This window comes from Xanthomarina spongicola, from assembly GCF_003148645.1.
GTDB classification, from domain to species: Bacteria; Bacteroidota; Bacteroidia; order Flavobacteriales; family Flavobacteriaceae; genus Xanthomarina; species Xanthomarina spongicola.
This window is the reverse complement of sequence record NZ_QGGP01000003.1, coordinates 346,029-403,699: the sequence shown is the minus strand read 5'-3', so window position 1 is coordinate 403,699 and position 57,671 is coordinate 346,029. Positions and strand designations below refer to the sequence as shown.

General features: G+C 31.9%; 66 protein-coding genes (1 of these 66 only partly in view). 18 read left to right on the top strand and 48 right to left on the bottom strand.

What is annotated here, in order from left to right; translation table 11 throughout:
* Positions 1–1,588: the 5' portion of a putative porin gene (locus LX78_RS08845; RefSeq protein WP_109682282.1), read on the bottom strand. Its footprint begins 398 nt before the window's first position; 1,588 of the gene's 1,986 nt are visible here — the first part of the coding sequence; it begins with the start codon at positions 1,586–1,588; its stop codon lies off the left edge, out of view.
* A gap of 178 nt (positions 1,589–1,766) precedes the next feature.
* On the opposite strand from LX78_RS08845, the gene LX78_RS08840 reads away from it, so the two are divergent.
* The 4 genes from LX78_RS08840 to LX78_RS08825 all read left to right on the top strand — a co-directional run bounded on the left by LX78_RS08840 (position 1,767) and on the right by LX78_RS08825 (position 7,590).
* On the top strand, positions 1,767–2,366 hold the full coding sequence (locus LX78_RS08840; RefSeq protein WP_109682281.1) for a ribonuclease HII: 600 nt from the start codon (positions 1,767–1,769) through the stop codon (positions 2,364–2,366).
* Positions 2,367–2,396: 30 nt separating this feature from the next.
* A complete protein-coding gene (locus LX78_RS08835) occupies positions 2,397–4,832 on the top strand; it encodes a ribonuclease HII (protein ID WP_109682280.1) in 2,436 nt (811 codons plus the stop codon).
* A 45-nt stretch (positions 4,833–4,877) separates the two neighbouring features.
* Positions 4,878–5,927: a nucleoid-associated protein gene (locus LX78_RS08830; RefSeq protein ID WP_109682279.1), complete on the top strand. Its 1,050-nt coding sequence runs from the start codon at positions 4,878–4,880 to the stop codon at positions 5,925–5,927.
* 82 nt (positions 5,928–6,009) lie between these two features.
* Positions 6,010–7,590, top strand: coding sequence for a phytoene desaturase family protein (locus LX78_RS08825; protein WP_109682278.1), 1,581 nt, complete (start codon positions 6,010–6,012; stop codon positions 7,588–7,590).
* A 7-nt stretch (positions 7,591–7,597) separates the two neighbouring features.
* Here the strand turns inward: LX78_RS08825 and lipB are convergent, their stop codons facing one another.
* Both lipB and LX78_RS08815 read right to left on the bottom strand, forming a co-directional pair.
* The gene (gene lipB, locus LX78_RS08820) at positions 7,598–8,314 is read right to left on the bottom strand and encodes a lipoyl(octanoyl) transferase LipB (RefSeq protein WP_109682277.1); all 717 of its coding nucleotides are present in this window, start codon (positions 8,312–8,314) and stop codon (positions 7,598–7,600) included.
* A gap of 19 nt (positions 8,315–8,333) precedes the next feature.
* The gene (locus tag LX78_RS08815) at positions 8,334–8,492 is read right to left on the bottom strand and encodes a YqaE/Pmp3 family membrane protein (RefSeq protein WP_109308696.1); all 159 of its coding nucleotides are present in this window, start codon (positions 8,490–8,492) and stop codon (positions 8,334–8,336) included.
* A gap of 143 nt (positions 8,493–8,635) precedes the next feature.
* On the opposite strand from LX78_RS08815, the gene lysS reads away from it, so the two are divergent.
* From lysS to LX78_RS08790, 5 genes are all read left to right on the top strand, one after another.
* The gene (gene lysS, locus LX78_RS08810; protein ID WP_109682276.1) at positions 8,636–10,330 is read left to right on the top strand and encodes a lysine--tRNA ligase; all 1,695 of its coding nucleotides are present in this window, start codon (positions 8,636–8,638) and stop codon (positions 10,328–10,330) included.
* A gap of 209 nt (positions 10,331–10,539) precedes the next feature.
* Positions 10,540–13,017: an alpha/beta hydrolase family protein gene (locus tag LX78_RS08805; RefSeq protein ID WP_109682275.1), complete on the top strand. Its 2,478-nt coding sequence runs from the start codon at positions 10,540–10,542 to the stop codon at positions 13,015–13,017.
* A 232-nt stretch (positions 13,018–13,249) separates the two neighbouring features.
* Entirely contained in the window at positions 13,250–14,173 is a 924-nt protein-coding gene (locus LX78_RS08800) for a YeiH family protein (RefSeq protein WP_109682274.1), read from the top strand.
* Between the two features lie 123 nt (positions 14,174–14,296).
* Positions 14,297–14,824: a YceI family protein gene (locus LX78_RS08795; protein WP_109682273.1), complete on the top strand. Its 528-nt coding sequence runs from the start codon at positions 14,297–14,299 to the stop codon at positions 14,822–14,824.
* Positions 14,825–14,871: 47 nt separating this feature from the next.
* Positions 14,872–16,047 (top strand): M28 family peptidase, encoded by a 1,176-nt coding sequence (locus LX78_RS08790; protein ID WP_109682272.1) that lies wholly within the window; start codon positions 14,872–14,874, stop codon positions 16,045–16,047.
* A 77-nt stretch (positions 16,048–16,124) separates the two neighbouring features.
* Here LX78_RS08790 and LX78_RS08785 read toward each other — a convergent pair whose 3' ends face one another.
* The 38 genes from LX78_RS08785 to rpsL all read right to left on the bottom strand — a co-directional run bounded on the left by LX78_RS08785 (position 16,125) and on the right by rpsL (position 40,004).
* Entirely contained in the window at positions 16,125–17,039 is a 915-nt protein-coding gene (locus tag LX78_RS08785) for a dimethylarginine dimethylaminohydrolase family protein (RefSeq protein ID WP_109682271.1), read from the bottom strand.
* A 119-nt stretch (positions 17,040–17,158) separates the two neighbouring features.
* Positions 17,159–18,445, bottom strand: a complete 1,287-nt coding sequence (locus tag LX78_RS08780) for a citrate synthase (protein WP_109682270.1) — start codon at positions 18,443–18,445, stop codon at positions 17,159–17,161.
* A gap of 186 nt (positions 18,446–18,631) precedes the next feature.
* Entirely contained in the window at positions 18,632–19,924 is a 1,293-nt protein-coding gene (gene eno, locus LX78_RS08775; protein WP_109682269.1) for a phosphopyruvate hydratase, read from the bottom strand.
* Positions 19,925–19,998: 74 nt separating this feature from the next.
* A complete protein-coding gene (gene carA / locus LX78_RS08770) occupies positions 19,999–21,102 on the bottom strand; it encodes a glutamine-hydrolyzing carbamoyl-phosphate synthase small subunit (protein WP_109682268.1) in 1,104 nt (367 codons plus the stop codon).
* A 75-nt stretch (positions 21,103–21,177) separates the two neighbouring features.
* On the bottom strand, positions 21,178–21,888 hold the full coding sequence (locus tag LX78_RS08765) for a hypothetical protein (RefSeq protein ID WP_170109827.1): 711 nt from the start codon (positions 21,886–21,888) through the stop codon (positions 21,178–21,180).
* Between the two features lie 60 nt (positions 21,889–21,948).
* Positions 21,949–22,650 carry a hypothetical protein gene (locus LX78_RS08760; protein WP_109682266.1) on the bottom strand — a complete coding sequence of 234 codons (702 nt, stop codon included), beginning with the start codon at positions 22,648–22,650 and terminating at the stop codon, positions 21,949–21,951.
* Between the two features lie 90 nt (positions 22,651–22,740).
* Positions 22,741–23,220, bottom strand: coding sequence for a 50S ribosomal protein L17 (rplQ, locus tag LX78_RS08755; RefSeq protein WP_109682265.1), 480 nt, complete (start codon positions 23,218–23,220; stop codon positions 22,741–22,743).
* Positions 23,221–23,279: 59 nt separating this feature from the next.
* On the bottom strand, positions 23,280–24,272 hold the full coding sequence (locus LX78_RS08750; RefSeq protein WP_109682264.1) for a DNA-directed RNA polymerase subunit alpha: 993 nt from the start codon (positions 24,270–24,272) through the stop codon (positions 23,280–23,282).
* 95 nt (positions 24,273–24,367) lie between these two features.
* Positions 24,368–24,973, bottom strand: a complete 606-nt coding sequence (gene rpsD / locus LX78_RS08745; protein ID WP_109682263.1) for a 30S ribosomal protein S4 — start codon at positions 24,971–24,973, stop codon at positions 24,368–24,370.
* Positions 24,974–25,147: 174 nt separating this feature from the next.
* A complete protein-coding gene (gene rpsK / locus LX78_RS08740) occupies positions 25,148–25,531 on the bottom strand; it encodes a 30S ribosomal protein S11 (protein ID WP_109682262.1) in 384 nt (127 codons plus the stop codon).
* Between the two features lie 107 nt (positions 25,532–25,638).
* Entirely contained in the window at positions 25,639–26,013 is a 375-nt protein-coding gene (gene rpsM, locus LX78_RS08735; RefSeq protein ID WP_109682261.1) for a 30S ribosomal protein S13, read from the bottom strand.
* Between the two features lie 2 nt (positions 26,014–26,015).
* Positions 26,016–26,132 carry a type B 50S ribosomal protein L36 gene (ykgO, locus tag LX78_RS08730; RefSeq protein ID WP_013305171.1) on the bottom strand — a complete coding sequence of 39 codons (117 nt, stop codon included), beginning with the start codon at positions 26,130–26,132 and terminating at the stop codon, positions 26,016–26,018.
* Positions 26,133–26,136: 4 nt separating this feature from the next.
* On the bottom strand, positions 26,137–26,352 hold the full coding sequence (infA, locus tag LX78_RS08725; RefSeq protein ID WP_007094967.1) for a translation initiation factor IF-1: 216 nt from the start codon (positions 26,350–26,352) through the stop codon (positions 26,137–26,139).
* Between the two features lie 10 nt (positions 26,353–26,362).
* Positions 26,363–27,709, bottom strand: a complete 1,347-nt coding sequence (gene secY, locus LX78_RS08720) for a preprotein translocase subunit SecY (RefSeq protein ID WP_109682260.1) — start codon at positions 27,707–27,709, stop codon at positions 26,363–26,365.
* Between the two features lie 14 nt (positions 27,710–27,723).
* On the bottom strand, positions 27,724–28,176 hold the full coding sequence (rplO, locus tag LX78_RS08715; protein WP_109682259.1) for a 50S ribosomal protein L15: 453 nt from the start codon (positions 28,174–28,176) through the stop codon (positions 27,724–27,726).
* A 12-nt stretch (positions 28,177–28,188) separates the two neighbouring features.
* Positions 28,189–28,371 carry a 50S ribosomal protein L30 gene (rpmD, locus tag LX78_RS08710; protein ID WP_109682258.1) on the bottom strand — a complete coding sequence of 61 codons (183 nt, stop codon included), beginning with the start codon at positions 28,369–28,371 and terminating at the stop codon, positions 28,189–28,191.
* A gap of 12 nt (positions 28,372–28,383) precedes the next feature.
* Positions 28,384–28,908, bottom strand: coding sequence for a 30S ribosomal protein S5 (gene rpsE / locus LX78_RS08705; protein WP_109682257.1), 525 nt, complete (start codon positions 28,906–28,908; stop codon positions 28,384–28,386).
* Positions 28,909–28,914: 6 nt separating this feature from the next.
* A complete protein-coding gene (gene rplR, locus LX78_RS08700) occupies positions 28,915–29,271 on the bottom strand; it encodes a 50S ribosomal protein L18 (RefSeq protein ID WP_109682256.1) in 357 nt (118 codons plus the stop codon).
* A gap of 10 nt (positions 29,272–29,281) precedes the next feature.
* Positions 29,282–29,824: a 50S ribosomal protein L6 gene (gene rplF, locus LX78_RS08695; protein WP_109682255.1), complete on the bottom strand. Its 543-nt coding sequence runs from the start codon at positions 29,822–29,824 to the stop codon at positions 29,282–29,284.
* A gap of 17 nt (positions 29,825–29,841) precedes the next feature.
* On the bottom strand, positions 29,842–30,240 hold the full coding sequence (gene rpsH / locus LX78_RS08690; protein ID WP_109682254.1) for a 30S ribosomal protein S8: 399 nt from the start codon (positions 30,238–30,240) through the stop codon (positions 29,842–29,844).
* Positions 30,241–30,310: 70 nt separating this feature from the next.
* Complete coding sequence (gene rpsN, locus LX78_RS08685; protein ID WP_034043320.1) at positions 30,311–30,580, bottom strand: 30S ribosomal protein S14; 270 nt, start codon at positions 30,578–30,580, stop codon at positions 30,311–30,313.
* A 3-nt stretch (positions 30,581–30,583) separates the two neighbouring features.
* Complete coding sequence (rplE, locus tag LX78_RS08680; protein ID WP_109682253.1) at positions 30,584–31,135, bottom strand: 50S ribosomal protein L5; 552 nt, start codon at positions 31,133–31,135, stop codon at positions 30,584–30,586.
* A gap of 2 nt (positions 31,136–31,137) precedes the next feature.
* Complete coding sequence (gene rplX / locus LX78_RS08675) at positions 31,138–31,449, bottom strand: 50S ribosomal protein L24 (RefSeq protein WP_109682307.1); 312 nt, start codon at positions 31,447–31,449, stop codon at positions 31,138–31,140.
* Positions 31,450–31,460: 11 nt separating this feature from the next.
* Positions 31,461–31,829 (bottom strand): 50S ribosomal protein L14, encoded by a 369-nt coding sequence (gene rplN / locus LX78_RS08670; RefSeq protein ID WP_007650464.1) that lies wholly within the window; start codon positions 31,827–31,829, stop codon positions 31,461–31,463.
* A 2-nt stretch (positions 31,830–31,831) separates the two neighbouring features.
* On the bottom strand, positions 31,832–32,089 hold the full coding sequence (rpsQ, locus tag LX78_RS08665; protein WP_040288031.1) for a 30S ribosomal protein S17: 258 nt from the start codon (positions 32,087–32,089) through the stop codon (positions 31,832–31,834).
* A 13-nt stretch (positions 32,090–32,102) separates the two neighbouring features.
* The gene (gene rpmC / locus LX78_RS08660) at positions 32,103–32,294 is read right to left on the bottom strand and encodes a 50S ribosomal protein L29 (RefSeq protein WP_109682252.1); all 192 of its coding nucleotides are present in this window, start codon (positions 32,292–32,294) and stop codon (positions 32,103–32,105) included.
* A gap of 13 nt (positions 32,295–32,307) precedes the next feature.
* The gene (gene rplP, locus LX78_RS08655; RefSeq protein WP_109308671.1) at positions 32,308–32,727 is read right to left on the bottom strand and encodes a 50S ribosomal protein L16; all 420 of its coding nucleotides are present in this window, start codon (positions 32,725–32,727) and stop codon (positions 32,308–32,310) included.
* Between the two features lie 20 nt (positions 32,728–32,747).
* On the bottom strand, positions 32,748–33,473 hold the full coding sequence (rpsC, locus tag LX78_RS08650) for a 30S ribosomal protein S3 (protein WP_109682251.1): 726 nt from the start codon (positions 33,471–33,473) through the stop codon (positions 32,748–32,750).
* 9 nt (positions 33,474–33,482) lie between these two features.
* Complete coding sequence (gene rplV, locus LX78_RS08645; RefSeq protein ID WP_109308669.1) at positions 33,483–33,890, bottom strand: 50S ribosomal protein L22; 408 nt, start codon at positions 33,888–33,890, stop codon at positions 33,483–33,485.
* Positions 33,891–33,896: 6 nt separating this feature from the next.
* On the bottom strand, positions 33,897–34,175 hold the full coding sequence (gene rpsS, locus LX78_RS08640) for a 30S ribosomal protein S19 (RefSeq protein ID WP_109308668.1): 279 nt from the start codon (positions 34,173–34,175) through the stop codon (positions 33,897–33,899).
* A 3-nt stretch (positions 34,176–34,178) separates the two neighbouring features.
* Entirely contained in the window at positions 34,179–35,003 is an 825-nt protein-coding gene (gene rplB, locus LX78_RS08635; RefSeq protein WP_109682250.1) for a 50S ribosomal protein L2, read from the bottom strand.
* Positions 35,004–35,013: 10 nt separating this feature from the next.
* On the bottom strand, positions 35,014–35,304 hold the full coding sequence (gene rplW / locus LX78_RS08630) for a 50S ribosomal protein L23 (RefSeq protein WP_109682249.1): 291 nt from the start codon (positions 35,302–35,304) through the stop codon (positions 35,014–35,016).
* Positions 35,305–35,311: 7 nt separating this feature from the next.
* A complete protein-coding gene (gene rplD / locus LX78_RS08625) occupies positions 35,312–35,941 on the bottom strand; it encodes a 50S ribosomal protein L4 (RefSeq protein ID WP_109682248.1) in 630 nt (209 codons plus the stop codon).
* On the bottom strand, positions 35,941–36,558 hold the full coding sequence (rplC, locus tag LX78_RS08620) for a 50S ribosomal protein L3 (RefSeq protein WP_109682247.1): 618 nt from the start codon (positions 36,556–36,558) through the stop codon (positions 35,941–35,943). The genes rplD and rplC overlap by 1 nt, the downstream gene beginning before the upstream one ends.
* A gap of 120 nt (positions 36,559–36,678) precedes the next feature.
* Entirely contained in the window at positions 36,679–36,984 is a 306-nt protein-coding gene (gene rpsJ, locus LX78_RS08615) for a 30S ribosomal protein S10 (protein ID WP_010181931.1), read from the bottom strand.
* 12 nt (positions 36,985–36,996) lie between these two features.
* On the bottom strand, positions 36,997–39,123 hold the full coding sequence (fusA, locus tag LX78_RS08610; protein ID WP_109682246.1) for an elongation factor G: 2,127 nt from the start codon (positions 39,121–39,123) through the stop codon (positions 36,997–36,999).
* Positions 39,124–39,129: 6 nt separating this feature from the next.
* Positions 39,130–39,606: a 30S ribosomal protein S7 gene (gene rpsG / locus LX78_RS08605; RefSeq protein WP_109682245.1), complete on the bottom strand. Its 477-nt coding sequence runs from the start codon at positions 39,604–39,606 to the stop codon at positions 39,130–39,132.
* A gap of 23 nt (positions 39,607–39,629) precedes the next feature.
* Complete coding sequence (rpsL, locus tag LX78_RS08600; protein ID WP_006795815.1) at positions 39,630–40,004, bottom strand: 30S ribosomal protein S12; 375 nt, start codon at positions 40,002–40,004, stop codon at positions 39,630–39,632.
* A gap of 328 nt (positions 40,005–40,332) precedes the next feature.
* Here rpsL and LX78_RS08595 point away from each other — a divergent pair, with 328 nt between their 5' ends.
* The 6 genes from LX78_RS08595 (at position 40,333) to rlmB (ending at position 49,325) form a co-directional block, all read left to right on the top strand.
* A complete protein-coding gene (locus LX78_RS08595) occupies positions 40,333–42,030 on the top strand; it encodes a POTRA domain-containing protein (RefSeq protein ID WP_245881506.1) in 1,698 nt (565 codons plus the stop codon).
* Between the two features lie 120 nt (positions 42,031–42,150).
* A complete protein-coding gene (locus tag LX78_RS08590) occupies positions 42,151–45,297 on the top strand; it encodes a SusC/RagA family TonB-linked outer membrane protein (protein ID WP_109682244.1) in 3,147 nt (1,048 codons plus the stop codon).
* A 17-nt stretch (positions 45,298–45,314) separates the two neighbouring features.
* Positions 45,315–46,751 (top strand): SusD/RagB family nutrient-binding outer membrane lipoprotein, encoded by a 1,437-nt coding sequence (locus LX78_RS08585; protein WP_109682243.1) that lies wholly within the window; start codon positions 45,315–45,317, stop codon positions 46,749–46,751.
* 14 nt (positions 46,752–46,765) lie between these two features.
* Positions 46,766–47,611 carry a hypothetical protein gene (locus LX78_RS08580; protein WP_146192555.1) on the top strand — a complete coding sequence of 282 codons (846 nt, stop codon included), beginning with the start codon at positions 46,766–46,768 and terminating at the stop codon, positions 47,609–47,611.
* A 21-nt stretch (positions 47,612–47,632) separates the two neighbouring features.
* On the top strand, positions 47,633–48,523 hold the full coding sequence (locus tag LX78_RS08575) for a hypothetical protein (protein WP_109682241.1): 891 nt from the start codon (positions 47,633–47,635) through the stop codon (positions 48,521–48,523).
* A gap of 67 nt (positions 48,524–48,590) precedes the next feature.
* Positions 48,591–49,325, top strand: a complete 735-nt coding sequence (gene rlmB, locus LX78_RS08570; protein ID WP_109682240.1) for a 23S rRNA (guanosine(2251)-2'-O)-methyltransferase RlmB — start codon at positions 48,591–48,593, stop codon at positions 49,323–49,325.
* Here rlmB and LX78_RS08565 read toward each other — a convergent pair whose 3' ends face one another.
* The gene (locus tag LX78_RS08565; RefSeq protein ID WP_109682239.1) at positions 49,326–50,081 is read right to left on the bottom strand and encodes a rhomboid family intramembrane serine protease; all 756 of its coding nucleotides are present in this window, start codon (positions 50,079–50,081) and stop codon (positions 49,326–49,328) included.
* Positions 50,082–50,344: 263 nt separating this feature from the next.
* Here LX78_RS08565 and LX78_RS08560 point away from each other — a divergent pair, with 263 nt between their 5' ends.
* On the top strand, positions 50,345–51,622 hold the full coding sequence (locus tag LX78_RS08560) for a replication-associated recombination protein A (protein ID WP_109682238.1): 1,278 nt from the start codon (positions 50,345–50,347) through the stop codon (positions 51,620–51,622).
* Here the strand turns inward: LX78_RS08560 and LX78_RS08555 are convergent.
* From LX78_RS08555 to radC, 4 genes are all read right to left on the bottom strand, one after another.
* Positions 51,619–52,461, bottom strand: coding sequence for a hypothetical protein (locus LX78_RS08555; protein ID WP_109682237.1), 843 nt, complete (start codon positions 52,459–52,461; stop codon positions 51,619–51,621). The genes LX78_RS08560 and LX78_RS08555 overlap by 4 nt on opposite strands.
* Positions 52,462–52,498: 37 nt before the next feature.
* Positions 52,499–53,188, bottom strand: a complete 690-nt coding sequence (locus LX78_RS08550; protein ID WP_109682236.1) for a YjjG family noncanonical pyrimidine nucleotidase — start codon at positions 53,186–53,188, stop codon at positions 52,499–52,501.
* The gene (locus LX78_RS08545) at positions 53,178–54,479 is read right to left on the bottom strand and encodes a polysaccharide deacetylase family protein (RefSeq protein ID WP_109682235.1); all 1,302 of its coding nucleotides are present in this window, start codon (positions 54,477–54,479) and stop codon (positions 53,178–53,180) included. The genes LX78_RS08550 and LX78_RS08545 overlap by 11 nt, the downstream gene beginning before the upstream one ends.
* A 93-nt stretch (positions 54,480–54,572) precedes the next feature.
* Positions 54,573–55,271: a RadC family protein gene (gene radC, locus LX78_RS08540; protein WP_109682234.1), complete on the bottom strand. Its 699-nt coding sequence runs from the start codon at positions 55,269–55,271 to the stop codon at positions 54,573–54,575.
* 49 nt (positions 55,272–55,320) lie between these two features.
* Here radC and LX78_RS08535 point away from each other — a divergent pair, with 49 nt between their 5' ends.
* Complete coding sequence (locus LX78_RS08535; RefSeq protein WP_109682233.1) at positions 55,321–55,773, top strand: DUF1569 domain-containing protein; 453 nt, start codon at positions 55,321–55,323, stop codon at positions 55,771–55,773.
* Between the two features lie 2 nt (positions 55,774–55,775).
* On the top strand, positions 55,776–56,375 hold the full coding sequence (locus tag LX78_RS08530; RefSeq protein WP_109682232.1) for an FMN-binding negative transcriptional regulator: 600 nt from the start codon (positions 55,776–55,778) through the stop codon (positions 56,373–56,375).
* A 6-nt stretch (positions 56,376–56,381) separates the two neighbouring features.
* On the opposite strand, the gene LX78_RS08525 is transcribed toward LX78_RS08530, so the two are convergent.
* Positions 56,382–57,023: a hypothetical protein gene (locus LX78_RS08525; RefSeq protein ID WP_109682231.1), complete on the bottom strand. Its 642-nt coding sequence runs from the start codon at positions 57,021–57,023 to the stop codon at positions 56,382–56,384.
* Positions 57,024–57,165: 142 nt separating this feature from the next.
* On the bottom strand, positions 57,166–57,564 hold the full coding sequence (locus LX78_RS08520; RefSeq protein ID WP_109682230.1) for a CBS domain-containing protein: 399 nt from the start codon (positions 57,562–57,564) through the stop codon (positions 57,166–57,168).
* Positions 57,565–57,671: the final 107 nt, after the last annotated feature.

Here is a 57,671-nt window from a genome sequence, read left to right as displayed (position 1 = left end):
CAAACTTCTTATATCTAAATTCCTTTTCCAATTTAATAGATAAATAGTTAATTGCTTTATCATTCTGAAAAGGCTTAACTAAGCCTGAATCTGATACTTTCTTAAAATAAAGATAATCGTTGATTGAAGTTATATTAAGTGACAGATTAGCTATTTTATTTGATTGTAGTGTGAATTCAATGTTTTGTGTTTCGGTGTTATTAAAATTGGATTGCCAATTATAATTCTCATAAACACTTTGATATAATAAGAAGTTGTAATTAGGTGCTTTTGATGCATGGTTTATTTTTGCACTAAATGCGATATCGTCTGTAAACTGATATGACGCTTTACCCATAATAAAGTTACCTTCAAATTCTCCAGACACATTTAATCCAAATTCTCCTTCTATATTGAACCCTTTAATGTTTTTAAAATACGACCCTCCAATTGATATAACTTCTCCTTTTAGCCTATTGGTAATTAAACTATTATCTATATTAGTTACCTTATCATAACCATAATTATAATTATTATAGCTTGCATTAAACTGAATGCGTCCTATAATGTTGTTGCTGTAATTTGCATATAGTTGTGTATTGAAATCTTCTAATGTAACTCTGTCTCTTAAATCTTCTTGCTGGAATGCTTCTCCAAAATAATCATTCTGATTATCTTGGTTATATTCATAATACTTATCTTCAAAAGATATAACCTGTCCAATACTTAATGTATTTTTTGTTAAAGAGTCTGTCTTTTTATTAATATTATATTTATGATTTAAATGAAATCGCTTTCCTTTTAATACATTTTTAGCATCTTCAAAATTAACAGCTAACAACTCTCTATCTTTAAACTCAGGGTTTCCAGATTCAAAATACGGGACATTACTATCTTGTAAACCTCCATTTTCCTGATTCAACAAATCTTGCGCCACTATATGAGCATTGGCAATGTATCTATTATCCTTTGTTTTGTAACTGGATGTAAATCTAAAATTACCAGTGCTTGTAAGTGCATGTTGATATTTTCCTAAAGAACGAAGTCCTTTATAGGCTATAGAAAAATTAAACTGTTTGGAAGTGTTTGCTGTAAAAAAGGCATCTATTTGCTGCCCTTGTTCGAAAGCTGTTTTATAATATAGCTCTGTAAATGGTGTTGGTACATGATAATAATATATGTCTTCTATTTCCATGTAATTAAAATGCCTTGCCCTTGCACCAAATAATGGCATTAAATTATTATCATTAAAATTATAGATTAGAGTATTATACGATTGGCCAACATTCGAAAAAGGCATAAGATTAAAATTATCTTTTCTTAAATAATTAAACTTATACTCTTTTCTAACTGTAAGTGTTGTATCCACATAAGTTGTATCATTCTTACTTGATACAATTAAATACATATCTATTTTAGCATCTTTATTTTTAATATTTTCGTTACTAGTACTTTTTGTTGAACCTTGATATGAGTCTTCCTGATAGTTTTCATTTTTAATTAAACCATCTTGTCTTTGATTTTGGTCTTTATTAACGGTAGGTGTAATTTGAGAAAATCCTAAATTAACAACACATATTAAAAAAAATGCTAAAAATATTTTCCTCATAATTATTTTTTAGACCTTGCAACAGCCTAAGACTGATTTTGAATTATATTATTTTTGTTGATATAATTTATAGATAGTAATCTAATTTTTGTCAAAAATAGAAAATATCTATTGGAATTAATTTATAATGAACAATATTACAATTAATAATAACGTCTTATTCTTAAGATTTATATAAATGCTGAAATTTAATTATTCGAATTTAATTCTAGAATGTGGCACAGACGAAGCTGGTCGTGGTTGTTTATGTGGACCTGTTACAGCTGCTGCAGTTATTCTTCCAAAAGGATTTAAAAATTCAATTTTAAATGATTCGAAGCAGTTATCTGAAAAAAAACGCAATCTTTTAAGACCTTATATAGAACAACATGCTCTAGCTTTTAGCGTAGCACACATTTTTCCTAAAAAAATTGATGAAATAAATATTTTAAATGCTTCTATTATGGCTATGCATCAAGCCATTGAAAATTTAAAAACAAAACCTGAATTCATTATTGTTGATGGAAATAAATTCAAACCATTTGCAAATATTCCATATCAAACTATTATTAAAGGAGACAGTAAATACCTCTCAATAGCTGCTGCATCTATTCTTGCAAAGACATATAGAGATGACTACATGGAAAAGCTTCATTTAGAATTACCTATGTATAACTGGAAACAAAACAAAGGATATCCTACTAAAGAACATAGGCTTGCAATTAAAAAATATGGCATAACAAATTATCATAGAAAAACTTTTAGACTCTTACCCGAACAATTAAAATTAGAACTTTAACTTATTATATTTGCAGAAACCCTCAAGTAAATGAAAGGCATTTTTTATTTCATCTTAATTACATTTTTAGTCACTAGTTGTAGCATTGATAAAAAGTCAAGCAGCTTATCTGACTTTATTCCAGAAAACCCTTCTATTATATTAAAGATTTCTAATATTGAAAGTTTAAAAAGCAATATTAATAATAACAACTTTCTTCAAGAATTATCAGAATCAACTTCATATAAATCTATTTCATCTAGAATGGAAGTTCTTAATCATTTAAAAACCAATAACGACGTTTTATTATGTTTTGAAAAAGATCAGAACGATAGCCTTCAATACGCTTTCATTACTAAATACCATAAAGATATTATAAATGTAGATTCACTACCTAATCATTCAGTTGAAACTATAAAAACAAAGAAACTTTCTATAACTAAAACAATTATTGAGAAAGAAATTGTTTACAGTATTATTAAAGACAGCATCATTATAGGTGCTTCAACTCAAGATTTATTGGAAAATGCAATAAATAAGGATAATAAAAATATAGAAATAGCAAACCTCTTAAATACATCAAATCCTAACAGTCAATTATCTATTATTTTCAATGAAAAAAATAAGCAACATATAGGTTCTATTTTCAAGCAAGATTCAATTACAAATTTAAAACTTTCAGATTACTTGTTAATGGATGTAGATTTAAAGCAAGATGAAATTCTACTTAACGGAATTACTACAGCTAAAGATTCTACAAAAAGTATTATTAATGTTTTTAAAAACACCATCCCTCAAGAAAACCTAACAGCAAAAATTGCTCCTGCAAATAGCGATGGCTATTTAAGTTTCTCTTTTAATAATTATTCAAATTTCAAACAGAACCTTGATAAATACAATCAAACAGATACTAAAAAACCAGAGACAACACTTTTTGATAATATTGTAGAAGTTGGAGTGGTTTTTGAAGAAAACCAACAAGCCATTGTTTTAAATTCTTTAGATGAAATTTCTACAGAAGACGCTTTATTAAACGAACAAACTCTAATTGAAACTTATAGAGAAATAAATATTTACAGTTTTAGTCAGCCAGAATTATTTAGTCTTGCTTTTTCTCCTCTAGTTAATTTTAAGAACGCTAACTTGTATTGTGTAATCAATAATTTCTTTGTGTTTGCTAATACTATAGAATCGCTTCAAAACATTATTGCAAATTACCAAAACAACACAACAATAAGCAATAGAACATATTTTGAAGCCATAAAAGAAGATTTAAGTGATGAAGCATCTTTAATGTTAGTTGCAAATCCAAATAAATTAAGCAATATTATTCAGAATGTCCTTCTAGAAGAACTTAATCTAAATTTAGATAAATATAAATGTTCAGCTATTCAGTTTATTTATGATAATCATTTTGCTCATGTAAATGCCATTATAAAAAAGAGCAAAACTAAAGCAGTAGAAAACTCAGTTACAGAAGAATTTAATATTAAACTTAACGAAGACATATTAAATACACCTCAATTTGTAGTCAATCATTTAAACAGGGAAAAAGAAATTGTTGTTCAAGATGTAAAAAACAACTTATACTTAATTTCTAATACAGGTAAACTGCTATGGAAAAAACAACTTCATGGAGCTATTCTTGGGAAAGTGGAACAAATAGACATGTATAAAAACGGAAGACTTCAATTGGCTTTTGCCACACCAAATCATGTGTATGTTTTAGATAGAAATGGGAAAGACGTAGCTCCATTTCCATTAAAATTTAACGATATAATTACACAACCTCTTTCGGTTTTCGATTACGACAATAATAAAAATTACAGATTATTAGTTACACAAGGCAAGAACATACTTATGTACGACCAGAAAGGAAAAACTGTAAAAGGATTTACTTTTAAAAATGCTGAAAGCGCTCTAATCCATCAACCTCAACACATTCGTATTGGAAGAAACGATTATTTGTTATTTAAAACAGATAGTAAACTATATATATTAGATAGAATAGGTAAAACACGCGTATCACTTAAGAAAAACTATAACTATTCCAATCAAGCTGTTTACTTGTATAACAACAAGTTTACAACCACCACTAAGGATGGCAAACTAGTAACTATAGACACAAAAGGAAATACATCTGAGCAAGACTTACAACTTACAGATATACATAATATTGAAACTACCAGCAAAACACTTGTGGCTCAATCTGAGAACAAACTTATTATTAAAACCAAAACTTTAGAATTAGATTACGGAAACTATTCCGATCCAGAGATTTTTTACATAAACGATAAAATTTATGTTTCTGTAACCGATTTACAATCTAAAAAAATCTATTTATTCGATAGTCAAGCAAAATCTATTTCTAACTTTCCTGTTTATGGAAATTCTAGAATAACTTTAGACAATATAGATAAGGACAGAAATCTAGAGTTTGTAACAAAAGGCGATGATAATACTATTATTATTTATCAGATAAACTAAATATATCTAAAATTCAAATTAGCTTAAAAAGCTAAATAAACACTTATGATTTCACGTAAAAATGCTTCTATTTCAAAATGTATTATTCATAAAGTGGGTAATAAACACAATAACACTAAAAATGCTTTTTCTGAAAAAGAAGTCCATTTTGACGAAGCCAGTTACGAGCTTATGTTGCCGTTTTTATTAAGACCTTTTGGTTCTGTGGTTCAATCTTACCGTTTTAATCATCATGCTAATATTTCTTTAAATGAAATAAACACATACAGTTCTCAAATGTTTAATGAAGACGATGCATTTATTGAAACTTCAAAACACATCGTGAAACATTTGTTCGAGCAATCCAATTCAGCACAAATAAAAACGGGAGATGTATTAATCGTGATGTTTGAAGGCATCGAATTCAACGAAATAACCACCAATGCATTAGGGATTTTTAAAATTGAAAACAAGGTCAATTTCTTTCAAACCTATTTAGAAAATAATAGTTATGATGTCTTGGTACAGAAAGGCATCAGCTCTAAAAAGGTAGACAAAGGATGCTTAATTTTAAATCAAACAGATACTGAAGGTCCAATTATTTTAAGCGCAGACAACAACAATTACGATGCGCAATATTGGACCAATCATTTTCTAAATATTAAATATGCCGATGATGCCAATAATCACACACAACAATATATCGAGTTGTGCAAAGATTTTTCAGAAGATATATTAAAGATTTCTTATGGTAATCAAGAACAAAACACGTTTTTAGCCAGAACCATTGATTTTTTCAAGGAAAACGAAACCATAAATGTAGAACGTTTTAAAGAGGAAATTTTTGAAGAAGACAAACACAAAACCCTGTTCGACGATTATAAAAAAACCTTTGAGGGCGAAAAAGACATCTTAATTAGAAATCAATTTGATGTTGCTGAAGCAGTAGTAAAAAAAGAAAAGAAAAAGATTAAAACCGATATAAAACTTGATACCAACATTCAAATAAAATTAGACATTGATGCTCCTGAAGCTTCTAGCGAATATCTAGAACGTGGTTACGACGATGAGAAAAAAATGCACTTCTACAAAGTATATTTTAATGCAGAAGGGTAATTTACTACTCAACAAAAAGCGTAAATTAAATTTTTAAAAAATAAGTTCCGTCTATTTTGTATTTTGGTTGAAAATATATTCCATGATTCAATCTTACAAACAAAAACCACTTTTACAAGACAAATACGACTCTATTATTATTGGATCTGGAATGGGTGGACTTACTACTGCTGCTATCCTTGCTAAAGAAGGGCAAAAGGTTTTAGTATTAGAACGACATTATACTCCTGGAGGTTTCACACATGTTTTCAAGCGTAAAGGTTACGAATGGGATGTTGGCATTCACTATATAGGTGAAGTCCAAAGAGAAAACAGCATGTTGAAAAAACTATTTGATTATGTAAGTGATGGTAAATTAAAATGGGCTGACATGGGAGAGGTTTACGATAAAATCATTATTGGTGATAAACAATACGATTTTGTGAAAGGCGTTAAAAACTTCAAAGCAAAAATGATTTCTTATTTCCCTGAAGAAGAACAAGCCATAAATACTTACATAGATATGGTTTTTAAAGCTGTTAAAACCAGTAAGAACTATTACATAAGTAAAGCTATTTCTCCTCTATGGAATACATTTTTTGGAAAATATTTAAAAAAACCATTTCATAAATATTCAGATAAAACTACTTACGAAGTATTAAGCTCGCTTACTAAAAACGAAGAATTAATAAAAGTTCTAACAGGTCAATATGGCGATTATGGATTACCTCCTAAAGAAAGTAGTTTTTCCATGCATGCATCTGTAGCTAGACATTATTTTGATGGTGGGAATTTTCCTATTGGAGGCTCTTCTCAAATTGTTAATACCATAGATCCTGTTATAGAATCAGCTGGAGGCACCATTTTAGTTAGTGCAGAAGTTGACCATGTTATTATTGAAAAAAATAAGGCGATTGGTGTAAAGATGAAAGATGGAAAAGAATTTCTCTCAAAAAACATCGTTAGTAGTGCTGGAATAATTACAACTTATAAAAAATTATTACCTCCAAATATTATTAAAAAACACCAACTGAATAAACAACTACAAAAAGTAAAGCCTTCAGTAGCGCATGTTAGTTTATATATTGGATTAGAAGGCTCTCCAGAAGAGCTTCAAATTCCAAAAACTAATTATTGGATTTATCCTGAAAAAGGTGACCATGACACTTGTGTTAAAAATTATTTAGAAGATTTATCACAGCCATTTCCAGTGGTATATCTCTCTTTTCCTTCAGCTAAAGATCCAGATTGGTCCAATCGCTATCCAGATAAAAGCTCCATTGATATTATTACTTTAGTACCTTATGAAACCTTTGAAAAATGGTCTGATACCTCGTGGAAAAAAAGAGGAGACGAATATGAAGCAATTAAAGAAAATATTGCGCAACGCTTGCTGAAAGAACTATACAAACAATTACCACAAGTGGAAGGAAAAATAAATTGTTATGAATTATCTACACCTCTAACCACACAGCATTTTGTTAATTACCATAAAGGAGAAGTGTATGGTTTAGACCATAGTCCTTCTAGATTTAGACAACCCTTTTTAAAACCAAGAACACCAATTAAAAACTTTTACCTAACAGGTCAAGATATAGTAACAGCAGGTGTTGGAGGTGCCTTATTTTCTGGAGTATTAACTGCTATGGCTGTTACTGGGGAAAATGTATTAAAAAAGGTCTAATAATAACCTAAACCTTTACTTCTTTCTTAACAACTTCAGCTTCAAAAAGTATAGCAAAGTGCTTCAATAATTTCTGTTTCACTTCAGCTTCATCTACTTCTTTTTTTCCAAGTTCTACATGTAAAGACGTTACGGCTTTCCCACGAATTCCACACGGAATCATATTATCAAAATAACCCAAATTGGCATTTACATTAAGAGCAAAACCATGCATAGTAACCCATCTGCTGGCACGAACTCCCATAGCGCAAATTTTTCTGGCAAATGGAGTTCCTACATCTAGCCAAACACCTGTTTCTCCTTTACTACGCTCGGCTTTAAGACCGTATTCAGCTAAGGTAAGAATAATCATTTCTTCTAATAAACGTAGGTACTTATGGATATCTGTAAAAAAGTTTTCTAAATCTAAAATTGGATAACCAACTATCTGCCCTGGACCATGATACGTAATATCTCCTCCTCTATTCACTTTATAAAAACTAGCGCCTTTGGCTTTTAGTTGCTCTTCGTTTATAAGTAAATTAGTCATATCGCCACTTTTTCCTAAAGTATAAACGTGAGGATGTTCTACAAACAAAAAATAATTTTGTGTATCTAGATTAGCATCTTCTCGTCTGTTCTTTATTTTAGTATCTACAATACTTTTGAATAAAGTTTCCTGATAATCCCAAGTATCTTTATAATCTTTAGAACCTAAATCTTGTAGCTCGATAATTTTATTCATAGACTGCAAAGATACAATTTTATGACTTCGGATTATTTAAAATAACGAGTGCTGCAATTACTCCAGGAACCCAGCCACAAAGCCATAATAAAAACACAATAATAATAGAGCCACAACCTTTATCGATTACTGCTAAAGGAGGGCAAAAAATGGAAAGTAAAACACGCCAAAAACTCATTTGATTAATTTTAATTGATGAAATATACTTATTAGTATAATAAACTCGCTATTTGTTACATAACATTTTCCAATATAATAAATTGATATCCTAACTAATAGTAATTATCTTTGTGCCTTTAAAAATATACAATTCCATTATATATGTCGCAATTATCAGAACAAGAATTAGTACGTAGAGACAAGCTCGCTAAATTACGCGAATTAGGCATCAATCCATATCCAGCAGATTTATTTCCTTATAACCACACTTCTAAACAAGTAAAGCAAAATTTTTCTGAAGGAAAAAAGGTGATTATAGCTGGTCGTTTAATGTCACGTAGAATTCAAGGGAATGCTAGTTTTGCTGAAATTCAAGATAGTGAAGGCAGAATACAAGTGTATTTTAATAGAGACGAGATTTGTTCTGGAGACGACAAAACAAAATACAATACCATTTATAAGAAACTATTAGATATAGGAGATTTTATTGGTGTTGAAGGCGAATTATTTACAACAAAAGTTGGTGAAAAAACGGTGAAAGTAAAAGACTTTGTTATTTTAAGTAAAGCACTTAGGCCATTACCATTACCAAGAACAGATGCCGAAGGCAATGTATATGATGCCTTTACAGATCCTGAACAACGTTTTAGACAACGATATGCAGATTTAGTAGTAAATCCACATGTAAAAGAAGTGTTTATTAAAAGAACCAAACTTTTTAATGCCATGCGTACTTTCTTCAATGATGCAGGTTATTTTGAAGTTGAAACACCAATCCTACAACCAATTCCAGGAGGAGCTGCTGCAAGACCATTTGTAACGCACCATAACAGTTTAGATATGCCGTTGTATATGCGAATTGCCAACGAGTTGTATTTAAAACGTCTTATTGTTGGAGGTTTTGAAGGTGTATATGAGTTCTCTAAAAACTTCCGAAACGAAGGTATGGATAGAACTCACAATCCAGAATTTACAGCAATGGAAATTTATGTAGCCTATAAAGACTACAATTGGATGATGGATTTCTGCGAGCAATTATTAGAACATTGCGCTATGGCTGTAAATGGGACTACTAAAGCTTCTTTTGGAAAACACGACATAGATTTTAAAGCTCCTTATGCAAGAGTAACAATGGCAGATTCCATCAAGCATTTTACAGGGTTTGATATTACTGGCAAGAGTGAAGCTGAAATAAAACAAGCTGCTAAAGACATGGGGATTGAAGTAGATGACACCATGGGAAAAGGCAAGCTGATTGATGAAATTTTTGGTGAAAAATGCGAAGGAAACTACATTCAACCAACTTTCATTACAGATTACCCAAAAGAAATGAGTCCTTTATGTAAAGAACATAGAGAGAATCCGGAATTAACGGAACGTTTTGAACTTATGGTTTGTGGTAAGGAAATTGCCAATGCTTATTCTGAATTGAACGACCCTATAGATCAACGTGAACGTTTTGAACACCAATTAAAACTTGCTGCAAAAGGAGACGATGAAGCTACCGAATTTATTGATTACGACTTTTTACGTGCTTTAGAATATGGTATGCCACCAACATCAGGAATGGGAATTGGTATGGACAGACTCATCATGTTTTTAACCAATAATCAGTCTATTCAGGAAGTGTTATTCTTCCCTCAAATGAGACCAGAGAAAAAAGCTGTTGAAATGACCGAAGATGAAAAAGCCGTTTTCAAACTCCTTAAAGCTACATCGCCAATAGACTTAAATGTGTTAAAAGCTCAATCAGGATTAAGCAATAAGAAATGGGACAAAACCATAAAAGGCCTAACTAAAAGCAAGTTGGCTAAAGTTGAGAAGAATGATGATGGTTTGTTTGTGGAATTAGTTTAAATAATTCCTGCAAAGTCAGGAACCTCATAAATCAAAAAAGGATTTACTTAACTGTAAATCCTTTTTTGTTTTACATGATAGCAGATGCTATCATAAAACTTGTCACCTTTTCGTCACTTTTAAAAAACTAATAAGTTGTTATATCTAGAAAATTTATGGATAATAAGTATATTAGTGTACATTATTATTGATTACTAAATATCTTAAATATGAAAAAATTAGTTTTTATTCTACCATTTCTCTTTTTCATTGGCTTATTAAACAGTTTAGAATCTTTTGCACAGGAAGACAATACCAATGGATGGAAGTCTCCAGATGAAGATATCCTTAAAGTTCTTTATGCACCTCAATTACCTAGAACGTCCACGTCTCCTCCAAGCACACACATGATTCTTACAGATCCTATTTACTACCCTAGCTTATCAGAATTAGCTGGACCTATGCTTAAACTTGCTGGAACACGTGTCAATCCAAAAAACAATTACTACCATGGAAGACATGGAGGTACTTCACCAAGAATAGTCACAGTAAAAGATGGCAAAACGGTTCCCATAAATATTCCGAAAGATGCAGAAGTTATTTCAACGGACTGGACAGTTGACGGTCAGCGTTTTGCTTTGTCTGTTGCATTTGAAGATCGAGTTGAATTATGGTTAGGTGATATTAGTGGCAAAGTAGAAAAAGTACAAGACATTATTCTTAATCCACTTATGGATCAAGCTGTGAAATGGCTACCAAATCAAGAAGATATTTTAATTAGAAGAATTCATAATCGTGGTCCAGTTCCACAAGAACCTTCTATCCCTAATGGCCCAATGATCCTCGAAGATGCAGGAGCTTCGGCAAGATCAACCTATGAATCAAGAAACCTTCTTGAAACAACATACGATGATGAATTGTTTAGTTACTACACACAATGTGAATTAGTAATCTATAATACCAAAACAAAAAAAATAAAAGTAATTGGACCATCGGCATCATATATGTCTGCAGATATTTCTCCAGATGGAAATTACTTATTAGTAGAAAGATTAAAAAAACCATGGTCGCATGAAGTAGCTTGGTGGCGATTTGCAAATGATGCTGAAGTATGGAATCTTGATGGGAAACTAGTAAAAACAGTTGTTAACCAACCTCTTGCTAACGAAGTTCCTATACATGGTGTTATTACTGGACCAAGAAATGTTTCTTGGCAACCTACAGCACCACATACTTTGTTTTGGACAGAAGCATTGGATGGTGGTAATCCAGTAGCAGAAGTAGAATACAGAGACAGGCTTATGAGTTGGGAAGCTCCATTTAATAACAAACCTAATGAAGTATTTAAAGCAGAACATCGTATACAAGGAACCATGTGGGGACAAAAAGACGGAATGCTAATGGTTTACCAGAGAGAGCGCATGAAAAGATGGCGTTATGTCTGGCTTCTTGATGTTGACAAAAACACATCTAAATTATGGTTTGATCTAGATGAAAATGATTTCTATAATGATCCTGGTTATCCTATTTTCACTCAACTGAATAATGGTAAATATGTTTTTAAAGTGGAAGATGGTTCTATTTATTTCCGTGGAAATGGTGGAAGCGAAGATGGAGATCGTCCTTTTGTAGACCAGCGAAACATTGAAACTGGAGAAACACAAAGAATATTCCGAAGTGATAAAGATAAATATGAGTACTTCATTGACTTTGCTGCTACTCCCAACACCTTCATCATGAGTTCTGAATCTACAACAGAAGTACCCAATTTATATTTAGCAACATTTGGAGAAACAATTGCGGCAGATGCTGGAGAAAGTACCAGAGCAATAACAAAACATCCAATTACAACATTTAAAGACCCAAGTCCTGAATTAAGACAGATAGAAAACAAGATTGTTAAATACCAAAGGAATGATGGTATTGAATTAAGTTTTCAATTGCTGTTGCCTCCAGGATATAAGGAAGGAACAAAATTACCAACTGTTGTGTATGCTTATCCATTAGAATATTCTGGTGGCAAAACTGCTGGACAAGTTAGAGGGTCTTCCAATCGCTTTATGCGAATATATGGTCCATCACACAAATATTTTTTAATGAGAGGATATGCTGTATTAGATAATACTGCAATGCCAATGATTGGTGATCCTGAAACTGTATATGATACATTTGTTCCACAATTGGTAGCTGATGCCGAAGCTGCAGTTAATAAAGCTGTGGAAATGGGTATAGCAGATCCAGAAAGAATTGGAATTATTGGTCATAGCCATGGAGGCTTGATGGTGGCTAATTTATTAGCACATTCTGATTTGTTTGCTGCAGGTATTGCACGAAGTGGTTCCTACAATAAAACAAATCAACCATACGGATTTCAAGGTGAACGTCGTTCACTTTTTGAAGCTACCGAATCTTATATCGACTGCTCTCCAACTTTCTTTGCCAACAAAGTCAATGAGCCTATATTGATTATTCATGGAAATGATGATTCAAATCCTGGCACACTAACTTTTCAGTCTGAAGTGTTTTATGAAGCTGTAAGAGGTTCAGGAGGTACTGCAAGATTGGTCTTATTACCATTTGAAGATCATGGTTACAGAGCAAAGGAATCCATCGAGCATGTATTATGGGAACAAATAAACTGGTTTGACAAGTATGTTAAAAATCGTGAGATTATAACCCTTGAGGAAAAAGAAGTAGAGAAACCATAAAGGTCGCTGTGATTCTTCCTTTTTTAAAAAAAGAAATTTATAATCAATTAGAACGAAATGTAAATAATATTAAAGTTGATTTTAAAATTTGAAAGGTTTACTATATGTAAACCTTTTTTTCTTCATTTGAAAATTAAACCAACTATTACGTTTAATCTAGATTTAAGATAAAGATATTGTATGAAAGTTATTACTTATTTCTAATTTAGCAGAGTTATAAAAAGAATATCTAATGAAACGAATAAGTCAAATAAGCGTTTATATCATTATAATAATTTTAGCTGCTTTAAATTTTATTTCAAGTCCTGTAGCTCTTATTTTAGGTTTTCTTTTTACATTAGTTCTAGGCCATCCGTTTCCTGTACAGTCTAAAAGAGCAATCCAGATACTTTTAAAAATTTCAATAATTGGTCTTGGTTTTGGTATGTCTGTAATCGAAACCATTAAAGCTAGTAAAGAAGGTTTTGTAATTACAGCTTTATCAATTTTTATAACAATTGGTCTTGGGTTACTACTTATTAAGGTTTTAAAAATTGATAAAAAGCTTGGTTTTTTAATGACCTCTGGCACTTCTATTTGTGGAGGAAGTGCCATTGCTGCAATTTCTCCAGTAATTAAAGCAAACCCTAAGACCATTAGTATTGCTATTGGTATTGTTTTCCTACTAAACTCAATTGCCTTATTAATTTTTCCTTCGCTTGGACATCTATTTCATCTATCACAAACACAATTTGGAACTTGGTGTGCCATAGCTATTCATGATACAAGCTCTGTAGTTGGAGCTGCTTTAGAATATGGAGATCAAGCTTTGCAAATTGCCACAACTGTAAAATTGGCTCGAACATTATGGATTATTCCATTATCTTTTTTTGCTATGGCACTGTTTAAGTCTAAAAATCAAAAAATTAAAATTCCATATTTTATCTTAGGGTTTATTGCAGCCATGCTAATTAATAGTTATCATTTAATCCCAGAATTGGTTTCATTAAGATTGGTAGATATTTCTAAAAGACTACTTATAATTACTTTATTTTTAGTTGGAGCCAGTTTAAGTGTTAAAGATATTAAAGAAACTGGTTTTAAACCTATTCTATTTTCAACCATTCTTTGGGTCTTTATCAGTGTTTTTTCTTTAGTTTTTATTATCAATTTCTAAAAGTAAAAACCAATAGCAAACCAAAAATCAACATTTAACTAAAATATAAGAAACTAATTATAGAGATGTAGTTCCTTTTTTTTAACTTTATCTGAAACAGGTTATTACTATAAAAACACTATTATGAAAACTATTCAAATCATTATATTATTTATCAGTTCTTTATGTTTCAGCTTTATACAAGCACAAACTATTAATACTGATAAATCTGAAGTAAAATTTAAAATAACTGGTGGAGGTATTTTTACAGTAAAGGGTAATTTTACAGGTATGAAAGGTGATTTTAATTTTAGTGAAACTGATGTAGCAAATTCGAGTTTTGATATTTGTATTGACGCAAAGACCCTCAATACAAAAAATGAGAAACGAGACAACCATTTGCATTCTGCCGATTTTTTTGAAGTAGATAAGTACCCAACCATTTGTTTTACATCAACTTCTGTAACGAAAACCCGCGAAGGCTATAAAACAACTGGCAATTTAACCATACATGGAGTTACTAAGACTGTAGAGATACCTTTTTCATTTAAAAAAAATACTTTTGAAGGGGAAATAGAAATTAATCGTTTTGATTATAAAATAGGCGAGGATTTTGGCACTATAAGAGTTGGTGAAACTGCTACAGTTACTATTATATGTGTTGTATATTAGTAGATATTTTTATTTTCTATTAAATTAGCAGCCCTATATCTAATTAAATGAAACATTATTACCTTACCTTCAATTTGTTTGTTCTTATTTTTTTTATAAGCTCAGCTTCATTTTCCCAAACGTTCAACACTTATTATGGAGATGTTGTTAGCAATGTATCTCAAACAAATATTACTAACGATTTAATAACTTTTGAAAATTTTGGCATTAAAAATGTTGGTTCTACAAGACTAACTAATGCTCAAAACTGGATTACAACTCGTTATTCAAATTTAGGTTATACAAACATAGAATTACAAGAGTTTACTTATTCTTCTGGAACAAGCAATAACATTATTGTAACAAAAACTGGTACTACATATCCAAACACTTTTATAATTATTGATGCGCATTACGATACTATTAATGGTCCAGGAACAAACGACAATGGTTCTGGAACAGTTTTAATTATGGAGCTAGCTAGATTACTTGCAAATGTACCAACGGAATATTCTATTAAATTTATTCATTTTAGTGGTGAAGAAGATGGATTAGTAGGTAGTAATTATTATGTAGATAATACTGTAATTCCACAAAATTTAGATATTAAGTTGGTTTTTAATATAGATGAAGTTGGTGGTGTAGATGGTATGGTAAATAATACTATTGTTTGCGAAAGAGATCAAAGTAATTCTCCTACCACCAATAATGCAGCTTCAAATATTGTTACTGGTCAATTGGCTACTTGTATAGAATTATACTCTAATTTAAACACAGAAATATCTTATGCATATGCTTCAGATTATATGCCTTTTGAAGATAACAATGAGGTTATTACTGGGTTATATGAATCTAACGAAACACCTTATGCTCATGGTCCAAACGATCTTCTTGTAAATATGGACCCTTCTTATTTATATGAAGTGACCAAAGGATCTTTAGGTGCTGCTATGTTTTTTGCTGAAGTTGATTTTAATGTCTTAAACACAGAGTCTTATTCTTTAGAATCTAATATTAGTATGTATCCAAACCCAACAAGAGGTCAAGTTAATATTGCTATAAATACAGCTTTGAATGTACCTACACGTTTTATGGTGTATGATATTCTTGGGAAACAAGTTTTTCAAAAATCAATTTCTAAACAACAAGCTTCAATTAATCTAAATCATTTAAAAGATGGTGTATATCTAGCTGTTTTCGAAAATGGCGATAAAAGAACTTCAAAAAAATTAATAATAAAATAAACTGACTATTTTCAACTAAAAAAGGTCTTCAAATATTTTGAAGACCTTTTTTAGTTTATATTATTAAATTAACCGAGTTAGTCTCTTATAAGAGGCAAAGTAGAACAACGTAACAAACCTTCTTGTTTAGCTATTTCTGCATAAGGTACCTCTTCAACAGTTATTCCGTTTTCTCTTAACCAAGTTTTCAATCTGGTAAAATTCTTTTCAGAAATAACTACATCTTCAGAAATTGAAAACACATTACTATTCATATTGTACATTTCTTCTCTAGTTATATGAAACAAATTCTCTTTACCAAACAAATCGACTAAATACATATAGTCGCTTTCTTCTCTAAAACCACTCTTGTAAATAATCCCTTTATTTTTTCCAACAGGCTGAAAACAGCAATCTAAATGTAAAGCATTATCTCTAGGCTCAATTTTAGATTTCACTAAATCAAATTCCTTAACAATTTTATTTGGAAACAAATCCTTTATATATTTTACGCCTGCCATATTTGTTCTAGCAGTAATGTAGTTCTTATAATCGCTACCTTTATAAGTACCAATAAAAATATGGCTATTCCATAACATCACGTCTCCACCTTCTATATGGACTTCTTTTGGTGGCCTTACTACTTTGTCTGGGTCTATTTGGTCTATTATATATTGAATAGCTTCTAATTCTTCTTCGCGATTAGGTAAAATGTTTGCTTTCACAAAAACATTGTCAATTACAAAAGCTATGTCACGAGTAAAAATCTGATTACAATCTTTAATCAATTCTGGTCTATACACTTTTACGTTGTATTTTTCGAATACCTTAGCTACTGCTTCCATCTCCTTAACCATATCTGCTTCTATAGGATATGTTCCTGCTTTAATATGCTCTAAAGACTTTGGATCGTATGCTTGATCTACAGTTGGTGTTGGACCATTACTTATGGCTGTTCCTAATACAACTGCTCTTAATCTAGATGTCTCGTTTTTTACGTTTAGTTTTATCATAGTGTTACAAACCTAAAATATAATTTATTATTTAAAGTGAGTTTATCTTTAAAAAAATATAAAGTATAAAAAAAGCTTCATTAATAAAAATGAAGCTTTAATAAATTTTAATTATATAATTAACGCTTATCAATAGTTTTAAAAGGTCTTAAAGTTTCGCCAATATAAATTTGACGTGGACGACCAATTGGTTCATTGTTTAAACGCATTTCTCTCCATTGTGCAATCCAACCTGGTAAGCGACCTAAAGCAAACATAACTGTAAACATATCTGTTGGTATTCCCATTGCTCTATAAATAATACCAGAATAGAAATCTACATTAGGATATAATTTCCTGTCAACAAAATATGGATCAATTAAAGCTTCTTGTTCTAAAGCCTTTGCTATATTTAAAATTGGATCTTCAACACCTAGATCGTTTAAAATTTCGTCTGCAGCTTTTTTAATAATCTTAGCTCTTGGGTCGAAATTTTTATAAACTCTATGTCCAAAGCCCATTAATCTAAATGGATCTTCTTTATCTTTTGCTTTAGACATAAATTTATTAGTATCTCCACCATCTTCTTTAATAGCTTCAAGCATTTCTAAAACAGCTTGGTTTGCTCCACCATGAAGTGGTCCCCAAAGTGCAGAAATACCTGTAGAAAGAGATGCAAATAAACCAACATGAGATGAACCAGCAATTCTTACTGTAGATGTTGAACAATTTTGTTCGTGGTCTGCATGAAGAATTAACAATTTATCTAAAGCGTCTATTACAATTGGATTAAACTTATATTCTTCGTTTGGTAATTTAAACATCATTTTTAAGATGTTTTCAACATACCCTAAGTTTTTATCGCCATAATCTAATGGTAAACCATTCTTTTTTCTGAAAGTCCAAGCTACTAATACTGGAAATTTTCCTAATATCTTTACAATAGCTTTATACATATCTTCTTCAGAATTAACATTAACCGAAGAAGGATTAAAAGCAGTTAAGGCACTTGTAAGAGATGCAATAACTCCCATTGGGTGAGCCGATTTTGGAAAAGCATCTACAATTTTACGAATATCCTCATCTACAACAGATTGCGCTTTAATATCTGTATGAAATTTTTCTAATTGCTCTTTATTAGGTAATTCTCCAAAAATTAACAAAAAAGCAACTTCTAAGAAATCAGCCTTATCAGCTAGCTCTTCAATAGAATATCCACGATATCTTAAAATTCCTTTTTCGCCATCTAGAAACGTAATAGCACTTTCACATGATCCTGTATTTTTATAACCTGGATCGAGAGTGATAACACCTTCTGTTGTGCTTCTTAAGTTTTTTATATCTATGGCTACTTCATTTTCTGTTCCTTCAATTAGTGGGAATTCATATGTTTTGCCTTTAATTTCTAATCTAGCTTTATCTGACATATTTTGTAAAAAATATTAATATAATGTATTGTCTTTTTTCGTTTTGCGAATTTACAAAATATCTAACGATTATTAAAGCTCTTAACAAAGGTTTTAACAATAAAAATGTTAGTACAATGTATTGTAAAAAGAAAGCGATTATTAGATGAATAATAATCGCTTTTTAAAAAATTTGTTTTGAACTATCTATCTCACTTTGAAAGCGTTTTTTCCAGGAAAATAAGCTACTTCATCTAATTCTTCTTCAATACGTAATAACTGATTGTATTTAGACATTCTGTCGCTTCGTGAAGCAGATCCAGTTTTAATTTGCCCACAATTTAGAGCAACTGCTAAATCTGCAATAGTATAATCTTCTGTTTCTCCTGAACGATGAGACATCACAGACGTATAACCTGCATTATGAGCCATGTTAACTGCAGCAATGGTTTCGGTTAGTGTACCAATTTGATTCACTTTTATTAAAATAGAGTTAGCAATGCTATTTTTAATACCTTTTGATAATCTTTCAACATTCGTTACAAATAAATCGTCACCAACTAATTGAACTTTATCTCCAATTAATTCGGTTAAATATTTCCAACCTTCCCAATCGTTTTCATCCATTCCATCTTCAATCGAAATAATTGGATACTTTGAAACTAATTCAGCTAAATAATCAGCTTGTTCTTTACTGGTTCTTACTTTTCCTTTATCGCCTTCAAATTTTGTGTAATCGTATTTTCCATTGATATAGAATTCAGCTGAAGCACAATCTAGAGCAATCATAATATCATCGCCTAAAGTATAACCTGCATTATCAACTGCTTTTTTAATAGTGTCTAAAGCATCTTCGGTTCCTCCAGCTAAATTTGGAGCAAAACCACCTTCGTCTCCTACAGCAGTACTTAAACTTCTATCATGTAATACTTTTTTTAAATGATGGAATATTTCAGTTCCCATCTGCATGGCTTGTGTAAAATTTGAAGCTTTTACAGGCATAATCATAAATTCCTGAAATGCAATTGGTGCATCGCTATGCGAACCTCCATTAATAATATTCATCATTGGTACTGGAAGCGTGTTAGCAGATACTCCACCAACATATCTATACAAAGGCATTCCTAACTCATTTGCAGCAGCTTTAGCAGCAGCTAACGAGACTCCTAAAATAGCATTAGCGCCTAATTTAGATTTGTTAGGTGTACCATCTAAATCAATCATTATTTTATCTATAAGATTTTGTTCGAAAACAGATGTTCCAAGCAATTCTTGAGCTATTAATGAATTTACATTATCTACAGCTTTTAAAACACCTTTTCCCATATAAGCGTTTCCACCATCACGTAGCTCTACAGCCTCATGTTCTCCAGTTGAAGCTCCAGAAGGTACAGCAGCTCTTCCCATAATACCATTTTCGGTAACTACATCAACTTCAATGGTTGGATTTCCTCTTGAATCTAAAATTTGTCTGGCGTGAATGTTGATAATAATACTCATTTTTAAAATTTTATAATTAATTTAATTCTTATTTAAAAAACCTCAAGGAAATAAGTCTTCTTTGAGGTTTTTAGTTATTTATTTTTTATGTTTTCTATAAACTGATCGAACAAATATGATGAGTCGTGTGGACCAGGACTAGCTTCTGGATGGTATTGAACCGAAAAGCAATTTTTGTTTTTCATTCGAATACCAGCAACTGTATGATCGTTTAAATGTACATGTGTAATTTCTATATCAGAATGTGCTTCTGTTTCTTCTCTATTAATAGCAAATCCATGGTTTTGAGAGGTAATTTCACCCTTACCAGTAATTAAGTTTTTAACAGGATGATTGATTCCTCTGTGACCATGATGCATTTTATAAGTTGAAATACCATTTGCCAATGCAATAACTTGATGTCCTAGACAAATGCCAAATAAAGGTAAATCTCTTTTAATAATTTCTTTTGCAACTGCTTGAGCTTCTACCAATGGTTCTGGATCTCCAGGTCCATTAGATAAAAAATAGCCGTCTGGTTTAAATGCTTCTAATTCTTCAAATTTTGCATTGTATGGAAATACTTTTATATATGCATCTCTATTAGCTAAATTTCTAAGAATATTTGTTTTTATTCCAATGTCTAGAGCTGCAATTTTATAAGTAGCATTTTCATTGCCAAAATAATAAGGTTCTTTAGTAGATACTTTAGATGCTAGTTCTAAGCCATTCATTTCAGGAACTTCAGCTAATTGCTTTTTAAGTCCTTCTATATTATCAACTTCTGTCGAGATAACTGCATTCATAGCTCCATGATCTCTAATGTAACTAACTAAAGCTCTAGTATCTACATCTGAAATTGCAAATAAATTGTTGATGTTTAAAAATTCCTCTAAAGAAGCATCTGCTGCATCACGAGAATACTCGTAACTAAAATTTTTACAAATAAGACCAGATATTTTAATTGAATTAGATTCTACTTCATCTTTTTGAGTGCCATAGTTTCCAATATGTGCATTGGTAGCAACCATTAATTGACCAAAATAAGAAGGATCTGTAAAAATTTCTTGATAACCAGTCATTCCTGTATTAAAGCAGACTTCACCAAAGGCAGTACCTGTTTTACCGATGGCTTTACCATGAAAAATGGTTCCATCTGATAATAATACGATTGCTTTTTCTCGTTTGTTGTATTTCATGATTAAAAAAGTTTTGCAAAATTGCATAAAAAAAAGGATAAACTAAAATGTTTATCCTTTTTTATGATTTCTTTATTAAAGAGAATCATAATAAGTGAGAATCTTTATTAAATCTTCTTCTGTGGTGTATCCAAGTTTATTCTCTTTTACAAAACTAGAAATTTCTTTTTCTTTATTTGAAAATGCTCTTAAAATAGACTTTTTCTTTAGTTTAATCTCATTAAGGGAAGATTTACTTTTCATGTAGAAATAAGCATCTGACCTAGTATAAACATCTGGACTCTTTATTTGAGTTAATGGGTTTAAAGTCCCTTCTGTAATTATCAATTCTGGATGTTTATATAATGTAATATGTTTTAAATCCAAAAGCTTCTCAAAAAAACCAATCTTATTAGAATTTGGAATTTTTAATTTTATATAGGTGGCTTCAAGAGTTTCTACAAATTGAATCTTATCGCTATTAAAAATAAATAATGAATCGCCTAAAGTTTCTGTTTCAAACCTATTGTCTTTAATATTAAAATTAATGTTATTTAATCTTAATTCTCTGTCTGAAGTTGTAACAATTCTAGCTGGCATTTCCCATGTATCATATAGATATTTGGTTCCTTCATATTTATTAAAAATACTTTTTTGAAAAACTTCATCTGGAAACATATCTGCAGTAGTAACAGGCCTTGTAGCCCAAGACTGGCTTCCAGTAGTTGATAAAGTCGAGGTCATTGTTTGTGCTAAACTAATATTAGCAAAACAAAAAAGAAATAATAGGTTTATTAGAGGCTTCATTTTAATTCATTTAGTAATTAGTTTTAAAGATAAATAAAACTAATTACTAAATGAATTTTCTTATAACGTATTATAATACTTTATAATTGCTTTAAGATCATTAATATCTTTATAGTTAAGGCTATTATCTTTTGCATGCTGTTTTACAGCATCTTTCTTATCTGAATCAATTAATTTTAATATAGCTCCTTTTGAAAGTTTCATTTCAGATAGTGTTTCACCATCTTCTGTGGAGTAATACTTTTCAATTTTAACCATTTGATCTGGAGTAATTTTTTGTTGAGTCATTGGGTTAAAATTTCCTTCAACAATTTCTGTTTCAAATTTTCTTAAAATAGTTAAAGATTTTGTTTTTACTAATTCTTCGAAATAAGAATTTCTTTGATATTGAGGATCTAGATAGCGCTTAAACGTTCTGCTATTTATGTCTATTTTTTTTATGTTTTTAGGATTTAGAGCTAGAACAGAATCTTCAGCAAATTTTGCTTCAAAACGCTCTAATTGTACATTATAATTTATAGATCTAATTTTATAGGCTCTATTATCTGACATATAAATTAATGCATTATCAGAGTTCCAAGAATCAAACAAATATGGAGTTCCTTTTATTTCTGAACTAGCAGTACTATTAGTTATCCATAACCCATTATTAGACATCAATGTTCTAGAGTTTGAAAAATCATTTCTAGAAGAAATTGAAGCAGATTGAGAAAATGAAAAGTTTACCGTTAAAGCAAGTAGGAATATTAAATATTTGTTCATGGTTCTAAAATTTAAGGTGCAAATATAAAAAAAGGATGAACATAATTGGTTCATCCTTTATTAATTAACATATATTAACAGAAACTAATTCTATTCTTCTTCGTTAGAAGCTTTAGTTTCAGTTGCAGGAGCAGCAGTTTCAGCTGGTTTAGAACCACCTCTTCTACTTCTTCTAGTTGTTTTCTTTTTAGCTTTATCTGCATTGTAGATTTCGTTGTAATCAACTAATTCTATCATTGCCATATCAGCATTATCACCTAAACGGTTACCAAGTTTAATAATTCTTGTGTATCCTCCTGGTCTATCACCAACTTTGGCAGCAACATCTCTGAATAATTCTGCTACAGCTTCTTTTTGTCTTAAACGTGCCATAACAATACGTCTGTTATGAGTTGTATCTTCTTTAGATTTAGTTACTAAAGGCTCTACAAATTGTTTTAAAGCTTTAGCTTTAGCAACAGTCGTATTAATACGTTTGTGCTCTATTAAAGAACAAGCCATATTAGCCAACATTGATTTTCTGTGAGCTGTTTTTCTACTTAAGTGATTTATTTTTTTTCCGTGTCTCATGACATTTGTTTTATCATCTTGCTACTAAACTCGACTTGCGAGGAGCAAAATATGATTAATTAATCTTTATCTAGTTTGTATTTTGACAAGTCCATACCAAAGTTTAAACCTTTAACATTTACAAGCTCTTCTAGCTCTGTTAATGATTTTTTACCGAAGTTACGGAATTTCATTAAGTCGTTTTTATTAAATGATACTAAGTCTCCTAAAGTATCTACTTCTGCTGCTTTTAAACAATTAAGAGCACGAACAGAAAGATCCATATCAACTAATTTAGTTTTCAATAATTGTCTCATGTGAAGAGATTCTTCATCATAAGTTTCTGTTTGAGCAATTTCATCTGCTTCTAGAGTAATTCTCTCATCTGAGAATAACATGAAGTGGTGAATTAAAGTTTTAGCTGCTTCTGTTAAAGCATCTTGAGGCGTAATTGAACCATCAGTAATAATTTCGAAAACTAATTTTTCGTAATCTGTTTTTTGCTCTACACGATAGTTTTCAATGCTATACTTAACATTTTTTATTGGAGTATAAATTGAATCTGTAAAGATTGTTCCAATTGGTGCTGAAGCTTTTTTATTTTCTTCTGCTGGAACATATCCTCGCCCTTTTTCAATTGTAATTTCCATATTAATATTTACTTTAGGATCTAAGTTACAGATTACTAATTCTGAATTTAACACTTGGAATCCTGAAATAAATTTTTGAAAATCTCCTGCTGTAATTTGATTTTGTCCAGAAATAGATATTGATACAGACTCGCTGTCAACATCTTCTATTTGTCTTTTAAAACGAACTTGTTTTAAATTTAAAATAATTTCGGTAACATCTTCAACTACACCAGCAATTGTAGAGAATTCATGATCTACACCTTCTATTCTAACTGAAGTTACTGCAAATCCTTCTAAAGAAGATAATAAAACTCTTCTTAAAGCATTTCCGACTGTTAATCCATAACCAGGTTCTAAAGGGCGAAATTCAAATTTCCCTTCAAAATCCGTAGAATCAATCATGATTACTTTGTCTGGTTTTTGAAAATTAAATACTGCCATATATTTCTTCGTTTTAATTGTTATTTAGTTGCGCGATTTAAAAGATTGAAGAAGACCAATAAATCCTTTGGCTAAATACCAATATTATTAATTTATTATTTAGAATATAATTCGACGATGAATTGTTCGTTAATGTTTTCTGGAATTTGAATTCTTGCAGGAACAGAAACATACGTTCCTTGCTTTAATTCGTTATTCCAAGTTATCCATTCGTATACAGCACTTGAATTTGATAAAGATCTATCGATAGCTTCAAGTGATTTTGATTTTTCTCTTACAGCAACAACATCTCCAGCTTTTAACTGGTAAGAAGGAATATTTACTATTTCACCGTTAACTGTAATGTGTCTGTGAGACACTAATTGTCTAGCACCACTTCTAGAAGGAGAGATTCCCATTCTAAAAACAACGTTGTCTAATCTAGACTCACAAAGTTGAAGCAATACTTCACCTGTAATTCCAGGAGCAGCTGTTGCTTTTTTAAACATGTTTCTGAATTGCTTTTCTAATACACCATATGTATATTTAGCTTTTTGCTTTTCCATTAACTGGATAGCATATTCAGATTTCTTTCCACGACGCTTGTTTGCACCATGTTGACCAGGAGGATAATTTCTTTTTTCAAAAGATTTATCTTCTCCATAAATAGCCTCGCCAAATTTACGAGCTATTTTAGTTTTAGGACCAGTATATCTTGCCATTTCTTAAATTGAGTTATGAGAGTGATTATGAATTAAGGTCTTAATCTTATCCTTCGATAACCGTTATTCTCTCGTTGATACTTGTTAATTATTTTTTCAGAGTGCAAATTTACATATAAAAAATTAATATCAGCTATTAAAAACAGCTGATATTAATTTTATAAATAGTATTAATTATACTCTTCTACGTTTTGGAGGACGACATCCATTATGTGGTAATGGAGTAACATCGATAATTTCTGTTACTTCAATACCTGCATTGTGGATAGAACGAATAGCAGATTCTCTACCATTTCCAGGACCTTTTACGTAAACTTTCACTTTCTTTAAACCTGCTTCTTGTGCAACTGCAGCTGCATCTTCAGCAGCTAATTGAGCTGCATAAGGTGTGTTCTTTTTAGAACCTCTAAACCCCATTTTTCCAGCAGAAGACCATGAAATTACATCTCCTTTTTTATTTGTAAGCGAAATAATAATGTTATTAAAAGATGCTGTTACGTGAGCTTCACCTACTGCATCTACAATTACTTTACGCTTTTTAGTACTTGACTTTGCCATATCTTTTTAGATTTCTAGTTGTTAGTTTTTAGTTGTTAGAATCCTAAACATTGCTATTTCAAACAGATTCATCTAACTTCTAAACTCTAATGACTAATGTCTTTTAATTATTTAGTTGCCATTTTTTTGTTAGCAACAGTTTTTCTTCTACCTTTTCTAGTTCTAGAGTTGTTTTTAGTACGTTGTCCTCTTAAAGGAAGACCAGCTCTATGACGAATACCTCTGTAACAACCAATATCCATTAATCGCTTAATGTTTAATTGAGTTTCAGAACGTAGTTCTCCTTCAATTGTAAAAGAACCAACAGCTTCACGAATATTACTAATTTCGTCGTCTGTCCAATCTTGAACTTTTGTACTTTCTTCAACTTTAGCTGCTGCTAAAATTTCTTTTGATCTACTTCTACCTATTCCATAGATATAAGTTAAGGAAATTACTCCTCTCTTGTTTTTTGGTATGTCTACACCTGCAATTCTTGCCATAACTACCCTTGTCTTTGTTTGAATCTAGGATTCTTTTTGTTAATTACGTAAAGTCTACCTTTTCTACGCACGATTTTACAATCTGCACTTCTTTTTTTAACTGATGCTCTTACTTTCATCTTGTTAGTATCTATAAGTTATTCTAGCCTTAGTTAAATCGTAAGGACTCATTTCTAATTTTACTTTGTCTCCTGGTAATAATTTAATGTAATGCATACGCATTTTACCAGATATATGCGCTGTCACAATGTGACCATTTTCTAGTTCAACACGGAACATAGCATTAGATAATGCTTCTATTATTGTTCCATCTTGTTCTATTGCTGCTTGTTTTGCCATAGTATATATATTAAGCTACTGCTTTTCTATTTTTACCTGTTTTCATCAAGCCATCGTAATGTCTATTTAACAAGTAAGAATTTACTTGTTGCATAGTATCAATTGCAACTCCAACCATAATTAATAATGATGTTCCTCCGAAAAATAAAGCCCATCCAGATTGTACATTCATTAGCTTTACTATAAAGGCTGGGAACACAGCTATTAATGCTAAGAATATAGATCCTGGTAATGTTATTTGAGACATTATTTTATCTAAATATTCAGAAGTTTCAGAACCTGGACGAATTCCAGGAATAAAACCACCACTACGTTTTAAATCGTCTGCCATTTTGTTTGTTGGTACTGTAATTGCTGTATAAAAATATGTGAATACAATAATTAATAAAGCAAAAACAAGGTTATACCAAAATCCAAATATATCAGCAAAATTTGTTTGCATCCATTGACCTGCTCCTGTATCTTTTAAGAATGAAGATCCTCCTATTAAACTTGGTACAAACATAATTGCTTGAGCAAAGATAATTGGCATAACTCCAGAAGCATTTAATTTTAATGGTAAAAACTGTCTTGATCCAAATACATTTTTTTCGTAACCTCCAGAAGCAGTTCTTCTTGCATATTGTACAGCAATTTTTCTTACTGCCATAACTAACATGATTGAAGCTAATATGATTACTAACCATATTACTAATTCAAAAAGAATTAACATAACGTTATTTCCTTCTAATCTAGAAGATGCATTTTGTAAAAATGATTTTGGTAATGTTGCAATAATACCAACCATAATTAATAAAGAGATTCCGTTACCAATACCTTTATCAGTAATTTTCTCTCCTAACCACATAGCAAAAATACAGCCTGTAACTAATATAATTATAGATGAAAAATAGAATAATCCTCCAGTACCTAATAAAAAGGCACTTTGTGGAATTCCAAATGCAGTTGGCAAACTCGCTAAATATCCTGGTGCTTGAACCATACATATTGCTATAGTTAACCAACGAGTAATCTGTGTTATTTTCTTTTGACCACTAGCTCCTTCTTTTTGTAATTTTTGCAAATAAGGAATTGCTATTCCCATTAACTGAACTACAATAGAAGCAGAGATATAAGGCATAATACCTAAAGCAAAAACAGATGCATTAGCAAATGCTCCTCCTGTAAATGCATTAAGTAAACCTAATAATCCTGTTTCTGTATTGCTTTGCAAATTCTCCAATTGAGAAGCATCAATACCAGGTAAAACCACTTGTGCGCCAAAACGATAAACTAATAACAAACCAAGTGTTACAATGATTCTGTTTCTTAATTCCTCTATTTTCCAAACATTCTTTAGTGTCTCTATAAATTTCATGCGCTTGTTTGTGATTATAAAGTTACAGTTTCTCCTCCTGCAGCTTCAATCGCAGCTTTTGCTGAAGCAGTAAACTTATGAGCAGATACATTTAATTTAGCTTTTAATTCTCCTCTTCCTAAAATCTTAACTAGTTCATTTTTTCCAGCTAATCCTAAAGAAACAAGTGTTTCAAAATCTAAAGTATCTTTTATTTTCTTTTCGTCTACTAATTGTTGTAATGTATCAAGATTAATTCCTTGATATTCTTTACGATTTATATTAGTAAAGCCAAACTTTGGCACACGTCTTTGAAGTGGCATTTGTCCACCTTCAAAACCAATTTTCTTAGAATATCCAGAACGAGATTTCGCTCCTTTATGACCTCTTGTTGCAGTGCCTCCTTTTCCAGAACCTTGACCACGTCCAATACGTTTTCCTTGACTTTTAACTGAACCTTCTGCAGGTTTTAAATTACTTAAATCCATTTCAGTATCTTATTATTTTGTTTCTTCAACAGAAACTAAATGTTTAACTTTATTAACCATACCAAGGATGTTTGGCGTGGCATCGTGTTCTACGACTTGACCAATCTTTTTAAGACCAAGAGCTTCTAAAGTTCTTTTTTGTCTTTGTGTACGATTGATTGCGCTTTTTACTTTTTTAACTTTAATCTTTGCCATCGTTATCCTTTATTAACCTTTAAAAACTTTTTCTAGTGATATACCTCTATCACGAGCTATAGTTTTTGCATTTCTTAACTGTAATAATGCATCGAATGTAGCTTTAACAACGTTGTGAGGATTTGAAGACCCTTGAGATTTTGATAATACATCGTGTACTCCTACTGCTTCAAGCACTGTTCTTACAGCACCTCCAGCAATAACTCCTGTACCAGGAGCTGCAGGAATAATATTAACTCTTGCTCCTCCAAACTTACCTTTTTGTTCGTGTGGTAAAGTTCCTTTTACTAAAGGTATACGTACTAAATTTTTCTTAGCATCTTCTACTGCTTTAGCAATGGCACTAGCAACGTCTTTAGATTTTCCTAAACCGTGACCAACAACACCTGCTTCATCTCCAACAACAACAATTGCTGAAAATCCGAAGGCTCTACCACCTTTAGTTACTTTTGTAACTCTTTGAACACCAACTAAACGATCTTTAAGATCTAATCCACTTGGTTTTACTAACTCTGCGCTTTTGTATTTCTGATACATAATTTCTTAGAATTTAAGTCCTGCTTCTCTAGCTCCTTCGGCTAATGATTTTACTCTTCCATGGTATTGGTATCCACCTCTATCGAAAGAGATAGTATCTACACCTGCCTTAAGGGCTTTTTCAGCAACTGCTTTACCTACTAAACCAGCAATTTCTGATTTAGTTCCTTTAGCAGAACTAATGTCTTTATCTCTAGAAGATGCTGCACTGATAGTTTTACCAGATACGTCATCTATTACTTGAGCATATATTTCTTTATTACTTCTAAAAACAGACAATCTTGGTCTAGCTTCAGTTCCTGAAACTATTTTACGAACTCTGCTTTTAATTCTTAATCGTTTTTCGTTCTTTGTTAATGCCATAACTTAATTATTAAGCTGATTTACCTGCTTTTCTTCTTAATACTTCTCCTACAAACTTAACTCCTTTACCTTTATAAGGCTCTGGTGGTCTGAAGCCACGTATTTTTGCAGCAACTTGACCAACTAATTGTTTGTCTGAAGATGTTAATTTAATAATTGGGTTTTTTCCTTTATCTGAAATTGTTTCTACTTGCACTTCAGAAGCAATATCTAAAACAATATTGTGAGAAAATCCTAAGGCTAAATCTAATTTTTGTCCTTGGTTTGATGCTCTATATCCAACACCTACCAATTCTAATTGTTTTGTCCATCCTTTAGATACTCCATTTATCATGTTATTGATAAGAGATCTATAAAGACCATGTTTTGCTTTGTGTTCTTTAGAATCTGAAGGACGCTCTACAAATACATTTCCATCTTCGACTTTAATTGAAACAGCAGAAAATTCTTGAGATAATTCTCCTAATTTCCCTTTTACTGTAACAACGTTATCGTTAATATCAACTGTAATTCCTGCTGGAATTGCTACTGGGTTATTACCTATTCTTGACATGTCTTATTCGCTTTTAATTAGTAAACGTAACAAAGTACTTCTCCACCTACATTATTTCTTTGAGCTTGTTTGCCAGTCATTACGCCATGAGACGTTGAAACTATTGCAATACCAAGACCATTTAAAATTCTAGGTAATTCTTTTGAACTTGCATACTTACGTAAACCTGGTTTACTTATTCTTTGAATCTTTTTAATTACAGATTCTTTTGTTTCTTTGTTGTATTTAAGAGCAATTTTAATTGTTCCTTGTACAGCATTATCTTCGAATTTGTAACTTAAAATATATCCTTGTTCGAATAATATTTTAGTAATTTCCTTTTTTAAATTAGAAGCAGGTATTTCAACCACTCTGTGGTTAGCACGCACAGCATTTCTAATTCTTGTTAAATAATCCGCTATTGGATCTGTATTCATAGTTATTAAATTTCGGAATCGGTTTTTAACTTTATTGTTAAACCTAAAACCAGTTTATAATTCTTTTATATTACCAGCTAGCTTTTCTAACTCCTGGTATTAAACCTTGATTGGCCATTTCTCTGAATGTAACACGAGAAATACCAAATGTTCTCATATAACCTTTAGGTCTTCCTGTTAGTTTGCAACGGTTGTGCATTCTTACAGGTGAAGCATTTTTAGGTAACTTTTGTAATGCTTCATAATCTCCAGCTTCTTTTAAAGCTTTACGTTTTTCAGCATATTTAGCTACTGTTTTTGCTCTTTTTACCTCACGGGCTTTCATTGATTCTTTAGCCATATCTTAATTCTTTTGAAAAGGTAAACCTAATTCTGTTAATAATGATTTTGCTTCTTTGTCTGTTGCAGCAGTCGTTACAAATGTAATATCCATTCCTGAAATTTTATTTACCTTATCGATATCGATTTCAGGGAAAATAATTTGTTCAGTAATACCTAAATTGTAATTACCTCTACCATCAAATCCAGTCGCTTTAATTCCATTAAAATCTCTTACACGTGGTAAGGCTGAAGTAATTAAACGATCTAAAAATTCGTACATTCTTTCTCCACGTAAAGTAACTTTTGCGCCAATTGGCATACCTTTACGTAATTTGAATGATGCAACATCTTTTTTAGAAATAGTTGCAACAGTTTTTTGTCCAGTTATAGTTGTTAATTCATCAATTGCATGATCAATTAATTTTTTATCAGCAACTGCTGCTCCAACTCCTTTAGATAATACTATCTTTTGAAGTTTTGGCACTTGCATAATATTTTTATAACCAAATTCGTCTGTAAGAGCTGCAGTTACTCTGCTTTTGTACTCTTCTTTAAGTCTAGGTGTATATGCCATAACTATATTACTTCGTTTGATTTTTTTGAAAATCTTACTTTATTATCGCCTTCCATTCTATATCCAACTCTAGTTGCATCACCTTTTGAGGTTAACAATGATAAGTTAGAAATTTGAATAGCTGCTTCTTTTTCTACGATTCCACCTTGAGGGTTTTGTGCACTTGGTTTAGTATGTTTCTTAACCAAGTTAATTCCCTCAACAATCGCTTTGTTCTTATCTATTAATACTTGAAGTACTTTTCCTTCTGATCCTTTATGATCTCCAGCAATTACTTTTACAGTATCTCCTGATTTAATTTTAAGCTTTGTCATTTTATTTTGCATTAAAGCACTTCAGGTGCTAATGATACAATTTTCATGAATTGTTTATCACGAAGTTCTCTTGCAACAGGACCAAATACACGTGTACCTCTCATTTCACCTGTAGGGTTCAATAATACACATGCGTTATCGTCGAATCTAATATAAGATCCATCTGGTCTTCTTACTTCTTTTCTAGTACGTACAACAACTGCAGTTGAAACAGCACCTTTTTTAATGTTTCCATTAGGTGTCGCATCTTTAACTGTAACAACAATTTTGTCTCCTACAGAAGCGTATCTTCTTTTAGTACCACCTAGAACACGTATTGTTAATACTTCTTTTGCTCCAGTGTTATCAGCTACTTTTAATCTTGATTCTGTTTGTATCATAATTATTTAGCTCTTTCAATTATTTCAACTAGTCTCCAACATTTAGATTTACTCATAGGTCTTGTTTCCATGATCTTTACAGTATCTCCAATGTTGCAATCGTTTGTTTCGTCGTGTGCAACGTATTTCTTAGTTTTTAACACGAACTTTCCATACATAGGGTGTTTTACTTTTTTAACCTCTGCAACAACTATTGATTTTTGCATTTTGTTACTAGTAACAATACCTATACGTTCTTTTCTTAAATTTCTTGTTTCCATCATTTCGGCAGAATTATTGTAAATCTCTTTTAGTTAATTCAGTCGCAATTCTTGCTACGTCTCTTCTTACAGAACGTAATTGAATTGGGTTCTCTAAAGGAGAAATAGTGTGAGCCATTTTTAAATCTAAATAGCTCTTTTTAGTTTCACTAAGTTTCTCTTGTAACTCAGCTACAGATAATTCTTTAATTTCTGATTGTTTCATAATATCAAATAAATTATGCTTCGTAATCTCGAGCAATTATAAACTTAGTTTTAACTGGTAGTTTTTGTGCTGCTAAACGTAATGCTTCTTTTGCAACGTCTAATGGCACTCCTCCTACTTCAAATAATATTCTTCCTGGAAGCACAGATGCTACCCAGTATTCAACAGCACCTTTACCTTTACCCATACGTACTTCAAGAGGTTTCTTTGTAATAGGTTTGTCTGGAAATATTTTAATCCATAACGAACCTTCTCTTTTCATATAACGAGTAGCAGCAATACGTGCAGCTTCTATTTGACGTGCAGTAACAAAGCTTGTGTCTAACGATTTTATACCAAAAGTACCACTTGATAAAAGGTGGCCTCTTCCAGCATTACCTTTCATACGTCCCTTTTGTTGCTTACGAAATTTTGTTTTTTTAGGCTGTAACATTTTTCTTGTTCTTTAAAAAATTACTTTCTACGACGAGGTTTATTATTATTTCCACCACGTCCTCCGGCTCCACCTTTTCCTTGCTTCTTAGATAATCCAACAAGCGGAGAAAGCTCTCTTTTTCCATATACTTCACCTTTCATGATCCATACTTTAATCCCTAATCTACCATAAGTAGTGTGGGCCTCAACTAAAGCATAGTCAATATCGGCTCTGAATGTAGATAATGGAATACGTCCATCTTTATAATGTTCGCTACGTGCCATTTCTGCACCATTTAAACGACCACTAATCTGAATCTTTATTCCTTCTGCATTCATTCGCATAGTTGCAGCAATAGCCATTTTGATTGCACGTCTGTATGAAATACGATTTTCAATTTGACGAGCAACGCTTGCTGCTACTAATTGCGCATCAAGTTCAGGTCTTTTAATTTCAAATATGTTAATTTGAACTTCTTTACCAGTAATTTTCTTAAGCTCTTCTTTTAACTTGTCTACCTCTTGTCCACCTTTCCCAATAATAATACCAGGTCTAGCAGTAGTGATAGTAACGGTTACAAGTTTAAGAGTTCTTTCAATAATTACTCTTGAAACACTAGCTTTAGATAGACGTGCATGTACGTATTTTCTGATCTTATCGTCTTCGGCAAGTTTGTCGCCATAATCGTTTCCTCCGTACCAGTTAGATTCCCATCCTCTGATAATTCCTAAGCGATTTCCGATTGGATTTGTTTTTTGTCCCATACTTCTATCTTAACTTTGTGTGTTATTGTTAGCTCCTACCACTAATGTTACGTGGTTTGAACGTTTTCTTATTCTGTGTGCACGACCTTGAGGTGCTGGACGCAATCTTTTTAACATTGATCCACCATCTACACGAATCTCCTTAACAAATAATTCAGCTTCTTCAATACTTGCATCTTCGTTTTTAGCTTGCCAGTTTGCAATTGCAGACAGTAACAAAGTTTCTAAACGATTTGATGCTTCTTTTTGGCTAAATTTTAAAATATTAAGCGCTTTCTCTACGCGTTCGCCTCTTACTAAATCGGCTACTAAACGCATTTTTCTCGGTGATGTAGGACAGTTATTAAGTTTAGCAAAAGCGATTTCCTTTTTTGCTTCCTTAATAGCGTCTGCCATTTGTTTTTTACGACTTCCCATAGCTTACTACTTTTTACCTTTGTTTTTAGCACCTGCATGACCTCTAAAAGATCTTGTTGGTGAAAATTCTCCTAACTTATGACCTACCATGTTTTCAGTTACGTAAACTGGAACAAATTGGCGACCGTTATGTACTGCAATTGTTTGTCCAACAAAATCTGGAGTAATCATAGAGGCTCTAGACCACGTTTTGATTACTGTTTTCTTGTTAGTTTCTACATTTGTAGCAACTTTTTTCTCTAGTTTATAATGAACGTAAGGTCCTTTTTTTAATGATCTTGACATATCTTATTTCTTTCTACGTTCTACAATATATTTATTACTCGCTTTTGTTTTAGAACGGGTTCTATAACCTTTAGCAGGTATACCATTTCTAGAACGTGGATGTCCACCAGAAGATTTTCCTTCACCACCACCCATTGGATGATCTACAGGGTTCATTACTACTGGTCTTGTACGAGGTCTTCTTCCTAACCATCTTGTTCTACCAGCTTTACCTGATACAAGTAATTGATGATCTGAATTAGATACAACTCCTATTGTAGCCATACATGTTACTAACACTAAACGTGTTTCACCTGAAGGCAATTTAATTGTTGCAAATTTACCATCTCTTGCCATTAACTGAGCAAATGTTCCGGCACTTCTAGCCATAACTGCTCCTTGTCCTGGACGTAACTCTACACAAGAGATAATTGTACCTAAAGGAATTTGACTTAATGGCATTGCATTTCCAATTTCTGGAGTTGCAGTTTCACCAGATACTACTGTTTGACCAACTTGAAGGCCATTTTGAGCAATGATGTAACTTTTTTCGCCATCTTGATAATTCAATAAAGCAATAAAAGCTGTTCTGTTTGGATCGTATTCGATAGACTTAACTTCTGCTGGAATTCCAGTTTTGTTACGTTTGAAATCGATAATACGATACCTTTTCTTATGACCACCACCAATATAGCGCATAGTCATTTTTCCTCGACTGTTTCTACCACCAGACCTTTTTTTCGGAGCTAATAAACTTTTCTCCGGCTTATCAGTAGTAATGGCGTCATACCCATTTACTACTCTAAATCGCTGTCCTGGTGTGATTGGTTTTAATTTTCTTACTGACATTTGTCTTTAATTACATGTTACTGTATAAATCAATCATTTCACCTTCCGCCAGTTGTACAATTGCTTTTTTAACTGCATTTGTTTTACCATGTTGAACACCAGTTTTTGTAAACTTGGTTTTTCTATCTGGACGGACATTTATAGTACGAACTTTTTCAACAGAAACTCCATAAGCAGCTTCCACTGCTTTTTTGATTTCTACCTTGTTCGCCTTCGTATTCACTGCGAAAGTATAGCAATTTCTTAACTCGCTATCTGCAGTCGCTTTTTCTGTGATTATAGGTTTAATTAAGATGTTCATCTGTTTCTTATTTACTTAAATTCGATTCAATTCCTTCTAAAGAACTCTCTAACAATACAACTTGATTCGCATTAAGAATCTTGTAAGTGCTTAACTCAGAGTTTGTTACAACTTCTAAGCCTTTTAAATTGCGTGACGACAAATATACATTATTATTTGAAGCACCCAACACAAAGAGAGATTTTTTGTTTTCTAAGTCTAAAGCTTTTAAAACAGCTGTGAAATTTTTAGTCTTTGGAGCATCAAAATTAAAGTCTTCTAATACAACAATTGATTTTTCACTTGCTTTAATACTAAAGGCTGATTTACGAGCTAAACGCTTAAGGTTTTTGTTTAGTTTGATACCGTAATTTCTTGGTCTAGGACCAAACATACGTCCACCACCTCTAAAAACACCAGACTTAATAGATCCGGCTCTAGCTGTTCCTGTTCCTTTTTGCTTTTTAATCTTACGTGTACTTCCAGAAATCTCAGCTCTTTCTTTAGACTTGTGAGTTCCTTGTCTTTGGTTTGCTAAATATTGTTTAACATCCAAATACACAGCATGATTATTAGGCTCAATAGCAAAAACTGCGTCAGAAAGGTCTGCCTTTCTTCCAGTTTCTTTTCCGTTTATATCTAAAACTGCTACTTTCATTATTTTTGAATAATTACATAAGCGTTTTTATGACCAGGAACACATCCTTTAACCACAAGTAGATTCTTTTCAGCAACTACTTTTAAAACTCTTAAATTTTCAACTTTTACTTTATCGGTTCCCATTCTTCCTGCCATCTTCATTCCCTTGAATACTCTTGCAGGATAAGATGCAGCTCCAATAGAACCTGGTGCTCTTAAACGGTTATGTTGTCCGTGAGTAGCTTGACCTACACCAGCAAAACCGTGACGTTTTACAACTCCTTGAAAACCTTTACCTTTTGAAATTCCAGAAACATCTACGAATTCTCCTTCTGTAAAGTGCTCTACAGTAATTGCATCACCTAATTTGTACTCCTCATCAAAACCTTTAAACTCAGCGATTTTGCGTTTTACAGAAGTTCCTGCTTTTTTAGCGTGACCTAAGTCTGCTTTAGTAGCACTTTTTTCTGTCGCGTCATCGAAACCAAGTTGGATGGCTTTATAACCATCAACTTCTTCAGTTCTGACTTGGGTAACGATACATGGTCCAGCTTCGATTACTGTACATGGAATATTCTTTCCATTTTCATCGAAAATGCTGGTCATACCGATTTTTTTTCCTATTAACCCAGACATAATTATTATTTATTAATTGTTACTATTTATTAAAATTCAAGGCTGAAAATACGTTTCAGCCTTGAATTGTATTTTTACCGTTTTTCCCTTGCACGCAGCTCAGGACATGTTTGTCTTTACTTACACTTTGATTTCAACTTCAACTCCACTAGGTAATTCTAATTTCATTAAAGCATCAATTGTTTTAGAAGATGAAGAGTAGATATCTAATAATCTCTTATAAGAACTTAATTGAAATTGTTCTCTTGACTTCTTATTTACGTGTGGTGAACGTAATACAGTGAAAATTTTCTTATGAGTTGGTAATGGAATTGGTCCAGTTACTACAGCTCCAGTGCTTTTTACTGTTTTTACAATCTTTTCAGCAGACTTATCAACTAAATTGTGATCGTAAGACTTTAATTTTATTCTAATTTTCTGACTCATTTTCTTTTAGTTTTAAGCTTCTACGCCTTTTGCTGCTTTGATAACTTCTTCTGAAATATTTGAAGGAGTTTCAGCATAATGTGAAAATTCCATTGTTGATGTTGCACGACCTGATGATAATGTTCTTAATGTTGTTACATAACCAAACATTTCTGATAATGGTACAGTAGCTTTTACAGTTTTTGCACCAGCTCTATCTCCCATACTAGTCATTTGACCTCTACGTCTATTCAAATCTCCTACTATATCACCCATGTTTTCTTCTGGAGTGATTACTTCTAGCTTCATAATAGGCTCCATGATTACAGCTTTTGCTGCTTTAGCACAGTTTTTAAATCCTAATTTAGCTGCTAATTCAAAAGATAATTGATCTGAATCCACATCATGATAAGATCCATCCTTCAATGTTACTTTCATCGAATCGATTTCATAACCTGCTAATGGTCCATTTACCATTGCCATTTTGAATCCTTTTTCAATAGATGGAATAAATTCTTTAGGAACATTACCACCTTTAATAATAGATTCAAATTGAAGACCTACAACACCTTCATCAGCTGGTTCAACCGTAAATACAATATCTGCGAATTTACCACGACCACCAGATTGTTTTTTGTAAACTTCTCTATGATCTGCAGAAGCAGTAATAGCTTCTTTATATTCTACTTGAGGTTGCCCTTGGTTTACTTCAACTTTAAATTCGCGACGTAAACGGTCCACAATAATATCTAAGTGAAGCTCACCCATTCCAGAAATAATAGTCTGTCCTGAAGCTTCGTCTGTTCTTGCTGTAAACGTTGGATCTTCTTCAGCTAATTTAGCTAAAGCCATACCTAATTTATCTACATCTGCCTTTGTTTTAGGCTCAACTGCAATACCAATTACTGGATCTGGAAAATCCATTGATTCTAAAACAATAGGATGTTTTTCATCAGACATAGTATCACCAGTCTTAATATCTTTAAATCCTACTGCTGCTCCAATATCTCCTGCTTCGATAAAATCGATTGCATTTTGTTTATTAGAGTGCATTTGGTATATACGAGAAATACGTTCTTTTTTACCTGAACGGTTATTCAAAATGTAAGAACCTGCATCTAAACGACCTGAATATGCTCTAAAAAATGCTAAACGCCCTACAAAAGGATCTGTTGCAATTTTAAACGCTAAAGCTGAAAAAGGCTCGTTAACACTAGGCTTACGTCTTTCTTCTTTACCAGTATCTGGATTAGTACCTATAACACTTTCTCTATCCATTGGAGAAGGTAAATAGCGACAAACAGCATCTAGTAAGAATTGAACTCCTTTATTTTTAAATGAAGAACCACATACCATAGGAATGATAGCCATATCCATTACAGCAGCTCTAAGCGCAGCGTGCACTTCTTCTTCTGTAATAGAATTCTCATCTTCCATGAATTTCTCAAGTAGATTCTCATCATAACTTGCTACTTCTTCTATTAATAAAGCACGATATTTACGTACTTCATCTTTCATATTTTCAGGAATATCAACAATATCGAATGTAGAACCGTAATTATCATCGTGCCATACAATAGCTCTGTTTTTTACTAAATCTACAATACCTTTAAAATCTTCTTCATCACCAATGTTTAATACAATTGGCACTGCATTAGACTTCAACATATCTTTAACCTGTTGGCAAACGCCTAAAAAATCTGATCCTTGACGGTCCATTTTATTAACGAAACCAATTCTAGGAACTTTATAGTTATCTGCTAGTCTCCAGTTAGTTTCAGATTGTGGCTCAACACCATCTACTGCACTAAACAAAAATACTAAACCATCTAATACACGTAAAGAACGGTTTACTTCAACCGTAAAATCTACGTGACCAGGAGTGTCAATTATATTAAAATGATAGTCTTGTGCGTCTTCTGTAGGCTCTCCATTTTCTTTAGGGAATGTCCAATCACAAGTTGTTGCAGCAGAAGTAATTGTAATACCTCTTTCTGCTTCTTGCTCCATCCAGTCCATTGTTGAAGCTCCATCATGAACTTCACCAATTTTATGAGACACACCTGTATAAAACAAGATACGTTCTGTTGTAGTGGTTTTACCAGCATCAATATGTGCTGCAATACCAATATTTCTAGTAAGTTTTAAATCTCTTGCCATTTTATATTAAAATCTAAAGTGTGAAAATGCTTTATTTGCTTCAGCCATTTTGTGAGTATCAACACGCTTTTTAACTGCTGCTCCTTCTTCTTTAGCTGCTGCTAAAATTTCAGATGCTAAACGTTGCGCCATTGACTTTTCGTTTCTTTTACGTGAAAAAGTAATTAACCACTTCATAGCAGTTGAAACTTTTCTGTCTGGACGAATTTGCATAGGAATCTGGAATGTTGCACCACCAACTCTACGACTACGCACTTCTACGTGAGGCATAACGTTAGATAAAGCATCTTTCCATAATTCTAAAGCTGTTTTTTCTTCGTCTGTTTTCTTTTCTTCTACGATATCAATTGCATCGTAAAACACTTTAAAAGCTACAGACTTTTTACCGTCCCACATCATCATATTAACGAAACGAGTTACTAACTGATCGTTAAAACGTGGATCTGGTAAAAGCGGTCTTTTTTTCGCTTGTCTTTTTCTCATGTCTTCTTCTTAAAGTTTTTTAATTACTTCTTAGGGCGTTTTGCTCCATACTTAGATCTACGTTGTGTTCTACCTGCGACACCTGCTGTATCTAAGGCACCACGAACAATGTGATATCTAACTCCTGGCAAATCTTTTACCCTTCCACCTCTAACCAATACTATCGAGTGCTCTTGTAAATTGTGTCCTTCTCCTGGAATGTATGCATTTACCTCTTTACCATTAGTCAACCTTACCCTTGCTACTTTACGCATTGCAGAGTTAGGTTTCTTAGGTGTTGTGGTGTAAACACGAGTACACACTCCACGTCTTTGTGGACACGAATCTAAAGCAGCCGATTTACTCTTCTTGGTTATTTTGGCTCTTCCTTTTCGTACTAATTGTGAAATTGTTGGCATATATTTTCTATAATATTTTACAAATACCTCTTATTAGAGGGCTGCAAAGGTAGAAATATATTTTAATTTTTCAAACGTTAATGAATTAATTTTCAAAACTTATTCGTTTTTTTTTTTCAATGTAGCACTTAAGCTACGTTTAGAGCAAACTATTATTTTATTAATTAACCAAGATTTTTTATTTAGCTTATAAAAGCGCGCTGTTTTTTTATTAATTTATATATGCAAAAGCGTTTGGAATTATAATAGAATAAAAAAATAAAGATGTCAATATATAATAAGTGTGCATTTTGCGTTAGTTTTACAACTCAAATAGTTGCAAATAAACGTGCATAGAATACCTAAATTATTACTTACTATACTTAGCCTGTTTTCAATAGATGCTACTTCTCAGACTTTAAATCTAACTATTACTGGAAAGGATAGCTTGGAGAACAAGGTAATTGATTCAATTAAATACATTAAGAAACATAAAGATTATGAATCTGCTTCAAAAGAAGTTGTAACATTTAAAACCAAACTAAATACTCTTGGATATATTGAAAGTAATATATCGCCAATTAATAGAATAAACGATTCCTCACTTTTGGTTAGCATTAACCTAAATAGAAAGTTTAAGTACATAAATATATATTATAGCGATAGCATCATACCAACTAAAACCATTCAATTGGTTTCTAATAAAATATTTGATTCATATTTCACTATTCCAATTCAGGATACAGAAAAAGCTCTTAATACCATTAATTTAAAGTTATCAGAATTAGGCGACCCATTTAGTACTTTAAAACTATCAAATATTAAGATTAAAAATAATAACGAAATTGATGCTACCTTAGTGTTGTCTGATAAAATAACGACTCGCAATATTGATAAAGTAATTATTAAAGGCTACGAGAAGTTTCCGAAATCGTTTTTAAAGTATTATTTAAAAATTAAAGAGAGTTCTATTTTTAATTTATCTGAAATAAAAAAACAAGCCAATACATTAAATGAATTACCTTTTGCTAACCAAATTAAAGATCCTGAAATATTATTTAGTAAAGACTCAACAACTATATACTTATTTATTAGTAAAAACAAAAGCAATAATTTTGATGGATTTATAGGTTTTGGCTCAAACGAAGAATCTAACAAAATAGAATTTAGTGGCTATTTAAATTTAGAACTTAATAATAACTTAAATTATGGAGAATCTTTTAGGTTAATATATAAGAGCGATGAGAATGAACAAAAAACGTTTAATGTAAATATAAATTTACCCTATTTATTTGGCACTCCTTTAGGAGCCGAGCTTGAATTAGGGCTATTAAAAAGAGATTCATCGTTTTCCACAGCAAATCAAAATGCTAAATTGTTTTACCAATTAAATCCTAGAAACAAAGTGTTTGCAGGAATAAGATCTATTCAATCAAATAACTTGCTTGATTCTATTTATAGTGATCCATTGATAAAAGATTATTCAACATTATTTTATAATGTAAGGTATCAATACAAAAAGCGACAAAAAGAAAGTGTGTTATTTAACACCAGCTCGTTATTAGATTTTCAAGTTGAAACTGGTTCTCGCGACTACGAAAACACATCAACTAAACAGTATCAATATTATTTTGATGCCTTTCATATATTCAATCTAAATTTAAAAAACAGTATTTTTTTAAGAGTTAATAGTTACGGACTATTTTCAGACACATATCTTGAAAATGAATTAATACGCTTTGGTGGCATTAATTCAATTAGAGGATTTGAAGAAAACAGTCTATCTGCAACTCTTTACGGACTAATAAATACCGAATACAGGTATATGTTTAATAATAGTATTTACGTTCACACAATTATTGATGCTGCATATTTTGAAAATAAAATAACAGAACAGAAAGAGAAATTATATGGTTTTGGGTTCGGATTTGGATTAATAACCAAAGCTGGGCTATTAAAATTCAATTTTGCGAATGGAAAAACAGAAAATCAATCATTTAAATTTTCAAATTCTCAAGTCCATTTAAGTTTAACAGCATTTTTTTAAGGGTTTATTAACTAAAAATGAGTCTATTTTTAAAAAAAAATGAAATTTTAACCCTTAAATATTGTTTAATTAACTTTTTATTATGATTTTTGGCGTAGACTAATTCAAATAAAATATAAAATGAAAACAAAGTTTAGTGGAATTTTAACGCTATTCCTAGCGTTTGTTGTGCAATTTACGTTTGCACAAGAAAAAACAATTTCAGGAACTGTGTCCGATGAAAACGGGTTACCCCTTCCTGGAGTTAATATTATTGTAAAAGGTACGACAAATGGTACACAAACAGATTTTGATGGAAACTATTCCATTTCTGCTAGTGCTGGCGATGTCTTATCTTACTCTTTCGTAGGTTATACTAAAAAAGAAATGACTGTTGGAGCTTCTAACAACATTAGTTTTGGTATGACTCCAGATGTACAAGCAATCGATGAGGTTGTAATTACAGCATTTGGTATTAAGAAAGAAGAAAAAGCAATTGGTTATGCCGTCCAAACAGTTAAGGGCGATGACATTGCTGAATCAAACGAAATAAATGTAGTAAACTCACTTTCAGGTAAAGTTGCTGGTGTTCAGGTTACTAACAGTTCTGGTGCAACTGGTGCTTCTGCAAGAATCATCTTAAGAGGTGCATCGAGTATTACTGGTAACAACCAACCTTTATTTGTTATTGATGGGATTCCTGTTGACAACTCTAACTTTGGAACTGCTGGTAGTACTGGTGGATTTGATTTACCAAACGGAGCTGCTGATGTTAATCCTGATGACATTGAATCTGTTACTGTACTTAAAGGACCAAATGCAGCTGCATTATATGGTTTACGTGCATCTAATGGTGTAATTGTTATTACTACTAAAAAAGGTTCTACTTCTAAAGATAAATTAGGAATTACTTTTAATTCTTCTGTTTCTTTTGAAAACCCATTATTATTACCAGATTTCCAAAACTCTTATGGACAAGGTGGAAACCCTTTCTACTTCGAGTTTATCGATGGTCAGTCTGGAGATGGTGGTATTGACGAAAGTTGGGGTCCTGCTTTAGATGTTGGATACGAGTTCGTACAATGGAATTCTTATACAGTTGATGGTGCACCTCTTCCATGGGTATCTCAACCAGATAACATTAAAGATTTCTACGAAACTGGAATTACTTTAAATAACAACCTGTCTTTTTCAGGAGGTAGTGATAAAGCAAACTTCAGACTTTCTATGGGCTTAATGGATCAAGAAGGTATGGTACCAAACACTGATTTTAGAAGATATAATATTGGAGGTGTTACATCTCTTCAAGTAAGCGATAAAATTAATGTTTCATTAAACGCTAAGTATATCAAATCTCAATCAGATAACTTAGTAACTGTAGGTTACGATAACGAGAATCCAGTACAACAAATGATTTGGTCTGGACGTAACGTTGACTTTAATGCTCTAAGAGACTGGGAGAGTTTACCATTAGCAGCAGTAGGTACTGCAGCTGAAGGTACTCCTTTAAACTGGAATACTGTATTCCAAAATAACCCTTTCTGGGTATTAGATACTAACTTAAATGGGTATGAGAAAGACCGTATTATTGGTGGTGTTACTTTAAATTTCGAACTTACTAAGTGGTTATCTGTACAAGCTAAAACTGGTGTAGATTTCTGGAAGTCTCAAACTACAGAGAGAAAAGCTAAAGGATCTAACAATGCTCCTGAAGGTTACTACAGAGTTATTGATAGAACTTACAATGAAAATAACACAGAAGTATTATTTTCTTCTGCTGGAAACATCACTGATGATTTAACATACTCTCTTAATGCAGGTGGAAACACTATGTATAGAAGAAACGATCTTATATTTGCTTCTGCTCCTCAATTAGAGTTGCCAGGTTTATATAACGTAAGTAACGTTAAAACAGGTGTAGATCCAGTACAAGGTGCTACATATGCTGAACAAAAAATTAACAGTTTATTTGGTTTCGGTCAATTAGCGTTTAAAAACATGTTATTTGTTGATGTAACTGCAAGAAATGACTGGTCAAGTTTATTACCAGCTGATAATAATTCATTCTTCTATCCTTCTGTAACAGTAAGTGCTGTGTTAAGTGATATGTTCGATATGGATAAATCTACTGTTTCTTTATTAAAAATTAGAGGTGGTTGGTCTAAAGTAGGTAGTACTGGAGCATTAGGTGCTTACAGATTACAAGATACTTATAGTTTCTCAACTACTGGTTGGGATGGAACTAACTTTTTATTCTACCCTTCTACTATTAACAATCCAGAAATTGGACCTGAAACCACTAGTGGTTATGAGTTTGGTTTAGATGCTAGATTATTTGAAAACAGATTACGTTTTGATGTAACTTATTACGATCAAACATCTGAAGACTTAATTGTTGATGTTCAGTTATCTTCTGCTACAGGTAGTGGATCTTCATTACAGAATGTTGGTGAAATGAGAAACAAAGGATGGGAAGTTCAATTAGGTGGTACATTAGTTAAAACTGATGACTGGCAAGTTGATTTAGAAATTAACTATGCAAAGAACGAAAACGAAGTTGTTTCTTTAGGAGATCTTGAAACTTTAGTACTTGGTGGACAATGGAGTTCAACTATTGAAGCTAGAGTTGGTGAAGCTTATGGAACTATTGTAGGTCCTGCTTTTGAAAGAGCTCCAAATGGAGATATCCTTTATAATAATGGATTACCAGTAATTGGTGGAAGTGAAGTTCTTGGTAACGTTACTCCAGATTGGACTGGTGGTGCTAACTTAATTGTATCTTATAAGAACATTAGATTTGATGCTTTAGTAGATGGAAAAATGGGTGGAGATATATACTCAATGACAACTTCTTGGGGTAGATATGCTGGTGTACTTGATGAAACAATGCAAGGTCGTGAGACAGGTGTAGTTGGACAAGGTACAATGAATATTGGTACGGATGCTAATCCTCAATATGTTCCAAATAATGTAATTGTATCTGCTGAAGATTACAACAAAGCTGCTTTCTCAAACAGTATTGCTGAAAGTTCAGTATTTGATGCATCTTACATTAAATTAAGACAAATGGGATTAACTTATACGTTCCCTAAAAAATGGTTAGAAAATATAGCTATAGACGATGTTAATTTCTCAGTTGTTGGTAGAAATTTAGCTTTCCTTTATAAGAAAGCTCCACATATCGATCCAGAAAGTGCTTTTGATAACTCTAATGGAAACCAAGGTTTAGAATTTGGTCAATTACCTTCTGCAAGAAGTATATCATTTAACGTTAACCTTAAATTCTAATTTTAAAAAAATAGATTATGAAAAAAATAAATTTAATCGTCTTATTATTCATCGGCTTAGTATTTGTGAGCTGTGATAAAGACTTTGAAGAATTAAATACGAACCCTAACAATCCTACGTCAGTTCCTTCTGAATTACTTTTAGGTAATATTCTAAGAAATACTGGTAACACCATGTATAGTACATTTAATGGTGGAGATATGGGTGCATGCTGGGCACAACACTGGGCCAAAGTACAATATAACGATGAAGCTAGATACATACCAAGAGAAAGTTCTTTAACTAACGTTTGGTCTAGTCTTTATGAAACTGTTGCATCTGATGCGAATCAAATGTATATTTTAGCTGGAGAAGAAGGAAACCTTGTTAATCAAGGAGTTGCTCAAACTATGAAAGCTTTCTCTATGCTATTGTTAACAGACCTTTATGGTAACATTCCATTTACTGAAGCTTTACAAGGAGCTGTAAATATTGCTCCTGTATACGATTCTCAAGCTACAGTTTATAATGGTTGTTTAGCCTTATTAGATGAAGCTATGGTATTATTAAATCCTGCGAATGGAGATTTAGATTCTAGCCAAGATATAGTTTATGGTGGTGATGTTGCAAAATGGAGAAAATTTGCTGCTTCATTAAAATTTAGAGCTTTAATGAGAATGTCTGCTAAAGATTTAAGAGCTGGCGAAATGCAAGCCTTAGTAAACAGTGGTAGATTATTCAATTCAAGCGCTGATGAAGCTAAAATGGTATACTTATCTGCTGCACCTAATGCAAACCCTATCTTCGAATCTGTAGTATTTGGTACTAGAGGTGAGTGGAAGATTAATAGCGAAGTTGTAGATAGAATGGATGGAAGTATGGGATTCCCTGTAGATAACAGATTACCTGTTGTTGCTCAAAAAAATGCCGATGGTATTTATAGAGGAAAGCCTTCTGGTATAGCTGATGTTCCTAGTAACACGTATAGCTATGCTAACGTATCTCCATTAGGTGAGTTTTATTTAGCACCTGAATTACCAGCTGTATTTCTAAGCTATACTGAATTACAATTCTTATTAGCTGAAGCAGCTAAAAAAGGATATATTTCTGGTGGTGATTCTGCTGCTGCTGCTTATTATCAAGCTGGAATTGCTTCTAGTTTTGCTGATAATGATGGAGCAGATATGGGTGGATACTACTCAGGTAGTGTTATTTATACTCCAGGAAATGCTTTAGAACAAATTGCTACTCAAAAATGGTTAAGTCTTTACAGTCAAGGTATGGAAGCTTGGACTGAGTGGAGAAGAACAGGATATCCTATGTTAACTCCTGCACAAGATGGAGCTATTAATGAAATTCCTTCTAGATATACGTATCCAGTAATTGAGCAGTCTTTAAATGCTGCTAATTATAGTGATGCTGCTAGCGCAATGGGAGGAGATAATTTAACTTCGCCAGTATGGTGGATGAACTAAAAAAAAAAAGAAAAATGAAAAAATTAAATTATTTATTGACAATGTTTTTCGCACTAACATTATTTGTTGGTTGCGATACAGACCCAGACAACAATGCACCAGCTGCAGATGAAGGTGGACTAACAGTTTATGTTGGCGATTCAAGTGGAAAAGTATTAGGTACTCCTCTTGATGCTAATGATCTTGAAAACACTGAAATTGCTTTTAATGATGCAGATGTTGAATTAGATTTTGCTTCTAGATTATCTTTAGGAAACTATGCTAACGCATCTAGTTTTGAAGTTGTAAAAACTTTAAATGGTGGTAATGAAGTTATAGTTGGACAAGGTGCAACTTTACCAATTGATATTGTTTACTCTACTATTGACGAGTATGTATCTGGTTTAGGTGTAGCTGCTTCTGATTTAAGAATTGGTGATGTATTTACTTTTAAAGTAAAATTATACCAAGCAGATGGTGATTTATACTATTTTGCTCCAAACATGGGTGAATTTTCAGTAACTGTAAACTGTGCTTCTAACTTAGTTGGTATGTATCAAGTTACTGCAACTCGTGATGATGGTGCTTCTTGGAATCAAGGTATTGAGCCAATTATAGAAATTTCTCCTGGTTATTATAAAGCTAAAACTACTGGAGGTTGGGCATTTGGAACAATTGCTCCAGATCAAGGGTATAACTTTAATGACGTTTGTAGTACATTAACAGTTCCACCTCAAGATTTAGCTCAAGGGTATTACTCTAATGATGTAACTCCTGGTGATCCTGGTGCTGTTTTACCAAACGGTGATTTAGTAATTAACTATGGTATTTCATTTAGCTCTGGAGACAGAACGTACCAAAATGTTTACGTTAAACAATAATAATCGACTAAAATTTTAAAGATGAAAAATAAATTAAAATCTATATTCCTACTTGCTCTTTCAGCTGGAGTGTTAGCTACTTCTTGTAGCGAAGACGACCACACAGGAGCTAGTATGATTAACTATACAAGTCCAACTGTATCTCTTACGTCTTCTGAAAATAACGTAGTTATTGATGAAAGTACAATTGATCCAGACGACGGATACGTAATTTCTGTTACAGCTTCTATTGCTGAACCAGTATTTGCTGATATTCATATTCCATTAGTGCAAACTGGTGGAACTGCAGATTCTGGCGATTTTGAAGCTGGTACTATAATCATTGTTTCTGGTACGACTTCTGCATCTGCTAATGTAACAATCTTATTAGATTGCGAAAGTGGAGTTGAAGGAGACGAAACTCTTGCTATTGGTGCAGCTAATAATATAGCAAACGCTAACATGAATCCATTTACTTTAAACGTTTCAATTGAAAATGATTGGGTAAATGATGTTCTTGTAATGGAAATCGATTGGCATGGTGAACTTACTTATAACTCAGGTTTACCTTCAGAAAACACAATCGAATTTTGCGATATCGATTTAGATTATTTAATAGCTGATGGTACAGGTATTTTAGGTTATGTTGCTGGTACAGGTGACTGTCCTGAAGTTCCAGAACTTAATGGATTTGCTGATGGTACTTACTATATTTTAGCAGAAGTTTATGATAATCCTTTTAGTTCTGCTGCTTATGATGGTCCTGATACTGTTATTACTCAGTCAATTTCATGGTCTCAATGTGGTTTCCCTGATACAACTGGAGCTTTTGATAATTCATTAATGATGACTTCAACTCCAGATGGTACGCAATTTCCAGTTGCTACTATAGAGATTTCTGGTGGATACAATTATACAGTTACTCCTTTCTAAGAAGTAATTAAATTATAATACTAAAAACCATCTCTAACGAGATGGTTTTTTTTATACATTTGTCCCAATGGAAAATAGCACACAAATATTTGGCTTGAGAGCCATCATAGAAGCCATAAATTCTGGTGAAACTATTGAAAAAGTATTTCTTCAAAAGGGATTAAAAGGCGATTTATTTAATGAGCTAGAAACGCTAATACGTAAAGAAAATATTAATAGTTCTTACGTTCCTGTTGAAAAATTAAATAGATTATCAAATAAAAACCATCAAGGTGCAGTTGCACAAATTTCTCCAATTGGATTTCATGACATAGAAGACTTAGTTTTAAATGTTATAGAATCTGGTAAAACGCCTTTATTTATTTTATTAGATCAGATAAGCGATGTTAGAAATTTTGGCGCTATAATTAGAACTGCAGAATGTACTGGCGTCGATGGCATTATTATACAGAAAAAAGGTGGTGCTCCTGTTAATGGAGATACTATTAAAACAAGTGCTGGCGCAGTATTTAAAGTACCTATTTGTAAAGTAGACCATATTAAAGATGCTATGTTTTATTTACAAGCTTCAGGCATTAAAGTTATTGCAGCTACGGAGAAAACAGATAATACTATCTACGATGTCTCTTTTAAAGAACCATGCGCAGTTATTATGGGATCTGAAGGAAGAGGTATAAATCCTTCAGTGTTAAAGCTTGTAAATGACAAAGCTAAGTTACCTTTATTAGGTGAAATAGAATCTCTTAATGTATCTGTAGCTTGTGGAGCTATTTTATATGAAGCTTTAAGACAAAGGCGTTAATTAATCTAAACTTTTGTCTCTAGGTTTAAAAGTATAACGAATAGTATGCCTTATCTCCTTTTCATCATCAATTTCAGGTTCTGGTTCAGGTTCACTGTGCTCTACAAAGTTTCCGTTTTCATCGAAATGTTTTAAAAAAGGGTCTTCATCTTCTTTAAAACCTTCTTCTTCCCAAACATATTTTTTTGGTCTAGCAATTTCTTTTTTAAAGATAATAGCAAAAAGCATTCCTGTAACTAATCCAGCAGTATGTCCTTCCCAAGAGACACCTTCTTTAATAGGTAGCACATACCATATCATACTTCCATAAAGAAAAACAACTAATAAAGACAAGGCAATTAACCTATAATGTTTTGCAAAAATGCCTTTAAAGAAAGTAAAACTTACTAAAACATAAATAAGTCCACTTACTCCAATATGATAAGATGGTCTACCTATACTCCATGTAATAAATCCAGATAACAAAATACCATAAAATAATATTTTCCAAGCAATAGGTTTATAGAAGTAAAAAATGGCAGCTGTTAAAACAAATAAAGGAATGGTGTTATGGTATAAATGTGTAATACCTGAATGAATAAAAGGACTAAACAAAACACCTCTTAAACCTCTTAATGTTTGAGGATAGATGCCAAATTTTGTAAAATCTAATCCAAAACGAATTTCAATCCAAAATACCAACCATATTAATAAAACAAAAAATATGGGTACTAAAACAACACTATTAGAAAATTGAAATTCTTCTTTTGATTTCATACTTAAATTTAAACTTTTTATTGCAATTATATAACCAGAATATGATTTCGTGATAAATTGTCAGTTGATGTTTATTAAGTGGATAAATGGATTGTTTGAAAACCTATTTGTGATTTCAATAAATTAAGAAATAAGAAGCTTTTTATCGACTATAAGGAATGCTAATTTTATATGTGCCTTATATAAAATGCATGGCACTAAAAAACATTAAAAATATTGAAGATAAGATTCCTGTCTTCGAAGGAATATATTAATTTTACCATATGAATGAGCCATTAGCTGAAAGATTACGCCCTAAGAATTTAGACGACTATATTAGTCAAGTACATCTTGTTGGAAAAGATGGTGCTCTGACCAAACAAATAAAACAAGGCTTAATTCCATCGATGATATTTTGGGGACCTCCAGGTATTGGTAAAACCACATTAGCAAATATTATCGCTTCAGAATCTGGTAGACCATTTTATACTTTAAGCGCTATTAGTTCTGGCGTAAAAGATGTTCGAGAAGTTATTGAAAAAGCGAAAGCTAGTGGTGGCTTATTTACGACTAAAAACCCGATTCTTTTTATTGATGAAATTCATAGGTTCAGCAAATCGCAACAAGATTCTTTATTACAAGCTGTAGAAAAAGGTTGGGTAACTTTAATTGGAGCTACTACCGAAAATCCTAGTTTCGAAGTGATTCCAGCTCTTTTATCACGATGTCAAGTTTATATTTTAAATTCTTTTAGCAAAAACGATTTAGAGGCGCTTTTAAAGCGAGCTATTGAAAAAGATGAGGTAATATCTAAAAAAAATATAAAGCTTAAAGAAACTGAAGCCTTATTACGCCTTTCTGGTGGTGATGCCAGAAAATTATTAAATATTTTCGAATTGATAGTAAATTCTGAAACTTCAGAAAATATTACAATTACAAATGAAGCTGTTTTACAAAAGGTTCAAAACAATACTGTACGATACGATAAAACAGGAGAACAACATTACGATATTATTTCGGCCTTTATTAAATCCATTCGTGGTAGCGATCCAAATGCTGCTGTTTATTGGTTAGCAAGAATGATTGAAGGAGGAGAAGATGTGAAATTCATAGCCAGAAGATTACTGATACTTGCAAGCGAAGATATTGGTAATGCCAACCCTACGGCTTTAGTAATAGCTAACAATACGTTTCAGGCAGTTTCTACAATAGGACATCCAGAATCTCGAATTATATTAAGTCAGTGTGCCACCTATTTAGCTTGTTCGCCAAAAAGTAATGCGTCTTACCAAGCAATAAATCAAGCTCAGCAAATAGTAAAAAACACAGGAGATTTATCTGTTCCTCTTTCAATTAGAAATGCACCTACAAAACTTATGAAAGAATTGGGTTATGGAGACGATTATAAATATGCTCATAGTTATGAGAATAATTTCGCAGAACAAGAATTTTTGCCTGATGAAATAAAAAACACAACACTATACAATCCAGGAAATAACTCTAGAGAAAACACACAAAGAGAATTTTTAAAACAACGCTGGAAAAATAAATATAAGTATTAAAATTTAATATTTAATTTGGTGTCTTTAACATGATTTCCATCATTCTCTGATAAATACCAGAAACCATCTTCTTTTATAACCATGGCATTTTTACCTTGAACCATAAACACTTCAGGGTTTTTAGTATTTAACAAAACCATAATAACTTTTGGAGTACTATCTACCACCTGAAAACCATAATCTGTTTTTTGTGCATAAAGAGTTGTTGTAGTACCGTTTAATGAAATTTCTACTTTATCATTTGATTCCTCAACTACCTCTTCTGCATTTAGAGCAGTAGCCGTTTTGGTTGCTTCTATAGTTTCCTTTTCCTGTTTTAATACAGCAATTTCTTGTTTAAGCTGTTCTACTTCCTGGTTCGCTTCTGCTCTAGTATCTCTACTTTCAGAAAGAATATCTTCATTTGGTTCGTATTCATATTTTAAAGCAGCTACGTACATAAAAGCCTCTCTTAAGGCTTTATTATAAGCAACTTGATAATTTTTATCGAAACTTTCGCCCATTTCAGAAACAAAAATTAATTCGCCTTTACAGTTTTCCAATTCAATTTTAAGCTTCGTTTTAAAAGTTCCAGAATCGTCAATTACATCTGCTTTCAATGCCAAACAAGGATTATACATTAAATCTTCTGGAAATGTTTCATCTTCCATTAGAGCTATAAAACCATGTTTATTGAATAAAAATTGAGATAATGAATTTAATCTATATTGATCTACTTCATCTAAAAAATCATATTCATCTGGTACAATAACATATTTATAATTATTAACGCTATTCTGAGAATATCCAGCAATAGATGAAACAAACAGAATGGTGAGTATAAAAATTTTCTTAAACATTTTACTTTTTTTTAATTCTTGTAAAGATAGGTAAGATTTATAAAAATAATTTTAATTCATCTAGATTATTTATTTGCTTCATTGAGTGTTTGTCTACAGTTTTCAGATAATTGAAGTAAATAGCTTCCATGCCAATATTCAATGCTCCTAGAATGTCTGCTTCCATATTGTCGCCAATCATGACACTTGTTTCAGGATGTGCTTTTACTTTATTTAATGCAAAATTAAAAATCTTTGGATTTGGTTTTTTTACACCTACCTGTTCTGAATCTGTTATTGATTGAAAAAAATGATGAATGTTAGAATTTCTCAATTTGCTTTCTTGTACTTCCTGAAACCCGTTGGTAATTATATGCAAATTATACTTGGGCTTTAGATAATTTAAGATATCAACTGTATTATCAAATAAATGGTTAAAAGTAGATAGATACATTATATAATCAATAGAGAGTTTGTGTATTAAGGTGCTATCTGCTTGAAATGATATTTTATTAAAAGTATCGTTTAAACGATTATATCTTAATGAAGCTTTATCAATTCTTTCTTCTCTAAAGAGTTTCCAATAGTCAAGATTTATTGGTTCGTAGTAGTGTAGAAATTCTTCTAAATTTACAGCTACGTTGTGTATTTTAAATATTTTACTGAATGTTAATGCCGAGTTTTTATCAAAGTCCCAAAGGGTATGATCTAAATCAAAAAAAACATCTTTAATTCCATTAATCTTCATGTGCTGATTCTAATATCATATTAAATAATTCTTTAAACCCTTTCCATCTGTCCACATCGCTAAACGTGTAATTATGAAATACAGGTACAAATTCGCCATTTACTTTTTTTACCTGGTAAATAATGTCATTTAAAGCCTTTTTCTTATCTAATAGTGAATGTATTTTTAATAAGGAATAATCTAATAAATGATACGAATATATTTTTAATGGTGTCTGAATTTCATAATCTAAATCGTAAAAGAAAAAGGGCGTACAAGTTCCTGCTCTAAATCCAGGATGGTTAACGTAACCCATGGTATAGTCTTCTAAAATCTCTAATTCTACAAGGTTTCTATAAGATTCTGGAAGATTTAATTTAGAAAACGATTGTCTTGAAGCTGTTAAAGAGGTATTTAAAATGGACTCCATTCGTAATTTTTCTTTTTTCAGGATTGCTATATCTTCTAGTGCAAAATAAGAGGCTTTTAATCCTACCTGACAATAATCTGCAACTTGTTTTATAAGTGAAATGAACTTCTTTTTTTGAGCATCAATACCCTTATCGTAAGTTGAGTAATCTCCAATTAAAAAGAAAAAAAGGAATTTAAATTCACTATGTTTTTGCTTATTAATAATGTATTTAAATGTATCGTAAGTATCACGCTTAAACCCAAATAGAACCATGTATCTGTAGTATAATTTTTTGAAATTAAAACTAAAAACATCTTTTACAGTTCCTCCAAAAGTTCTTAAAATGCCTTTTAATTTAAAATTATAAGCCGATGGTACATCGATTATTGGTTTTATGGAATAGAATCTTTCAGGAAACACAAAATCTGGATAGTTTTCTTGAAATACTTTTTTCATTTTATAAGCCCAAATATCTACAACTGGCTGATGTAAAAACCCATGTTTAAAAGCAATACTTTCTTGAGCAGTAAATCTCCCATATTCATCTTTTACATGAGGTAAATACTCTTCGAATCTACTTAGTAAATAAAAGGAAGCTGAAAATATATCGAATGGAATCGCGCTTTTTTCTCCACTTGAAAAAAAACATTTGGTTTCCTCCCAATCTTGAACATAAATCTCAACATCCGAAAGTCCTTGCTCGTATAAAATATCATGACTTTTAACAAATATTTCGTTGCTTAGAGGCTGTCTGGTATAAGACATCTTTAAACTATCATGAGCTATAAAGTCTTCAATAGTAGTTGTGAACTCCACAGGAATTCCTAATATTCTAGTAAAAATATGTTTAAAGGCATATTTTAATCGAGGCGTTATTTTATGCGTATATACTAATAACATAATTATTACAAATTCCAATTTTTAAAATATCAAATTCCAATTGTTTATTCATTCCATTATTTGGAATTTTATTTATTTTGGGATTTGGTGTTTTCACAATAGTGATTCATCAGCAAAGCTAAAGTAGGCTTTTTCTGTTACGATTACATGGTCCAGAACTTTAATATCTAAACTATCTCCAGCTTGTTTTAATTTTCTTGTAATTTGCTTGTCGGCTTCACTAGGTTTTAAAGTACCTGAAGGATGGTTATGCGCCAAAATAAGTCCGGTTGCTCCTACTTCTAAGGCATTTTTAAGAACCAAACGCACATCTACCAAAGTGCCTGTTATTCCTCCTTTACTCAATTGATTTTTTTGAATGATTTTATTGGAATTATTTAAATACAAAATCCAGAATTCTTCATGTGGCAACTCGCCAAGGATGGGTTGCATGACTTGATAAACAGACTGACTAGAGGTGATTTTCTTTTTCTGTACAAACTCCTCTCCTCCTCTTCTTCTTCCTAATTCCAAAGCTGCTGCAATGGTTATGGCTTTTGCTTCACCTATTCCTTTAAACGCCATTAGTTGTTTTAAAGAAAGTTTTCCTAAAGCGTTTAAATTGTTATCTACACTTGCTAAAATGCGCTTGCATAAAGCAACAGCACTTTCATCTCTATTTCCTGATCCAATAAGGATAGCTACTAATTCGGCATCACTTAAAGCTGCTTTACCTTTGTCGCGTAGTTTTTCCCGAGGCTGATCGTTTTGAGACCAATTCTTAATTGAAAATGAAGCTGGTTTTTCCTGCATCTAGTAAATATAAATATTGTAAATTTCAGAAGCAATAAAAAAAACAATTATGAATTCGTTATTTAACTCTGAAAATCAAGCAGTCATTCTAAATCGTATTAATAATCTGAATGAAAATTCGCAACCAAAATGGGGAACCATGGATGTTGGACAAATGCTAACACATTGCCAAAAACCACTAGAAGTTGCTAATGGAGACTTACAATTAGATACAAATATTGGATTTGTAAAAAAGCTTATGTTTAAGCTATTTAAACCTGTTATGTATAACGACAAGCCTTGGCAGAAAAACCTGGGAACCGTTCGTGAATTTAAAATTACAGATACACATGAATTCAATTCCGAAAAGGATAAATTAGTACAAATAATCAACGTGTTTTCTACTAAAAAGGACAAGCAAGATTGGCCAGTTCACCCAATGTTTGGAACTTTCAATACCGAACAATGGGGGAAAATGCAGTATAAGCATTTAGATCATCATTTAAATCAATTTGGGGTGTAATCATGAGTCATTATCCTCCACCATACCATCAAGATAGCGATAAACTCCATTTGCTGGAAGTGGTTAAAACCTATCCTTTAGCGACTGTTATTTCAGTAAAAGACAATAAACCTATAATAACGCATTTACCATTAATCTATAGAGAAACAGATGGAAAGCTTATTGGACATATCGATAAATTCAACCCACAATCGAGACTAATGACGGATAAGCTTGAGGTGACCCTTATTTTTTCCGGACCACAATGTTATATTTCGCCAAGTGTTTATACCACCAACCAACTGCCAACCTGGAATTATATTAAAGTACACCTAACTGGAACAGTGGAAGCTATTGATAGTAAAGAAGCTTTAAAAGAATCGCTTATAAAAATGACAGACTATTTAGAACAACCAGACCATAAATTTGTTCTAGAAGCAGATAACCCTAAAATGGATATCGCTATAAACTATATAACGATGTTTGAAATTAGCATAGACAGTTGGGAAGGGAAATTTAAACTTTCGCAGGATAAAAGTCCTCAGGATATGGCTCATGCCAAAGCTGAATTAATTCGTGCTAATCAAGTAAGTATCGAGGGGTTTTTGGATAAGGTGTTTTAGTTAAATTTACTGAACAAAATAGGAGTCTAGGCGTCTTTCAATACTATGAATAGGATTATTTACAAAAGAACTTGTGTCAAGAATGAGACCCATACCGTCTGAATAATAAAAACGGTCTAAACCAGGCAACTCTTCATTAGTAGTATCTCTAGCATAACGCTCTGAATTTATACAATAAAAGTCTCCTGCTTCAACACTCATGTTTGTTTCGCCTTCAACTAATTTTTCGTAAATAGTTCCCCAAATATCCGAAGCAAGCTGACGTTCATTAAAATTATTGTTTACAAATTTAACAGATCCATCATCCCGAATTAAATACCCTAAAGAATCACGCAATAATTCAAAATGTTCCCCATTAGGATTACAGAAGGCTATATTTGTTTCGTTTCTTGTAGTCCATCTTCTAAATTTGTAATAAGTATTCTCATTAATTTGTTCTGTTCCAATAATATTTATAGAATCTATAACACCTGTATCTTCATACAATTCGGTATTGAGATTATATCTATAATTTTTATAAACCCAAGAATTACCAACAGTTAAGGCGTAGAAATTAGCTTCCTCTTGTTGATGGTCTTGTATGTCTTCGTCTGAATTACAAGAAAATAAAAGTGTGAAAAAACAAATTGTTAAACAAATACGTTTCATAATTAAAATTGGTTAAAATTGGTTAAAATTAAAATGTAATTGTACTTTATACTTCTTTGCAGTTTGGTTATTATACTAATTTTAACGTGTAAAGCATTACTTTATTATAATTTTAAACAACCTTTTTAAACTTTAAAACTATCTAATCCAGAGAATATTCTGCTACTAATTTTACAAAGTCTAAGGAGCTTATCATGCCTATTATTTTCCCGTCGTCCATAACAACCATGTGGTGTACACTATGTTTAAGCATCATTTTAGCAGCAGATTGCGCACTGGAATCTTTATGGGTTACGTAGACTCTTGTAGAGGTCATAATGTCTTCTATAGTGGCATTATCATCCATCTTTCTGCTTAAATCTGTTGCTGTTACAATACCACGAATCGTAATTTCAGTATTTGGTAATTGCTTAGCAACCTGAATAACTGGAACAGCATTAAAGCCTTTAAGTTTCATTAATTCTCTTATTTCTTTCACGCTATTATTTCCTAGTGCTGTTGTTACCGGAGACGACATAAAATCTTTTACTTGAATGCGCATATTACTTATTTTATATTAAATGATTATTCTTAATTTCTACTACTTAAAGATAAGACTTTATTGTCTTTTTTGTTTGATTATTTACTAATAAATTTAATTGAATTTGA

Coding starts and splice junctions, on each gene's coding strand:
- LX78_RS08840 (WP_109682281.1), top strand. CDS start 1,767: ATGCTGAAATTTAATTATTCGAATTTAATTCTAGAATGTGGCACAGAC.
- LX78_RS08835 (WP_109682280.1), top strand. CDS start 2,397: ATGAAAGGCATTTTTTATTTCATCTTAATTACATTTTTAGTCACTAGT.
- LX78_RS08830 (WP_109682279.1), top strand. CDS start 4,878: ATGATTTCACGTAAAAATGCTTCTATTTCAAAATGTATTATTCATAAA.
- LX78_RS08825 (WP_109682278.1), top strand. CDS start 6,010: ATGATTCAATCTTACAAACAAAAACCACTTTTACAAGACAAATACGAC.
- lipB (WP_109682277.1), bottom strand. CDS start 8,314: ATGAATAAAATTATCGAGCTACAAGATTTAGGTTCTAAAGATTATAAA.
- LX78_RS08815 (WP_109308696.1), bottom strand. CDS start 8,492: ATGAGTTTTTGGCGTGTTTTACTTTCCATTTTTTGCCCTCCTTTAGCA.
- lysS (WP_109682276.1), top strand. CDS start 8,636: ATGTCGCAATTATCAGAACAAGAATTAGTACGTAGAGACAAGCTCGCT.
- LX78_RS08805 (WP_109682275.1), top strand. CDS start 10,540: ATGAAAAAATTAGTTTTTATTCTACCATTTCTCTTTTTCATTGGCTTA.
- LX78_RS08800 (WP_109682274.1), top strand. CDS start 13,250: ATGAAACGAATAAGTCAAATAAGCGTTTATATCATTATAATAATTTTA.
- LX78_RS08795 (WP_109682273.1), top strand. CDS start 14,297: ATGAAAACTATTCAAATCATTATATTATTTATCAGTTCTTTATGTTTC.
- LX78_RS08790 (WP_109682272.1), top strand. CDS start 14,872: ATGAAACATTATTACCTTACCTTCAATTTGTTTGTTCTTATTTTTTTT.
- LX78_RS08785 (WP_109682271.1), bottom strand. CDS start 17,039: ATGATAAAACTAAACGTAAAAAACGAGACATCTAGATTAAGAGCAGTT.
- LX78_RS08780 (WP_109682270.1), bottom strand. CDS start 18,445: ATGTCAGATAAAGCTAGATTAGAAATTAAAGGCAAAACATATGAATTC.
- eno (WP_109682269.1), bottom strand. CDS start 19,924: ATGAGTATTATTATCAACATTCACGCCAGACAAATTTTAGATTCAAGA.
- carA (WP_109682268.1), bottom strand. CDS start 21,102: ATGAAATACAACAAACGAGAAAAAGCAATCGTATTATTATCAGATGGA.
- LX78_RS08765 (WP_170109827.1), bottom strand. CDS start 21,888: ATGAAGCCTCTAATAAACCTATTATTTCTTTTTTGTTTTGCTAATATT.
- LX78_RS08760 (WP_109682266.1), bottom strand. CDS start 22,650: ATGAACAAATATTTAATATTCCTACTTGCTTTAACGGTAAACTTTTCA.
- rplQ (WP_109682265.1), bottom strand. CDS start 23,220: ATGAGACACGGAAAAAAAATAAATCACTTAAGTAGAAAAACAGCTCAC.
- LX78_RS08750 (WP_109682264.1), bottom strand. CDS start 24,272: ATGGCAGTATTTAATTTTCAAAAACCAGACAAAGTAATCATGATTGAT.
- rpsD (WP_109682263.1), bottom strand. CDS start 24,973: ATGGCAAGATATACTGGTCCTAAAACTAAAATAGCTCGTAAATTTGGC.
- rpsK (WP_109682262.1), bottom strand. CDS start 25,531: ATGGCAAAGTCAAGTACTAAAAAGCGTAAAGTAATTGTAGATGCAGTA.
- rpsM (WP_109682261.1), bottom strand. CDS start 26,013: ATGGCAAGAATTGCAGGTGTAGACATACCAAAAAACAAGAGAGGAGTA.
- ykgO (WP_013305171.1), bottom strand. CDS start 26,132: ATGAAAGTAAGAGCATCAGTTAAAAAAAGAAGTGCAGATTGTAAAATC.
- infA (WP_007094967.1), bottom strand. CDS start 26,352: ATGGCAAAACAAGCAGCAATAGAACAAGATGGAACAATAATAGAAGCA.
- secY (WP_109682260.1), bottom strand. CDS start 27,709: ATGAAATTTATAGAGACACTAAAGAATGTTTGGAAAATAGAGGAATTA.
- rplO (WP_109682259.1), bottom strand. CDS start 28,176: ATGGATTTAAGTAATTTAAAACCTGCAGAAGGTTCAGTTAAAAGTCAA.
- rpmD (WP_109682258.1), bottom strand. CDS start 28,371: ATGGCAAAGATTAAAGTTAAAAAAGTAAAAAGCGCAATCAATCGTACA.
- rpsE (WP_109682257.1), bottom strand. CDS start 28,908: ATGTATCAGAAATACAAAAGCGCAGAGTTAGTAAAACCAAGTGGATTA.
- rplR (WP_109682256.1), bottom strand. CDS start 29,271: ATGGCATTAACAAAGAACGAAAAACGATTAAGAATTAAAAGCAGAGTT.
- rplF (WP_109682255.1), bottom strand. CDS start 29,824: ATGTCAAGAATAGGTAATAACCCAGTAGCAATTCCAGCAGGAATTACA.
- rpsH (WP_109682254.1), bottom strand. CDS start 30,240: ATGAATACAGATCCAATAGCGGATTATTTAACAAGAATTAGAAATGCT.
- rpsN (WP_034043320.1), bottom strand. CDS start 30,580: ATGGCTAAAGAATCAATGAAAGCCCGTGAGGTAAAAAGAGCAAAAACA.
- rplE (WP_109682253.1), bottom strand. CDS start 31,135: ATGGCATATACACCTAGACTTAAAGAAGAGTACAAAAGCAGAGTAACT.
- rplX (WP_109682307.1), bottom strand. CDS start 31,449: ATGACAAAGCTTAAAATTAAATCAGGAGATACTGTAAAAGTAATTGCT.
- rplN (WP_007650464.1), bottom strand. CDS start 31,829: ATGATACAAACAGAATCAAGATTAAAAGTAGCTGATAACACTGGAGCA.
- rpsQ (WP_040288031.1), bottom strand. CDS start 32,089: ATGGAAACAAGAAATTTAAGAAAAGAACGTATAGGTATTGTTACTAGT.
- rpmC (WP_109682252.1), bottom strand. CDS start 32,294: ATGAAACAATCAGAAATTAAAGAATTATCTGTAGCTGAGTTACAAGAG.
- rplP (WP_109308671.1), bottom strand. CDS start 32,727: ATGTTACAGCCTAAAAAAACAAAATTTCGTAAGCAACAAAAGGGACGT.
- rpsC (WP_109682251.1), bottom strand. CDS start 33,473: ATGGGACAAAAAACAAATCCAATCGGAAATCGCTTAGGAATTATCAGA.
- rplV (WP_109308669.1), bottom strand. CDS start 33,890: ATGGGAAGTCGTAAAAAACAAATGGCAGACGCTATTAAGGAAGCAAAA.
- rpsS (WP_109308668.1), bottom strand. CDS start 34,175: ATGTCAAGATCATTAAAAAAAGGACCTTACGTTCATTATAAACTAGAG.
- rplB (WP_109682250.1), bottom strand. CDS start 35,003: ATGTCAGTAAGAAAATTAAAACCAATCACACCAGGACAGCGATTTAGA.
- rplW (WP_109682249.1), bottom strand. CDS start 35,304: ATGAACATCTTAATTAAACCTATAATCACAGAAAAAGCGACTGCAGAT.
- rplD (WP_109682248.1), bottom strand. CDS start 35,941: ATGAAAGTAGCAGTTTTAGATATAAACGGAAAAGAAACTGGAAGAAAG.
- rplC (WP_109682247.1), bottom strand. CDS start 36,558: ATGTCTGGGTTAATAGGAAAAAAAATCGGTATGACCAGCATTTTCGAT.
- rpsJ (WP_010181931.1), bottom strand. CDS start 36,984: ATGAGTCAGAAAATTAGAATAAAATTAAAGTCTTACGATCACAATTTA.
- fusA (WP_109682246.1), bottom strand. CDS start 39,123: ATGGCAAGAGATTTAAAACTTACTAGAAATATTGGTATTGCAGCACAT.
- rpsG (WP_109682245.1), bottom strand. CDS start 39,606: ATGAGAAAAAGACAAGCGAAAAAAAGACCGCTTTTACCAGATCCACGT.
- rpsL (WP_006795815.1), bottom strand. CDS start 40,004: ATGCCAACAATTTCACAATTAGTACGAAAAGGAAGAGCCAAAATAACC.
- LX78_RS08590 (WP_109682244.1), top strand. CDS start 42,151: ATGAAAACAAAGTTTAGTGGAATTTTAACGCTATTCCTAGCGTTTGTT.
- LX78_RS08585 (WP_109682243.1), top strand. CDS start 45,315: ATGAAAAAAATAAATTTAATCGTCTTATTATTCATCGGCTTAGTATTT.
- LX78_RS08580 (WP_146192555.1), top strand. CDS start 46,766: ATGAAAAAATTAAATTATTTATTGACAATGTTTTTCGCACTAACATTA.
- LX78_RS08575 (WP_109682241.1), top strand. CDS start 47,633: ATGAAAAATAAATTAAAATCTATATTCCTACTTGCTCTTTCAGCTGGA.
- rlmB (WP_109682240.1), top strand. CDS start 48,591: ATGGAAAATAGCACACAAATATTTGGCTTGAGAGCCATCATAGAAGCC.
- LX78_RS08565 (WP_109682239.1), bottom strand. CDS start 50,081: ATGAAATCAAAAGAAGAATTTCAATTTTCTAATAGTGTTGTTTTAGTA.
- LX78_RS08560 (WP_109682238.1), top strand. CDS start 50,345: ATGAATGAGCCATTAGCTGAAAGATTACGCCCTAAGAATTTAGACGAC.
- LX78_RS08555 (WP_109682237.1), bottom strand. CDS start 52,461: ATGTTTAAGAAAATTTTTATACTCACCATTCTGTTTGTTTCATCTATT.
- LX78_RS08550 (WP_109682236.1), bottom strand. CDS start 53,188: ATGAAGATTAATGGAATTAAAGATGTTTTTTTTGATTTAGATCATACC.
- LX78_RS08545 (WP_109682235.1), bottom strand. CDS start 54,479: ATGTTATTAGTATATACGCATAAAATAACGCCTCGATTAAAATATGCC.
- radC (WP_109682234.1), bottom strand. CDS start 55,271: ATGCAGGAAAAACCAGCTTCATTTTCAATTAAGAATTGGTCTCAAAAC.
- LX78_RS08535 (WP_109682233.1), top strand. CDS start 55,321: ATGAATTCGTTATTTAACTCTGAAAATCAAGCAGTCATTCTAAATCGT.
- LX78_RS08530 (WP_109682232.1), top strand. CDS start 55,776: ATGAGTCATTATCCTCCACCATACCATCAAGATAGCGATAAACTCCAT.
- LX78_RS08525 (WP_109682231.1), bottom strand. CDS start 57,023: ATGAAACGTATTTGTTTAACAATTTGTTTTTTCACACTTTTATTTTCT.
- LX78_RS08520 (WP_109682230.1), bottom strand. CDS start 57,564: ATGCGCATTCAAGTAAAAGATTTTATGTCGTCTCCGGTAACAACAGCA.